Annotated in this window: 56 protein-coding genes and 3 tRNA genes (2 of these 59 only partly in view); 40 read left to right on the plus strand and 19 right to left on the minus strand. The window is 61.0% G+C overall.

What is annotated here, in order from left to right; all coding sequences use genetic code 11:
- Together M0654_RS13035 and M0654_RS13040 are read left to right on the plus strand one after the other, a co-directional pair.
- A protein-coding gene (locus tag M0654_RS13035; RefSeq protein WP_248683487.1) for a UDP-glucuronic acid decarboxylase family protein crosses the window boundary here: on the plus strand, positions 1-631 show its 3' portion. The gene continues 410 nt to the left of window position 1, outside the view; the window shows 631 of its 1,041 coding nt (coding positions 411-1,041); its start codon lies off the left edge, out of view; it ends in the stop codon at positions 629-631.
- A gap of 3 nt (positions 632-634) precedes the next feature.
- Positions 635-1,390 (plus strand): TIGR04290 family methyltransferase, encoded by a 756-nt coding sequence (locus M0654_RS13040; protein ID WP_248683488.1) that lies wholly within the window; start codon positions 635-637, stop codon positions 1,388-1,390.
- A 7-nt stretch (positions 1,391-1,397) separates the two neighbouring features.
- Here the strand turns inward: M0654_RS13040 and M0654_RS22780 are convergent, their stop codons facing one another.
- Positions 1,398-1,532, minus strand: a complete 135-nt coding sequence (locus M0654_RS22780; RefSeq protein WP_282571629.1) for a hypothetical protein — start codon at positions 1,530-1,532, stop codon at positions 1,398-1,400.
- 161 nt (positions 1,533-1,693) lie between these two features.
- Between M0654_RS22780 and M0654_RS13045 the strand changes: the two genes are divergently transcribed.
- Both M0654_RS13045 and M0654_RS13050 read left to right on the plus strand, forming a co-directional pair.
- A complete protein-coding gene (locus tag M0654_RS13045) occupies positions 1,694-2,494 on the plus strand; it encodes an SDR family NAD(P)-dependent oxidoreductase (protein ID WP_248683489.1) in 801 nt (266 codons plus the stop codon).
- 19 nt (positions 2,495-2,513) lie between these two features.
- Positions 2,514-3,107 (plus strand): cysteine hydrolase family protein, encoded by a 594-nt coding sequence (locus M0654_RS13050; protein ID WP_248683490.1) that lies wholly within the window; start codon positions 2,514-2,516, stop codon positions 3,105-3,107.
- A 78-nt stretch (positions 3,108-3,185) separates the two neighbouring features.
- On the opposite strand, the gene M0654_RS13055 is transcribed toward M0654_RS13050, so the two are convergent.
- From M0654_RS13055 to M0654_RS13070, 4 genes are all read right to left on the minus strand, one after another.
- A complete protein-coding gene (locus M0654_RS13055) occupies positions 3,186-3,347 on the minus strand; it encodes a hypothetical protein (RefSeq protein ID WP_248683491.1) in 162 nt (53 codons plus the stop codon).
- Positions 3,348-3,356: 9 nt separating this feature from the next.
- Positions 3,357-3,878 (minus strand): hypothetical protein, encoded by a 522-nt coding sequence (locus tag M0654_RS13060; RefSeq protein WP_248683492.1) that lies wholly within the window; start codon positions 3,876-3,878, stop codon positions 3,357-3,359.
- 14 nt (positions 3,879-3,892) lie between these two features.
- The gene (locus M0654_RS13065; protein WP_248683494.1) at positions 3,893-5,068 is read right to left on the minus strand and encodes a zinc-dependent alcohol dehydrogenase; all 1,176 of its coding nucleotides are present in this window, start codon (positions 5,066-5,068) and stop codon (positions 3,893-3,895) included.
- A gap of 210 nt (positions 5,069-5,278) precedes the next feature.
- Positions 5,279-5,353 (minus strand) — tRNA-Asn (locus tag M0654_RS13070).
- A 150-nt stretch (positions 5,354-5,503) separates the two neighbouring features.
- Between M0654_RS13070 and M0654_RS13075 the strand changes: the two genes are divergently transcribed.
- On the plus strand, positions 5,504-5,809 hold the full coding sequence (locus M0654_RS13075; RefSeq protein WP_390920228.1) for a hypothetical protein: 306 nt from the start codon (positions 5,504-5,506) through the stop codon (positions 5,807-5,809).
- 7 nt (positions 5,810-5,816) lie between these two features.
- Here the strand turns inward: M0654_RS13075 and M0654_RS13080 are convergent, their stop codons facing one another.
- Positions 5,817-6,458, minus strand: a complete 642-nt coding sequence (locus tag M0654_RS13080; RefSeq protein WP_248683495.1) for an exopolysaccharide biosynthesis protein — start codon at positions 6,456-6,458, stop codon at positions 5,817-5,819.
- Positions 6,459-6,845: 387 nt separating this feature from the next.
- Between M0654_RS13080 and M0654_RS13085 the strand changes: the two genes are divergently transcribed.
- Both M0654_RS13085 and M0654_RS13090 read left to right on the plus strand, forming a co-directional pair.
- Positions 6,846-7,118 carry a hypothetical protein gene (locus M0654_RS13085; RefSeq protein ID WP_118849527.1) on the plus strand — a complete coding sequence of 91 codons (273 nt, stop codon included), beginning with the start codon at positions 6,846-6,848 and terminating at the stop codon, positions 7,116-7,118.
- A gap of 186 nt (positions 7,119-7,304) precedes the next feature.
- Positions 7,305-7,378: transfer RNA gene (locus tag M0654_RS13090), tRNA-Cys, on the plus strand.
- A 38-nt stretch (positions 7,379-7,416) separates the two neighbouring features.
- Here M0654_RS13090 and M0654_RS13095 read toward each other — a convergent pair.
- On the minus strand, positions 7,417-8,472 hold the full coding sequence (locus tag M0654_RS13095) for a type I restriction endonuclease (protein ID WP_248683496.1): 1,056 nt from the start codon (positions 8,470-8,472) through the stop codon (positions 7,417-7,419).
- A gap of 324 nt (positions 8,473-8,796) precedes the next feature.
- Here M0654_RS13095 and M0654_RS13100 point away from each other — a divergent pair, with 324 nt between their 5' ends.
- The 6 genes from M0654_RS13100 to exoR all read left to right on the plus strand — a co-directional run bounded on the left by M0654_RS13100 (position 8,797) and on the right by exoR (position 16,819).
- A complete protein-coding gene (locus M0654_RS13100; protein ID WP_248683498.1) occupies positions 8,797-8,994 on the plus strand; it encodes a hypothetical protein in 198 nt (65 codons plus the stop codon).
- Between the two features lie 142 nt (positions 8,995-9,136).
- Positions 9,137-9,790, plus strand: a complete 654-nt coding sequence (locus M0654_RS13105) for a protein-L-isoaspartate O-methyltransferase family protein (protein ID WP_248683500.1) — start codon at positions 9,137-9,139, stop codon at positions 9,788-9,790.
- Positions 9,791-10,016: 226 nt separating this feature from the next.
- On the plus strand, positions 10,017-10,868 hold the full coding sequence (locus tag M0654_RS13110) for a DUF2497 domain-containing protein (protein ID WP_449289664.1): 852 nt from the start codon (positions 10,017-10,019) through the stop codon (positions 10,866-10,868).
- Positions 10,869-10,988: 120 nt separating this feature from the next.
- The gene (locus M0654_RS13115; protein ID WP_248683502.1) at positions 10,989-13,904 is read left to right on the plus strand and encodes a valine--tRNA ligase; all 2,916 of its coding nucleotides are present in this window, start codon (positions 10,989-10,991) and stop codon (positions 13,902-13,904) included.
- Between the two features lie 355 nt (positions 13,905-14,259).
- A complete protein-coding gene (locus M0654_RS13120) occupies positions 14,260-15,543 on the plus strand; it encodes an OmpP1/FadL family transporter (protein WP_248683503.1) in 1,284 nt (427 codons plus the stop codon).
- 481 nt (positions 15,544-16,024) lie between these two features.
- Positions 16,025-16,819 (plus strand): exopolysaccharide production regulator ExoR, encoded by a 795-nt coding sequence (gene exoR, locus M0654_RS13125; protein ID WP_248683504.1) that lies wholly within the window; start codon positions 16,025-16,027, stop codon positions 16,817-16,819.
- A gap of 28 nt (positions 16,820-16,847) precedes the next feature.
- Here exoR and xth read toward each other — a convergent pair whose 3' ends face one another.
- Positions 16,848-17,651, minus strand: a complete 804-nt coding sequence (xth, locus tag M0654_RS13130) for an exodeoxyribonuclease III (protein WP_248683505.1) — start codon at positions 17,649-17,651, stop codon at positions 16,848-16,850.
- 76 nt (positions 17,652-17,727) lie between these two features.
- The gene (erpA, locus tag M0654_RS13135; protein WP_248683507.1) at positions 17,728-18,057 is read right to left on the minus strand and encodes an iron-sulfur cluster insertion protein ErpA; all 330 of its coding nucleotides are present in this window, start codon (positions 18,055-18,057) and stop codon (positions 17,728-17,730) included.
- A 181-nt stretch (positions 18,058-18,238) separates the two neighbouring features.
- Here erpA and M0654_RS13140 point away from each other — a divergent pair, with 181 nt between their 5' ends.
- The 13 genes from M0654_RS13140 to M0654_RS13200 all read left to right on the plus strand — a co-directional run bounded on the left by M0654_RS13140 (position 18,239) and on the right by M0654_RS13200 (position 33,360).
- Positions 18,239-19,456: a deoxyguanosinetriphosphate triphosphohydrolase gene (locus M0654_RS13140; RefSeq protein WP_248683509.1), complete on the plus strand. Its 1,218-nt coding sequence runs from the start codon at positions 18,239-18,241 to the stop codon at positions 19,454-19,456.
- Positions 19,457-19,517: 61 nt separating this feature from the next.
- On the plus strand, positions 19,518-21,275 hold the full coding sequence (gene argS, locus M0654_RS13145; protein WP_248683510.1) for an arginine--tRNA ligase: 1,758 nt from the start codon (positions 19,518-19,520) through the stop codon (positions 21,273-21,275).
- 66 nt (positions 21,276-21,341) lie between these two features.
- The gene (locus tag M0654_RS22785) at positions 21,342-24,221 is read left to right on the plus strand and encodes an SPOR domain-containing protein (RefSeq protein ID WP_282571630.1); all 2,880 of its coding nucleotides are present in this window, start codon (positions 21,342-21,344) and stop codon (positions 24,219-24,221) included.
- A 76-nt stretch (positions 24,222-24,297) separates the two neighbouring features.
- Positions 24,298-25,314 (plus strand): beta-N-acetylhexosaminidase, encoded by a 1,017-nt coding sequence (nagZ, locus tag M0654_RS13155; RefSeq protein WP_248683511.1) that lies wholly within the window; start codon positions 24,298-24,300, stop codon positions 25,312-25,314.
- A 25-nt stretch (positions 25,315-25,339) separates the two neighbouring features.
- Positions 25,340-26,188 carry a segregation and condensation protein A gene (locus tag M0654_RS13160; RefSeq protein WP_248683512.1) on the plus strand — a complete coding sequence of 283 codons (849 nt, stop codon included), beginning with the start codon at positions 25,340-25,342 and terminating at the stop codon, positions 26,186-26,188.
- Between the two features lie 11 nt (positions 26,189-26,199).
- Entirely contained in the window at positions 26,200-26,895 is a 696-nt protein-coding gene (gene scpB / locus M0654_RS13165) for an SMC-Scp complex subunit ScpB (RefSeq protein ID WP_248683558.1), read from the plus strand.
- A 185-nt stretch (positions 26,896-27,080) separates the two neighbouring features.
- Positions 27,081-27,302 carry a twin-arginine translocase TatA/TatE family subunit gene (locus M0654_RS13170; protein ID WP_118849540.1) on the plus strand — a complete coding sequence of 74 codons (222 nt, stop codon included), beginning with the start codon at positions 27,081-27,083 and terminating at the stop codon, positions 27,300-27,302.
- A gap of 33 nt (positions 27,303-27,335) precedes the next feature.
- Positions 27,336-28,037: a Sec-independent protein translocase protein TatB gene (tatB, locus tag M0654_RS13175; protein WP_248683513.1), complete on the plus strand. Its 702-nt coding sequence runs from the start codon at positions 27,336-27,338 to the stop codon at positions 28,035-28,037.
- A complete protein-coding gene (gene tatC, locus M0654_RS13180) occupies positions 28,034-28,858 on the plus strand; it encodes a twin-arginine translocase subunit TatC (protein WP_118849542.1) in 825 nt (274 codons plus the stop codon). Before tatB ends, tatC begins: the two co-directional genes overlap by 4 nt.
- Before the next feature lie 51 nt (positions 28,859-28,909).
- Positions 28,910-30,193, plus strand: coding sequence for a serine--tRNA ligase (serS, locus tag M0654_RS13185; protein ID WP_248683514.1), 1,284 nt, complete (start codon positions 28,910-28,912; stop codon positions 30,191-30,193).
- Positions 30,193-30,963: a 5'/3'-nucleotidase SurE gene (surE, locus tag M0654_RS13190; RefSeq protein WP_118849544.1), complete on the plus strand. Its 771-nt coding sequence runs from the start codon at positions 30,193-30,195 to the stop codon at positions 30,961-30,963. Before serS ends, surE begins: the two co-directional genes overlap by 1 nt.
- Positions 30,960-31,613, plus strand: coding sequence for a protein-L-isoaspartate(D-aspartate) O-methyltransferase (locus M0654_RS13195; RefSeq protein ID WP_248683515.1), 654 nt, complete (start codon positions 30,960-30,962; stop codon positions 31,611-31,613). Before surE ends, M0654_RS13195 begins: the two co-directional genes overlap by 4 nt.
- A 148-nt stretch (positions 31,614-31,761) precedes the next feature.
- Positions 31,762-33,360, plus strand: a complete 1,599-nt coding sequence (locus M0654_RS13200) for a peptidoglycan DD-metalloendopeptidase family protein (protein ID WP_248683516.1) — start codon at positions 31,762-31,764, stop codon at positions 33,358-33,360.
- Positions 33,361-33,441: 81 nt separating this feature from the next.
- On the opposite strand, the gene M0654_RS13205 is transcribed toward M0654_RS13200, so the two are convergent.
- Positions 33,442-34,311 (minus strand): ATP-binding protein, encoded by an 870-nt coding sequence (locus M0654_RS13205; RefSeq protein ID WP_248683517.1) that lies wholly within the window; start codon positions 34,309-34,311, stop codon positions 33,442-33,444.
- 184 nt (positions 34,312-34,495) lie between these two features.
- Here M0654_RS13205 and yajC point away from each other — a divergent pair, with 184 nt between their 5' ends.
- From yajC to M0654_RS13225, 4 genes are all read left to right on the plus strand, one after another.
- Positions 34,496-34,849: a preprotein translocase subunit YajC gene (gene yajC / locus M0654_RS13210; RefSeq protein WP_118849548.1), complete on the plus strand. Its 354-nt coding sequence runs from the start codon at positions 34,496-34,498 to the stop codon at positions 34,847-34,849.
- A 66-nt stretch (positions 34,850-34,915) separates the two neighbouring features.
- The gene (locus M0654_RS13215; protein WP_248683519.1) at positions 34,916-35,302 is read left to right on the plus strand and encodes an Mth938-like domain-containing protein; all 387 of its coding nucleotides are present in this window, start codon (positions 34,916-34,918) and stop codon (positions 35,300-35,302) included.
- Positions 35,302-36,165: a phytoene/squalene synthase family protein gene (locus tag M0654_RS13220; protein WP_248683520.1), complete on the plus strand. Its 864-nt coding sequence runs from the start codon at positions 35,302-35,304 to the stop codon at positions 36,163-36,165. The genes M0654_RS13215 and M0654_RS13220 overlap by 1 nt, the downstream gene beginning before the upstream one ends.
- A gap of 71 nt (positions 36,166-36,236) precedes the next feature.
- A complete protein-coding gene (locus tag M0654_RS13225; RefSeq protein ID WP_313791082.1) occupies positions 36,237-36,722 on the plus strand; it encodes a hypothetical protein in 486 nt (161 codons plus the stop codon).
- Here M0654_RS13225 and trmFO read toward each other — a convergent pair.
- From trmFO to M0654_RS13240, 3 genes are all read right to left on the minus strand, one after another.
- On the minus strand, positions 36,700-38,109 hold the full coding sequence (gene trmFO, locus M0654_RS13230) for a methylenetetrahydrofolate--tRNA-(uracil(54)-C(5))-methyltransferase (FADH(2)-oxidizing) TrmFO (protein WP_248683521.1): 1,410 nt from the start codon (positions 38,107-38,109) through the stop codon (positions 36,700-36,702). The two genes, M0654_RS13225 and trmFO, sit on opposite strands and share 23 nt — an antisense overlap.
- 138 nt (positions 38,110-38,247) lie before the next feature.
- Positions 38,248-38,391, minus strand: a complete 144-nt coding sequence (locus M0654_RS22945) for a DUF1127 domain-containing protein (RefSeq protein ID WP_118849552.1) — start codon at positions 38,389-38,391, stop codon at positions 38,248-38,250.
- 252 nt (positions 38,392-38,643) lie between these two features.
- Positions 38,644-38,790 (minus strand): DUF1127 domain-containing protein, encoded by a 147-nt coding sequence (locus M0654_RS13240; RefSeq protein ID WP_118849553.1) that lies wholly within the window; start codon positions 38,788-38,790, stop codon positions 38,644-38,646.
- A 687-nt stretch (positions 38,791-39,477) separates the two neighbouring features.
- Between M0654_RS13240 and M0654_RS13245 the strand changes: the two genes are divergently transcribed.
- From M0654_RS13245 to M0654_RS13260, 4 genes are all read left to right on the plus strand, one after another.
- Positions 39,478-39,562, plus strand: a tRNA-Leu gene (locus tag M0654_RS13245).
- Between the two features lie 140 nt (positions 39,563-39,702).
- Positions 39,703-41,193 carry a trigger factor gene (gene tig, locus M0654_RS13250; protein ID WP_248683522.1) on the plus strand — a complete coding sequence of 497 codons (1,491 nt, stop codon included), beginning with the start codon at positions 39,703-39,705 and terminating at the stop codon, positions 41,191-41,193.
- An 83-nt stretch (positions 41,194-41,276) separates the two neighbouring features.
- On the plus strand, positions 41,277-42,899 hold the full coding sequence (locus M0654_RS13255; protein WP_248683524.1) for an ABC-F family ATP-binding cassette domain-containing protein: 1,623 nt from the start codon (positions 41,277-41,279) through the stop codon (positions 42,897-42,899).
- A gap of 197 nt (positions 42,900-43,096) precedes the next feature.
- Positions 43,097-43,954 (plus strand): cell wall hydrolase, encoded by an 858-nt coding sequence (locus M0654_RS13260; RefSeq protein WP_248683525.1) that lies wholly within the window; start codon positions 43,097-43,099, stop codon positions 43,952-43,954.
- A 4-nt stretch (positions 43,955-43,958) separates the two neighbouring features.
- Here the strand turns inward: M0654_RS13260 and M0654_RS13265 are convergent, their stop codons facing one another.
- The 3 genes from M0654_RS13265 to M0654_RS13275 form a co-directional block, all read right to left on the minus strand.
- Positions 43,959-44,588 (minus strand): glutathione S-transferase family protein, encoded by a 630-nt coding sequence (locus M0654_RS13265; protein ID WP_118849557.1) that lies wholly within the window; start codon positions 44,586-44,588, stop codon positions 43,959-43,961.
- 64 nt (positions 44,589-44,652) lie between these two features.
- Positions 44,653-45,096, minus strand: coding sequence for a GNAT family N-acetyltransferase (locus tag M0654_RS13270; protein ID WP_248683527.1), 444 nt, complete (start codon positions 45,094-45,096; stop codon positions 44,653-44,655).
- Positions 45,097-45,163: 67 nt separating this feature from the next.
- The gene (locus tag M0654_RS13275) at positions 45,164-46,378 is read right to left on the minus strand and encodes an NADP-dependent isocitrate dehydrogenase (protein WP_118849559.1); all 1,215 of its coding nucleotides are present in this window, start codon (positions 46,376-46,378) and stop codon (positions 45,164-45,166) included.
- Positions 46,379-46,604: 226 nt separating this feature from the next.
- Between M0654_RS13275 and M0654_RS13280 the strand changes: the two genes are divergently transcribed.
- From M0654_RS13280 to rpsD, 6 genes are all read left to right on the plus strand, one after another.
- Positions 46,605-47,135, plus strand: a complete 531-nt coding sequence (locus M0654_RS13280) for a hypothetical protein (protein ID WP_248683529.1) — start codon at positions 46,605-46,607, stop codon at positions 47,133-47,135.
- A gap of 135 nt (positions 47,136-47,270) precedes the next feature.
- Positions 47,271-48,110, plus strand: a complete 840-nt coding sequence (locus tag M0654_RS13285) for an RNA methyltransferase (protein WP_248683530.1) — start codon at positions 47,271-47,273, stop codon at positions 48,108-48,110.
- Entirely contained in the window at positions 48,094-48,891 is a 798-nt protein-coding gene (gene murI / locus M0654_RS13290) for a glutamate racemase (RefSeq protein WP_248683531.1), read from the plus strand. Before M0654_RS13285 ends, murI begins: the two co-directional genes overlap by 17 nt.
- 62 nt (positions 48,892-48,953) lie before the next feature.
- The gene (locus tag M0654_RS13295; RefSeq protein WP_248683533.1) at positions 48,954-49,586 is read left to right on the plus strand and encodes a LysE family translocator; all 633 of its coding nucleotides are present in this window, start codon (positions 48,954-48,956) and stop codon (positions 49,584-49,586) included.
- A 115-nt stretch (positions 49,587-49,701) separates the two neighbouring features.
- Positions 49,702-51,219: an ATP-binding protein gene (locus tag M0654_RS13300; RefSeq protein WP_248683535.1), complete on the plus strand. Its 1,518-nt coding sequence runs from the start codon at positions 49,702-49,704 to the stop codon at positions 51,217-51,219.
- 213 nt (positions 51,220-51,432) lie between these two features.
- On the plus strand, positions 51,433-52,050 hold the full coding sequence (rpsD, locus tag M0654_RS13305; RefSeq protein ID WP_118849563.1) for a 30S ribosomal protein S4: 618 nt from the start codon (positions 51,433-51,435) through the stop codon (positions 52,048-52,050).
- Positions 52,051-52,146: 96 nt separating this feature from the next.
- On the opposite strand, the gene sthA is transcribed toward rpsD, so the two are convergent.
- From sthA to map, 3 genes are all read right to left on the minus strand, one after another.
- Complete coding sequence (sthA, locus tag M0654_RS13310) at positions 52,147-53,643, minus strand: Si-specific NAD(P)(+) transhydrogenase (protein WP_248683536.1); 1,497 nt, start codon at positions 53,641-53,643, stop codon at positions 52,147-52,149.
- 169 nt (positions 53,644-53,812) lie between these two features.
- Positions 53,813-54,616, minus strand: a complete 804-nt coding sequence (radC, locus tag M0654_RS13315) for a RadC family protein (RefSeq protein WP_248683538.1) — start codon at positions 54,614-54,616, stop codon at positions 53,813-53,815.
- Between the two features lies 1 nt (position 54,617).
- On the minus strand, positions 54,618-55,179 hold the 3' portion of the coding sequence (gene map, locus M0654_RS13320) for a type I methionyl aminopeptidase (protein WP_248683540.1). The gene runs 278 nt beyond the window's last position; the window shows 562 of its 840 coding nt (coding positions 279-840); the start codon falls outside the window, past its right edge; it ends in the stop codon at positions 54,618-54,620.

The following is a 55,179-nucleotide window of genomic DNA, read 5'->3' on the forward strand; positions in this document are numbered from 1 at the left end:
GCAGCGAGAGGATTACCGCGGCAATGTGAGCTGCACCGGTCCGCGCGCCTGCTACGACGAAGGCAAGCGTGCAGCCGAAGCGCTCTGCTTCGACATGCTGCGCGCCGGGAAGGTCGATGCCCGGGTCGCCCGCATCTTCAACACCTACGGGCCGCGCATGCAGCCGAATGACGGCCGGATCATCTCGAACCTTCTCGTCCAGGCGATCTCCGGGACGCCGCTGACGATCTACGGCACGGGTGAACAGACCCGCTCCTTCTGCTTTGTCAGCGATCTCGTCGCCGGCCTGATGGCACTGATGAATGTCGATCCCAATCCGGAGGGGCCGGTCAATCTCGGAAACCCCGGCGAGTTCACCATCAACGAGCTTGCGGCTATGGTCGTGGAGATGGTGCCGAACGCATCCGAGATCGTCTATCGGCCGCTGCCGCAGGACGACCCGCAGCGCCGCCGACCGGACATTTCCAAGGCCAAGGAACTCCTGACCTGGGAGCCGAAGATTCCGCTGTCGGAAGGTCTTAAACTGACCGCCGACTGGTTCGTGACGACGCTCGGCAGAGAAGCCGAAAACAAGGCCATGCAGCCGGTGCGGCGCCACGTTCCGGTCGCCGAGATGCAGTTGGGAGCCTGAGTTATGGATGCCGGGAGAAAACACGACCTCGAAAGCCTGCGCAAGCAGATAACCGCGCTCGGACCATGGTTCCACAATCTGGAGATCAGGGGTATCCAGACGGCCCCTGACCATTTCTTGGGCGACTATCCGAGGTTCAAGTGGGAAGGCTTCCGGCATATCATCCCGGAGGACCTGGGGGGCAGGAGCGTTCTAGATGTCGGCTGCAATGCGGGGTTCTATTCGCTGGAGATGAAACGGCGGAATGCCGGCCGTGTGGTCGGCATCGATGCCGACCCGCATTACCTGAAGCAGGCTCGTTTTGCGGCGGCGGAGTCAGGTCTCGATGTCGAGTTCCGGCAGATGTCTGTCTACGATGTCGGCAAGCTCAACGAAAAGTTCGACCTCGTGATCTTCATGGGCGTGCTCTACCACCTGCGCCACCCGCTCCTGGCGCTCGACCTGCTTTACGAGCATGTCGTGAAGGACCAGATGCTCTTCCAGTGCCTGCAGCGCGGCGACGAGCGGATCCCGGATCTGCAGGAGAACTACGATTTTTCAGAATGGGCGATATTCGACCGACCGGATTATCCGAAACTGTTCTTCGTGGAAGAGCGGTATGCCTCGGACCCGACCAACTGGTTCATTCCGAACAAGCCGGCCATGGAAGCCATGCTGCGCAGTTCCGGCTTCACGATCGAGGCCAATCCGGAACGGGAGGTTTATCTCTGCCGTCGCGGGGAGCGGCATTATGCGGTCGAGCCGCCCCCGCATCTCTGAAGCCGTTCTAGTTCGACTGGTCGATGGCGTGCGGCGAAGGTTGTTCGCTCTCGCCACCACCGCGGCCCGGCAGGAGATACACAAGTCCTGCAACGACAATGATCGCAATCACGATGATCATGATGGTGCGGTTGTTTTTCATCAGAAATGCTCCTGCTACATGTCCCCGCGACAACCACCCGCGTCCCGAGAAGTTGCGTTCCACCCACACGGTTTCTCCGTCGGACAAAGGAAACAATCTCCCTCCGTAACTGTTAGCGCCCCGAAACGGTCGCGCTTTGGCGACTGCATCTGGAGGATCTGATGAGCACCAATCAACCGGAAAAAGGCCTTGCCGTTGTCACCGGCGCCTCGACGGGCATCGGCTACGAACTGGCCAAATGTGCCGCACAGGATGGATACGACCTGGTGATCGTGGCCGACGAGCCGCGCATCCAGGATGCGGCGGCGACGCTGAAGGAATTCGGCGTCAGCGTCGAAGCGATGCAGGGCGATCTTGCGACGCCGGAGGGCGTGCGGCGGTTTATTGCCGGCCTCGACGCACTCGGGCGTCCGGTGGACCTGTTGATGGCGAATGCCGGTCGCGGCTTGGGCGACGGCTTCCTTGACCAGAAGATCGCCGAAGCGCAGCGTGTCGTGGATACGAATATCAGCGGCACGATCGCACTCGTCCACAGCGTTGCAGGACGCATGCGCAGCCGCGGTAAGGGCCGTATCCTGTTCACGGGCTCGATCGCCGGTTTCATGCCGGGCGCTTTTCAGGCGGTCTATAACGGCACGAAGGCGTTCATCAACTCGTTCTCGTTTGCGCTGCGCGAGGAGTTGAAGGGGACGGGCGTTTCGGTCACTTGCCTGATGCCGGGACCGACCGACACGGAATTCTTTGAACGCGCCGACATGCTCGACACACCGGTTGGGCAGGGCAAGAAGGATGATCCGGCCTTTGTCGCCAAGACCGGTTATGAGGCGATGCTCGATGGCGAAGGTGACGTCGCCGCCGGCTGGAAGAACAAGGTCATGACGGCCGCAGCCAACGTGACGCCGGCCGAAACGCTCGCCAAGCAGCATCGCAAGATGGCAGAGCCAGACGACAGCCGAAACTGATGATCCTGAAGGTGGCTTGATGAAAGCAGATGCAAACTGGCGCCATCTCTGCGTCGACATGCAGCGGATGTTTGCCGAGGATACGCCCTGGAACGTGCCGTGGATGGAGCGGGTGTTGCCGCAGGTGGAAGAGGTGTCGAAGCGCCATGCAGCGCGCACCATCTTCACCCGCTTCGTACCGCCGATGCGTGCGGAGGACGCCACGGGCGCCTGGCAGGACTATTACCGCAAGTGGGACGTGATGACCCGCGAGCAGATGCCGCCGGACATGATCGACCTCGTCGCGCCGCTCAAGCGGCTCGTGCCGCCGGCGCGCGTGCTCGACAAGCCGGTCTATTCGCCCTGGCTCGATGCGCGGCTACTTTCCCAACTGCGGGAAGAGTCCGTCGATACGCTGGTGATCAGCGGCGGGGAAACCGACGTCTGCGTGCTCTCCACCGTGCTTGGCGCCATCGATCTCGGCTTCCGGCTGGTGGTGCTGGAGGATGCCGTCTGCAGCGGCGCCGATGACACCCATGACGCCGCGATCGACGTGCTTGCCCAGCGCTTCTCGGTGCAGCTTGAACTCCTGCCAACCGAGGAGTTTCTGCGCCAGGCGCCGGTACTGGTCTAGACCTCCCGGATCCAGACATCTCCATAAAAAAAGAAGCTGCCCTGTGAGGCAGCTTCTCTAGATTTATACTCGCTCAGACTAGGCCCCTGGCGCGGGAGCCGCCGGGTTCTTGGGCTGGCCTGTGGCCGGCGAGGGGTGATCGGCCGCCGCCCCCGGCTGGTCATTGTCCGGGATCGTCGCCATGATGCCCGCGGCGACAACGATGATGGCGGCCAGGATGATCAGGGCTCTTCTGCTCATACTGTCTCCTCAGATCTGCGACGCGCTATTGCTGGCCGGTGCCGCGGCACGCGGACGAGCAGGAAAACCGCTTCGATCACTGTAGTTGCGGCCGGGTGAGCGGCGGGCGTTGCGGCGCGACACGGCCTGCGTCGCGATGATGTCGAGCGCTGTCACGCCTAGCACAAGACCGAGCGCCAGGGCGGCATTGCCACGTTTCGGGTTGTCGGGACGGATGGCGGTGGCAAGGGTGGCGATATCCAGCGCATCACCTGCCACGCGGCTGACGAGGCCCGCCTGCTTTTCGGTGGAGAGCGTCATCACACCCGCACCGATCTCCCGCACGCCATAAGCGCGGATGAGGCCTTCGGCGCGCGGCATGCCGAGAGCATGGCTCATGCGGTTGGCGCCAAAAATCTCCATCAGTCCCAGCCCGATGCTGAACCAGCCAAGCGCCCGTGTCAGTTGATCGGCGGAGTCGCGCGAGCTTGGGCCCGAGGAGATGATCTTCGGGTTGCTCTTGGGCTGCACCATGTTTGCGATGTAGTTCATGATTTTCTCTCCGATCAGGGCGTCAGCACGACCTTGATGCAGTCGTCCTGCTTGTTCCGGAAGACCTTGTACATCTCAGGCCCATCCTCGAGTTTGGCGCGATGGGTGATGACAAAGGATGGGTCGATTTCGCCTTCCTCGATTCGGCGCAGCAGGTCGTCCGTCCAGCGGCGAACGTGGGTCTGGCCCATGCGGAAGGTAAGCCCCTTGTTCATGGCCGGGCCCATCGGGATCTTGTCAACGAGGCCGCTGTAGACGCCGGGGATCGAGATGATGCCGGCCGGACGGCAGACATAGATCATCTCGCGCAGCACATGCGGACGGTCGTTTTCCATCATCATCATCTGCTTGGCGCGGTCCATGACGGTGTCCGGCTGGCTGAACGACACGTGCGATTCGAGACCGACGGAATCGATGCACTTGTCGGGGCCCTTGCCGGATGTGAGGTCGTTCAGGCGCTCGACGACGCTCTCATCCTGGAAGTTGATGGTGATCGCGCCGGCCGCCTGCGCCATGGTAAGCCGTTCCGGGATGCGGTCGATCGCCACCACCTGCCTGGCGCCAAGCAGGATAGCGCTGCGGATCGCCATCTGGCCGACAGGGCCGCAGCCCCAGATGGCAACGGTATCGGTCGGCTCGATGTCGCACTGCGCGGCGGCCTGCCAGCCGGTCGGGAAGATGTCGCCGAGGAAAAGCACCTGCTCGTCGGTAAGGCTATCCGGCACCTTGATGTGGGTTGTATCCGCAAACGGCACGCGCATGTATTCCGCCTGGCCGCCCGGATACCCGCCGGTGAGATGCGTATAGCCGAAAAGGCCCGCTGTGGTATGGCCGAATGCCTTGTCGGCGATGTCCTTGTTGCGGTTGCTTCGTTCGCAGACGGAATAGTTTCCGCGCTTGCACTGGTCGCATTCGCCGCAGTTGATGGTGAAAGGCACGACGATGCGGTCGCCCTTCTTCAAGGCACCGTTGATTCCGGAGCCAGTCTCGACCACTTCGCCCATCATTTCATGGCCCATGATGTCGCCGGGCTTCATGGCGGGGATGTAGTTGTGGAAGAGGTGCAGGTCGGAGCCGCATATGGCGCAACTCGTCACCTTGATGATGGCGTCGCGCGGGTCCTCGATCTTGGGATCTTCAACCGTGTCGCAGCGGATGTCTTCCTTGCCGTGCCAGACCAGAGCTCTCATTTCATCTCCCTTCGCTCCCGCTCGGCCGTCTGATTTTGAAGGCCGAGGCGGACAAATTTTCAGGGAGGGAACAACGAGAAGCCGTTTAAGTTTCCACGGCGCGCGAAAATTCGAGCCTGTGAGGGACGCGGCGGAAGATAGATGAGAGGTGTCTGGAGTTCAGCGTCTATGACGCTTGAGGCGGAAAGAGCCAGTCTCTTGAAGAAGAAATGGCTCCCCGGGCCGGATTCGAACCGGCGACCTGTCGATTAACAGTCGAATGCTCTACCGCTGAGCTACCAGGGAACAACCGCTCGGTGGCGGCGTGTGCGGCGGGTAATACTGATGCTTTTCGGTTTTGCCAAGCGCTTTTTTTGAAAAAAATGCACTTGGTTGTTTTATCCACCGCTGGGCCCCATTTTTCGCCTGTTGAAACAGTCATGCAAAGGAGCCTCGGTGTCGGTGGTGCAGAAGGGTGAGAAGAAATTCGGCATTGATCCGCTGACGGGAAAGCTTCTGATCGGCCCCGTTCGGGTCCCGATGCCGCAGTCGCGGGCGGGACGCATCACCACAGGCGTGCTGCTGGTGTGCGGCGGCACGCTTGGCTTTCTTCCGATTCTCGGGTTCTGGATGGTGCCCTTGGGGCTGCTTGTGCTGTCGCACGATCTTCCCGCCGTCCGGCGCAAGCGCCGCCGCATCGCGCTCTGGTGGGCGAGGCGGCAGGCGAGAAAGAACGGCGCCGACCGATCGGCGCCGAAATAAGCTTTTCTCAGCCGAACAGCGACGCGATGCCCTGGCCGGCGCTGAAGGCGAAATAGGCAAGCACGCCGAAATACACGATGGTGATGACGTTGAAGAGGTAGCCGCCGAGCACCACGACGCCATCGCGCTGGATCATTCCGGTCGACAACAGCAGGATGGCGATTCCCGGAAGCGTGTTGGAAAAGGGGATGAGGCCGAGCGGAAACATCAGGAGCACGCCCGCAAGGGTGATCGCCAGCCCGTTGATGCGGTTGATGAGCCGTCCCGACGTCAGCCCCGTCAGGCGCGGCTTCAGGTAACGGTCGAGCCGTGACACGATGCTGACGCCCTTTTCGAGCGCCGGAACGAGTTTTGCCGATTCCAGTCGGCGGTCGAGGATCTGCCGCGGCAGCCAGGGCAGGCGGTTGGCCGTAATCGCAAGGCTGACGAGGATGATCGCCGCGCCGAAGACGGTGCTGACGCCGGGGATCGACACGGGGATCAGGAAGGGAAGGGAGGCGACGGCGCAAATCAGCAGGAGACCCTGCTCGCCCACCGCGTCCATCAATTGCCGCAGCGTAACCGACTGGCCCTGGATGCCGCCGATCAGGTTGCGCAATGTGCCGCTGAGCGAGGTTGAGGTATCCTGGAATTCAATGCTTGCGTCCAATGTCTTGCTCCATGCAGCCACGATTGCGCCCTGCATAGCAGCATTCGAATCCGACGCAAAGAAACGGGGCCGCGGAGGGCACGCCGCTCACACAAGCGCAAGGCCTGAAGCGCAGACTTACCTCGAGCTCGCCCAGTGATCATAGGCGCCGCAGGCGAGCACGATTGCCAGCACGCCGAGCACGATGGGATTGAGTGCAGTTACGAATGCGAAATATTCCATGACGGTCTCCTCCACCGCATGTCCGCCGCCCGAAAATCCTCCCCAAGAAGCTGTATCGGTATGTTAGCACATTCTACAGCATGCGCTACCCATTCTGGTCCGGAGGCTCCGAACCGGACGCGCCTCAAGACAAAGAATGGATCGGGACTGGCCGCGGGGGCGGATATGGGCTTCAGAGTAATCGAAGGCGGGCTTGGGAAACCTTACCCCGAAGAAGACTGCGCCACGCCGACGCAGCGGGACGTGGAACGCGAAGCCGAACGGCGGCTGAATGCGCTGGGTTACCCGAAATGGCGCAACCGCCGGGCGCTGACGAACATGCCCATCCCCCGCGAGATAGAGTATCCCGCCATGCAGATCCGGTACGTGGCAGAAGTGCTTTCGGGCCTCGTTGATATTCCGGCCGATTTCCGATCCGACATCTATTGGCCGGCCTGAATTGACCCGGCGCCTTGCCCGGGGGCTGAGGGCGTGGGGGCCGGCATGGACCAGTTTTTGCACGCACTGCGGGGCGTGTCCGACACGGCCCTGTGAAAAATGCACGATCTGCGGACAGGGCCTATTGCACCCACTCTCGATTCGTTCTAAACGCCCGTCACCACTCGCTGATTTCAGCATCCGGATGGCCTCGTGGCGGAGTGGTGACGCAGAGGACTGCAAATCCTTGCACCCGAGTTCGATTCTCGGCGAGGCCTCCATCTCTTCCAGACATAAACCCGCGTTGCTTAGCGTGCCGTCAGGCTTCTGCGTATTTCCTCGCTGTGGCCCGAAGCCTTTCACTGTAATCGTAGATTTTGTCTAGGCTTTCGACGATCAGTCGCTCTTCGACCTCGCCGTCGAACAAACCGATGTACTTGACCGATCGGTTGAACCACAATCGGGCGAGCGGCTTTCGGTTGTTGTTGTCAATCAAGATGCCACAGTAGGTCTTTTGATCTCGCATCGTCACGCGCGTGGCCTTGATCGTATCGCGAACGATCGCCTTGACGATCATGAACCCTTCTCGCTCCTCATCTGTGGTGACGATATCGGGCTCCTCGTCCACAGGGGTATCGATCTTCTCGATGACTTCTTCTGTGTCTGCGAGAGCATTTGAGAGGCGACTCTTGACCGTATCCATTATCACCTCCCGGAATGCCGACCTAACGATCCCGGTGAAGGTTTCCCGCACCTGTTGGGTCATTCTGCCTTCATAAACGCCTGAGGAGACCATCCTCACGAACTCATCGGAGGGATCTTCGATCAGTTTTGAGAGAACCTGCTTCACCCCCGACGTGTATTTCAGGCGTTCCGCAGTCGCCAGAATGGCGCCAACATCGAACGAAGCCTTTTCGAATTTCTTTAATTCGGAAACGATGCCTGCGTTGAAGTCCGCGACGTCAAATACAAAGAATGGCTTAGCGTCGAGCTTATTTGGAGCGTCAAGGTCAGTGTAGAAATTGAACGTGCGACCATTGGTTAAGATGGCGAATTTGGCGTTGGTGACGCTGAAATATCGGTAGAGTTGGTCCAGATGCTTTTTCTCGAGCGTAACAGAGATCGGCTTGCACTCGATCAGGATCCGGATCTCGTTATCGATTTTGATAGCATAATCGACTTTCTCACCCTTCTTCCCTACAGCATCCGCAGTGAACTCGGGCACAACTTCCGAAGGGTCAAAGACATCGTAGCCGAGCGCCCTGAGAAACGGCAGGACTACGGCAGTCTTCACTGCCTCCTCCGTCGCCATGGTGGATGAATGCGACTTCACGCGCTCCGCTATGGCGCGAAGACTTTCTTCGATTGTGCTCATGATTCCCCCACCCGTTATTGTAGTAAGGGTGGCTGAAGCTCGCGCGACCGTCAAGCGGCCGTTTGGCGGGGGACATGGGCTTTTATGTGCCCCGTTCACCCCGCTCCGGAACCGTTCACGCGACGGAAGATCCATGAGCTAATTGAGGCAGCGCTTCCCCCTTGCGGTCCATGATCGGCACCCGCGCCCCACATCTCAAACAACCATTTACCAGCTTCATCTTGTGTGCGGTGCAAGGTCGCCTCTTTTTAACAATTCGCGCCGTAGCCTCGGAACCGAAAGGCGTCCCGGGGACTTGAATGGGACGAACGGAGGAGGTGGAGAATGTTGTCCAGGTTTATCGGCACATGGCGTTTTTCCAACAACAACCTTGAAGACACCGGCACCTTTGCCGACGGTGTGTTTCCGCTGACGATCGCCGAACAGCACGCGGCCGAAAAGGAGCAGAGCCTGCGCTCTTCCTATGGCCGCGACTACAGCACGGCAGCCAAGCTGGAAACCGCACCTCCAGCCTATGCATAAGGCGGCACACGTCGCGTCTTTAGGCTACAAGAACCATTCCATTTCTTCTCGAGTGTCCGCCAGACCTTGAAAGCATCGGAAGCCGCGATTAAGACGGGCCAAAAGGACCGGCACATGGCCGGCTGATTTGGGACCGACCGAGATGATTGATTTCGAAGCCGCGCGCTTGAAGATGGTGGACACGCAGATCCGCACCACCGACGTCACGTCGCATTCTGTTCTGCGGGCATTCTATAACGTGCCGCGCGAGGCCTTCGTGCCTGAGAAGATGAAGTCCCTCGCTTATATCGATGGCGATATCGAAGTTTCCCCCGGTCGTTACATGATCAAGGCGTCGCCGCTGGCAAAGCTCCTGCAGCTTGCTGCCATCACAAAGGACGACGTGGTGCTCGAAGTGGGTGGCGCGACGGGCTACACGTCGGCACTTCTGTCCCGCCTGGCAGGTTCCGTCGTGTCGCTGGAAGAAGATGAAGCGCTCGTCGCCCAGAGCTCTGCCACGCTGTCTTCGCTCGGATACGACAACGTGGCCGTGGTCAACGGCCCGCTGGAGCAGGGTTATGCGGCGGAAGCGCCTTACGACCTGATCTTCCTCAACGGCGCCGTCGAACAGGTGCCGGCAGCACTTCTCGACCAGCTTCGTGATGGCGGTCGCCTCGTCGGTGTCATCGGTTACGGCAGCACCGGCCAGGCCAAGGTGTTGGTGCGCGAAAACGGCGTGATCTCGGAAGGCTCGGCTTTCAACAGCTCGGTCAAGCCGCTTCCAGGCTTCCGCATCGAACGCGAGTTTGTATTCTAAGCTTGAACGCTCTTGAATGACACAGGGGGCCGGAAACGGCCCCTTTGTTTTTGGCGGTTCACCACGCAGGCGGGTGTGACATCGAAGATTCACCTCGCCAACAAAACTGTGCATGCCTCCCGCGGCGGGGGCACTAGTGATTGTTTCGAACCCGCTCAAGATCTTAAAGTCACTGCGATTCGTCGCTTCTGCGGTTGGAGCCGAATCAAGTGCGGTAACAGCGGGGATTGAAATGGCTCAGCCAAATGTAGCGCGTGAACCTTCCATGGAAGAAATTTTGGCTTCCATTCGACGGATCATTGAAAGCAACGAGCCGACTGCGGACTCGCCCCAGCCGCACCTGATGCCGGTCGATTTCGAAGACGAGATCGAACAGGAAGAACAGGGTTTCACGCCGGATATCGTCGCCAACGACCGCGGCCTGCCGACGCGCGACGAGCCGATGGACTTTTCCTCGCACAACGCCCAGGCACCGGCGGGTGCAGAACGCTCGCTGTCGCTCGCCGATGTCGCAGCCCGTGTGCGTGCCGCCTCCGCCCGCCAGCAGGAGGCCAGCAGCGCGCGTGCAGCAGCAGCAGCTCCGGTCGCGGCTGCCCCCGTTGCGCAGCCTGAAGAGCCTGCAATCGCCCCGCGCATGCCAGAGTTCCGCATGCCCGAGCCTGCTCCCGCACCGCGCGCCGAACAGGTAAGTGCACCGGCCCAGCAATATCCGTCACGCGCCGAACAGGTTTCTGCCGCTCAAGCCCCCGCCGTCGAGCCGCGCCAGTCGATGCCACCGCGTCATGAGCCGGAACTGCGCCAGGAAGTGCGCCCTTCGCAGGATGCCGCACGCAGCCTGCCGGCCAAGATTGAAGAAACCGCAAGCCTCCTGTCGCAGGAAGCCGGCGCCCATGTGGCTCGCTCCTTCAGCGAACTGGCCGCGGTGTTCAACGGAATGGAGCGCCGTTCGCTTGAAGATATGGCGCAGGACATGCTGCGCCCGATGCTGCAGGAATGGCTCGATGACAACCTGCCGACGCTGGTCGAACGCCTCGTGCGCGAAGAGATCGAGCGCGTGGCCCGCGGTCCGCGCCGCTAGTTTACCGTCGGGTTCGGATAAAAGGCCGCTCCGGGAACGGGGCGGCTTTTTTATTGACTCCCGCGGCCCCACATCTTTAACACCGCTCCATCTCTGTTCAGACAAGAAACAGGCCAGAAAATGCTTGAGAAGACCTACGATTCCACCGCCGTTGAACCCAAAGTCGCTCAGGCCTGGGACGAGGCAGATGCGTTTCGCGCCGGCGCCAATGCAAAGCCGGGTGCGGAAACCTTCACGATCGTAATCCCGCCGCCGAACGTTACCGGCTCGCTGCACATGGGCCACGCGCTCAACAACACGCTGCAGGACATCATGGTCCGCTTCGAGCGCATGCGCGGCAAGGACGTGTTGTGGCAGCCGGGCATGGACCATGCCGGTATCGCGACGCAGATGGTGGTTGAGCGGCAGTTGATGGAACGTCAGCTTCCGGGCCGCCGCGAGATGGGCCGCGAGGCCTTCGTTGATCGTGTCTGGGAATGGAAGGCGGAATCCGGCGGGTTGATCTTCAACCAGCTGAAGCGGCTTGGCGCATCCTGTGACTGGTCGCGCGAACGCTTCACCATGGACGAGGGCCTGTCGAAGGCCGTTCTTGAAGTTTTTGTAACGCTTTACAAGGAAGGGCTCATCTACCGCGGCAAGCGGCTCGTCAACTGGGACCCGAAGTTCGAGACGGCGATCTCGGACCTGGAAGTCGAGTCCAAGGAAGTCGACGGCCATATGTGGCACTTCAAGTACCCGCTGGCCGGCGGCGAAACCTATACCTATGTCGAGAAGGATGCTGACGGAAACGTCGTCCTGCAGGAAGAGCGCAACTATATCTCGATCGCCACGACGCGTCCGGAAACCATGCTGGGTGACGGCGCCGTTGCCGTTCATCCTTCTGACGAGCGTTATGTGCCGATCGTCGGCAAGCTCTGCGAAATACCGGTTGGCCCGAAAGAACATCGCCGCCTGATTCCGATCATTGCCGACGAATATCCTGATCCGACCTTCGGCTCCGGCGCGGTCAAGATCACCGGCGCGCATGACTTCAACGACTACCAGGTTGCACGCCGCAACAAGATCCCGCTGTATCGCCTGATGGATACGACGGCTTCGATGCGCGATGACGGCGAGCCCTATGCCGTTTGCGCCGCCCGAGCGCTGGAGATCACCAGGTCCGGCGAACTGCCGAGCGAAGCCGAGGTCGACGACCTGAACCTCGTTCCGGACGAGTATCGCGGTCTCGACCGCATGGTAGCGCGCAAGAAGATCATCGAAGCCATCAATGCCGAAGGTCTTGCCGTGACCGTCAAGGACGCGGAAGGCAACGACATTCCTTACGTCGAGAACAAGAAGATCATGCAGCCGTTTGGCGACCGCTCCGGCGTCGTCATCGAACCGATGCTGACCGACCAGTGGTTTGTTGACGCCAAGACGCTGGCGGAACCGGCGATTGCTTCCGTTCGCGAGGGCCGCACCAACTTCGTCCCGAAGAATTGGGAAAAAACCTATTTCGAATGGATGGAGAACATCGAGCCGTGGTGCATTTCGCGCCAGCTCTGGTGGGGCCACCAGATTCCGGCCTGGTATGGTCCGGACGGCCAGTGCTTCGTCGAGAAGACGGAAGAAGAAGCGCTCGACGCCGCCGTCCAGCACTACCTGGCCCATGAGGGCCCATGGAAGGCCTGGGTCCAGGAGAAGCTTGAAAACTTCCAGCCGGGCGAGATCCTGACGCGTGACGAGGACGTGCTCGACACGTGGTTTTCCTCGGCGCTTTGGCCGTTCTCCACCCTTGGCTGGCCTGACAGGACGCCGGAACTGGCGCGCTATTACCCGACGAACGTCCTCGTCACCGGCTTCGACATCATCTTCTTCTGGGTTGCCCGCATGATGATGATGGGCCTGCACTTCATGAAGGATGAGGAAGGCAATCCGGTTGAGCCGTTCAGCACCGTGTATGTCCACGCGCTGGTTCGCGACAAGAATGGCCAGAAGATGTCGAAGTCGAAGGGCAACGTCATCGACCCACTCGACCTGATCGAGGAATATGGTGCTGACGCCTTGCGCTTCACGCTGGCGATCATGGCGGCACAGGGCAGGGACGTGAAGCTCGACCCAGCCCGCATCGCTGGCTATCGTAACTTCGGCACCAAGCTGTGGAACGCGACCCGCTTTGCGGAAATGAACGGCGTGTCGCGTAATCCTGCGTTCGTGCCGGAAAATGCCAAGCTCACCGTCAACCGCTGGATCCTGACGGAGCTGTCGAAGACCGTTGGCGACGTGACACAGGCGATCGAGACGCACCGCTTCAACGAGGCGGCCAACGCGCTTTATCGTTTCGTCTGGAACCAGGTCTGCGACTGGTACCTGGAACTCCTGAAGCCGATCTTCATGGGCGACGACGAAGAGGCCAAGGCCGAGGCGCAGGCCTGCATGGCTTATGTGCTTGAACAGACGTACAAGCTGCTGCATCCGTTCATGCCGTTCATGACGGAAGAGCTTTGGGCGCATACGGCGCAGCGCGATGGTTTGCTCTGCCACGCAGACTGGCCGCTGGCCAGCTTTGCTGACGATGCGGCGGCCGAAGAGATCAACTGGCTCGTCGACCTCGTTTCGGGTCTGCGCTCCGCGCGCGCCGAAATGAACGTTCCGCCGTCCGCCACGGCGCCGCTTGTTGTCGTTGGCGCCAATGAATTGACGCAAGGCCGCCTGAAGCAGCACGAGAGCGCGATTGGGCGCCTGGCTCGCGTTGCCAGCATTGAGCTTGCCGATGTTGCACCGAAGGGTGCGGCGCAGGTTGTCGTCGGTGAAGCAACAGCATGCCTCCCGCTCGGCACGCTGATTGATCTCGCTGCCGAAAAGGCACGTATCGAAAAGAACATCGGCAAGACGCAGGCGGAGATGGACCGCATCGGCAAGAAGCTCGCTAACGACAAGTTCGTGGCGAATGCTGATCCGGAAGTGGTTGCCGCCGAGCGTGAGCGCTTCGCGGAACTGGAAATCCAGATCGCCAACCTGAGGACTGCAATGCTTCGCGTTTCCGAAGCCGGCTGACCGCTTCGATTCGGTTGACCAATCACATTGCCGCGCCGGTAACCCGGTGCGGCATTTTTTTATGGGTCGTTGTAGGCTCCGGTTACGCGTTTTGCAGATGCGAAGATCCAGAAACTGCGTCTGTTGCTGAGTTGCCACACACCTTTTGAAGTAGGTGATATTTTTTCACATTTTAGCGAGTAGAGCTGATGTGGTAGCATTTTATTCCGCAACGACGGAAGCTACGCGTGACACTTGAATTCTTTACGTAAATTATGCGCCATGCTCCGGCGCCCGCACGCGCGTCGGTGAAAGTTGTTATTTGGAATCCAGCTCTTAGACTGCCTCCATCACCTTACCGGGAGTGGGAGCAATTATGGTAAGAAAGACTTTAGCAGGCGGATTTGTGGCGGCCGCTGGCCTCGTGGCGCTCCAATCACCTGCCTTTGCAGGGGGCCTCGAGAGGGGCGGCTACAACATCGACCTCCTGTTTGATCCGGGCAAAGTGGCCGCCGAAGCGGCGGCTACCTACGTCATGCCGCAGCGCAAGCTGAAGAACGTGCAGGACGTGGATACTACTTCGGGCGCTTTTCCATTCAACGGCACTGCAGCCGGCAATGGCGGCGGTAACTTGAATGGTTTGTCCACGTCGGCAGACGGCAGTGAAGGTTATTGGGTGCCGCGCATCGGCATCAAGGCCGGCATCGACAACGCGGACTGCATGTTCGATTACTCCGAACCGTGGGGCGCTCACAAGAAACCAGGTCGTGACTGGGCTGGCGCCAACGAAGACATCGAAACCAAGGTCGAGAGCCGCAACTACGCGCTGACCTGCTCGTACCGTTTTGATGCCGGTCCGGGACAGCTCCGCATCATTGGTGGTGGTTTCTATCAGGAAGTCTTCGGTTTCCAGGAACGCCTGGTTCAGGATTTCACCGGCGTTCCGCCGGCGTTTGGCGGCTTGCAAAGCGGCGTAGGCCGTCTTGACCTTGAAGGCGACGGTTGGGGCTGGCGTGCAGGTCTCGCCTACGAGATCCCGGAATACGCCTTCCGCGCCAGCCTTGTTTACAACAGCGAGGTCAAGCTGAACGACATTACCGGCACCTTGGACCTGTCGCAGGTCAACGGTACGGCGCCGTTCGATGTTTACGGCTCGCAGAGCATGCCGGATGTCGTGGAACTCAGGGTTCAGTCCGGTATCGCGCCTGATTGGCTGGCCTTCGGTTCGGTGAAGTGGACCGACTGGAGCCAGCTTCAGAAGGTACGCTTCTTCTGCAAAGATCCGGGAGCATTCGCTGGTTGTGCGTCGCCGGGTGGCGTGACCGCGCTGGACTTGGGCTACCGTGACGGCTGGACCATCAGCGGCGGCATCGGCCACAAATTCAATGAACAGTGGAGCGGTGCGGCCAGCATCACCTGGGACCGCGGTACCTCGCAGGGTTACGGTACCAATACCGATACTTGGACGCTCGGCCTTGGCGCTGCCTACACCCCGAATGAAAACGTCGAGTTCCGCCTCGCGGGCGTGATCGGCGTCCTGACCGGCGGCGAGTCCGGCCGGGTGACGCTCGGCGGCGAGGAATATGGCACGCGTGCCAACTACGACTTCGGTGACGATCTGGTGACGGCGATCTCGACCTCGGTCAAGGTTCGCTTCTGATCAACAAGACACACAAGAACGCCCGGCCTCGCGCCGGGCGTTCGCGTTTGTAGCGCATGCTCGTGAAGGCCTGCCTCTCCGTCTCGTGACGTTTTGGCAACACTTTTCCTGGACTATGGGAGCCGGGTCCGGAGCTGGGACTTTTGTCCATTTCCCGCCACAAACGGGGAGCAGCGATGAAAGGACAAAGAGCGCGAACTTGCGGGGGCGGGACGCGCAATTGGAGTAACATGGGCGGGTTTTCTACAATACGGCCAGTTTTTGCCGGGGCGATCGGAGCGGACGAATGTCTTCGCTCATCTGCCACGGAAGCGGCGGCAATAGGTCCTAGTATTGCCGGAAACGGCATCTACAGTTTTCTTTCAACATCACCGGCGCGGACCTTCCGTGTGGGAAGGATGAGGAAGCGTGTGGTGGCTTGCGGTGCTCGGGTTCCAGCTACCGATGGGGTGGCGCTGAAGCAGCGTGAAAGAAAATGACGATGGCGAAGTCTGGTATCGGATCCATGAGAGTATTGCTTCTTGGAGCGACGATTGCCTCGCTGGTTGCTGGGTCGGCCTCTGCGTTTGACATCCAATCCGGCGTCACGAAGGAATCAGGGCCGTTCGATCTCTTCAAGTTCGGCTTCAAGGCCTACAAGAACGGCCAGAAGGAAGATGCGATCGAGGCCTATCGTTATGCAGCGGAAAAGGGCCACACCGGCTCTCGCTGGGCGCTCGCTAACATGTACGCCTATGGCGACGGCGTCACGAAGGACGACTTCGAAGCCTTCAAGATCTACAATGAAATTGCAGCGCAAGGCATCGAGCCGGGCTCTGAAGACACCGGTTTCTTCATCAATGCGCTTCTGTCGCTTGCCGGTTATTACCGCCGCGGCATTCCCGGCACGCCGGTCAAGCCCGACCTGTCTCAGGCACGGCAGCTGTATTTCCAGGTCGCCTCGACATTCGGCGTCGCGGAAGCCCAGTTCCAGCTCGCGAAGATGATGCTGTCGGGCGAGGGCGGTGGCGCCAGCATCCAGCAGGCCAAGAAGTGGCTGAATCAGGCGCGGCGCAACGGCCATGCCGGCGCGATGGCAATCTTCGGCAACGTCCTGTTTCAGGAAGGCCAGATTGTTCGTGGGCTTGCCTTCATGACGGCGGCGCTTGATCGCTGTGCGGCGAAGGACTGTTCCTGGATGCAGCAGTTGCAGGAGCAGGCATTCTCTGTTGCCGGTGAAGAAGACCGTCGCGGTGCTGTTGCCCTGTCGCAGCAGTTTGCACAGGGCGCCGATTGAGGGTGCCGAAGCCTAGCCTGAGGTGAGGCTAGGCGAAGTCGAAGACGCCGATCACGGGCACGTGGTCGGAGGGTTTTTCCCAGGCACGGGTGTGCTTCTCGATCGATGTTGATGTTAGCCGATCCGCCGCCTCGGGTGAGAGCATCAGGTGGTCGATGCGGATCCCGTTGTTCTTCTGCCAGGCGCCAGCCTGGTAATCCCAGAATGAATAGAGTTTAGTCGCGTCGTTCGTGGCGCGAACGGCGTCGGTCAAGCCAAGATTTTCCAGGCGGCGGAAGGCAGCCCGCGTCTGCGGCAGGAAGAGCGCGTCCGTTGCCCAGACCGCCGGGTCAAAGCAGTCATGTGGTTCGGGAATCACGTTGTAGTCGCCGGCGAGGATCAGCGGTTCCTCGAGTTCAAGGCAAGCCTGCGCGTGTTTGCGCAGCCGCTCCATCCAGGCGAGCTTGTAAGGATATTTCACCGGATCATCAGCCGGGTTGCCGTTGGGCAGGTAGATCGAAGCGACTCGAATGGCGCCAGACGGCATCGAAAAAACGCCTTCAATGTACCGGGACTGCTCGTCGACAGGTCCATCCAAGCCATCGCCACCCGGCAGGCCCCGCATGACTTCATCCGGCTTCGTCTTGGAAAGCAGGGCCACACCGTTGAAGCCCTTCTGGCCATGCGTTTCCACATGGTAGCCGAGGGCCTCGATCTCCAGACGCGGAAAATTCTCGTCCACCGATTTGATTTCCTGCAGGCAGACGATGTCCGGCGAGGAATCGGTGAGCCACTGGCGCAAGCTGTCGATGCGCGCCTTGACGCCGTTGATATTCCAGGTGGCAATCTTCATCAGCCTCGTTCCTCTGGTCGGAGGTCTTCTCTTTTAGCCAAAGCGAAGCCGATGGGAAGGGGCAGATACGCCGATGCTAGATCGAGAAGCTGGTGCCACAGCCGCAGTTTGCTACCGCGTTCGGATTCTTGATCTGGAACGACTGGCCGAGCAGGTTGTCGACGAAGTCGATTTCGGAACCTGCCATGTAGACCAGCGACAGGCTGTCGATCAGCACCTTTGCGTCGCCATTCGCCACTACGACATCGTCATCCTGCTGAGCGTCAGCCAGGTCGAACTTGTAGGAAAAGCCGGAACAGCCGCCGCCCTCGACCGATACCCGAAGCGCCTGTTTTCCTGCTTCGGCTTGCACGATTTCGGAGATTCGCTTCGCGGCGGCATCCGAGAGCGTCACATTCGCATTCATTTTCGTCTCCTGCCGGGTTCAAGGCCCGGAGCTGACACCTACATCCTGAGCCAGCCTTGCGCGACTGGCTTTACATCAATTCACCGGCATTGTGCACGGCTGTACTATAGGTATGAAGAGGCAAGAGGCGCGTCAATGGTCCGATAGAGGCTTGGGCGAGGCCGAGAAGGCAGGTGAAGGCATGACAATCGATACCGGCACGCTTGGGTTCGGAAGCGGCGAGCGCGCGATCTATTCTTCAAACCCCTGGTCGTCGCGCGGACGGATGTATCCCGAGCCGGGCAGCCTGACGCGCTCGGAGTTCCAGCGTGACCGCGACCGCATCGTGCATACCACCGCCTTTCGCCGGCTGAAGCACAAGACACAGGTGTTCATCAGCCCGGATGGTGACCATTACCGCACGCGCCTGACGCACACGATCGAGGTCGCCCAGATCGCTCGCGCTCTCGCGCGTGCCCTGAAGGTGGACGAAGACCTCGCGGAGGGCGTGGCGCTGGTGCACGATTTCGGCCACACGCCTTTCGGCCACACGGGGGAAGATGCGCTGGACGAGATGCTGAAGCCCTACGGCGGCTTCGACCATAACGCCCAGTCGCTGCGGATCGTTACCAAGCTGGAACGCCGTTACGCCGAGTTCGACGGTCTCAATCTCACCTGGGAAAGCCTCGAGGGGCTGGTGAAGCACAACGGTCCGCTGATCAGCCCAACGGGCGAGGGGCTACGCGGGCCGGTGCCGCAGCCGATCCTGGACTACACGCAGTTGCACGATCTTGAGCTTGCGAGCTTTGCAAGCCTTGAGGCGCAACTGGCAGCGATCTCCGATGACATCGCCTACAATACCCATGACATCGACGACGGGCTCAGATCCGGCCTGCTGACCTTCGATATGCTCGAGGAGGTGCCGTTCCTCTCCGGCCTGATGGCGGAGGTGCGGGCAAAATATCCCAACCTGGAGCGGTCGCGCTTTGCCTACGAGGTCACTCGCCGGCAGATCACCCACATGGTGGAGGACGTCATTGCCGTCGCGCAGGCGAACCTCAAGACGCTGACGCCGCAAAGTGCTGCAGACATCCGCGCCGCGGACCATGTCGTGGCGACGTTCTCGGCGGAAATGGCCGAGACGGACCGGCAGATCAAGAAGCTGCTGTTCTCCCGCATCTACCGGCATCCGGAGATCATGCGGATCCGCGCTGGCGCAGCCAAGATCGTGTCCGACCTGTTCCAGGCCTACATGGACGATCCGACGCTGATGCACAGCCATTTTTGGGTGGAGCAGATTTCCGGCCTGAGCGAAGCCGCCCGCGCCCGCCACGTCGGTGACTATCTTGCCGGAATGACGGATACCTATGCCATCCGGGCGCATGGCGAGCTGTTTGACCAGACTCCCGATTTGCGCTAGGCACCCGAGCCAACGACAACCGCTTTCAAGGATCCGCGGCCTCGTGCTGCGGATGAGTGATATGAACCTCTTCGCCGACTTCGAGATCAGAATAAAGAATGCTCTGGAAACGATTGATATCGTCAAGGAAAAGCGAAGCGAAGTCGACTTCAACCGTGTCACGGTAGAGCCACCGCGCGACCAGAGCCATGGTGATGTGGCCACCAACGCTGCCATGGTTCTCGCCAAGCCGCTTGGTACCAACCCGCGCGCACTGGCCGATATCATCGCCACCACGATACGCAACGACCCGGATGTCAGCGACGTTTCGGTCGCCGGACCGGGGTTCATCAATATCCGTCTTTCGATCGGTTACTGGCAGAACCTGCTGGCGACGATGATCCGCGAAGGTGTGGATTATGGCCGCTCCACGCTCGGCCAGGGCCGCAAGGCAAACGTGGAATATGTTTCCGCCAATCCGACGGGGCCGATGCACGTCGGACACTGCCGTGGTGCCGTGGTGGGCGATGCGCTCGCCAACCTGCTGGCATTTGCGGGCTACCAGGTCGACAAGGAATATTACATCAACGACGCCGGCAGCCAGATCGACGTCCTCGCGCGCTCGGCCTTTCTTCGTTACCGGGAAGCACTGGGCGAAGTTGTCGGTGAGATCCCGGAGGGGCTTTACCCAGGCGATTACCTCGTTCCCGTCGGCCAGGACCTTGCAAAGGAATACGGGCAGCGCCTGCTGGCCATGCCGGAAGATGAATGGCTGCCGATCGTCAAGGACAAGGCCATCGAGATGATGATGGCCATGATCCGAGAGGATCTCGAGGCGCTTAACGTCAAGCACGATATCTTCTTCTCCGAGCGCACCCTGCATGCGAACGGCGCGCAGGGCATCCGGCAGGCAATCAACGACCTGACCTTCAAGGGGCATGTTTACCGCGGAACGCTGCCGCCGCCGAAGGGCCAGTTGCCGGAAGACTGGGAAGACCGGGAGCAGACGCTGTTCCGCTCGACCGAGGTGGGCGATGATATCGACCGTCCGCTGATCAAGTCGGACGGCAGCTACACCTATTTCGCGGCCGATGTGGCCTACTTCAAGGACAAGTACGACCGCGGCTACGACGAGATGATCTATGTGCTGGGTGCCGACCATGGCGGCTACGTGAAGCGCCTGGAAGCGCTGGCGCGTGCCGTATCCGGCGGGTCAGCGAAGCTCACCGTGCTCCTCTGCCAGCTCGTGAAGCTCTTCCGCAACGGCGAACCGGTGAAGATGTCGAAACGCTCCGGCAACTTCGTGACGCTGCGCGAAGTGGTGGATGAGGTCGGTCGCGATGCGGTCCGCTTCATGATGCTCTACAGGAAGAGCTCCGAGCCGCTCGACTTCGACTTCGCCAAGGTCACAGAGCAGTCGAAGGACAACCCGGTCTTCTACGTGCAATACGCCCATGCGCGCACTGCATCGGTCCTGCGGCAGGCCAAGGAAGCGTTTCCGGACCTCGATCTGGCGTCAATCGACCTTGCTGGCTCCACCGCGTTGATTACCGATCCTAACGAGATCCAGATCGTCGCAAAGCTCGCGGAATACCCCAGAATCGTTGAAGCTGCGGCCCTTGCGCAGGAGCCGCACCGGCTGGCATTCTACCTCTACGATCTCGCCAGTTCCTTCCACGCTCACTGGAATAAGGGTAAGGATCAGCCGGAATTACGCTTTGTTAACGATAGGAACCGACAATTGAGCATTGCCAGGCTTGGGCTGGTGCATGCCGTCGCTTGTGTTTTGAAGTCTGGACTTGCAATCACAGGTACTGCAGCACCGGAAGAAATGCGGTAGTTACTGCCCTCATTTCCCCACATTGCGCTGGCAGAGCCGTAGCAATGTAGGTGAGTGGACGGGGTAATGGCCGATAACAACCTTGCGCGTAGCCGGAATGATCTGCCGGACTTCTTCGCCGATGACGACCCGCTGGCGGAACTCGCCCGTATCGTAGGGTACGACGACCTGCCTGCGTTCGCGCGTCCTGCTGCGGCCTCGCCGGCACAGGGTCGGCGCGAGCCCGCGTTCAACCTGGAGGACGAACTGCTCCAGGAATTCGAACGCTACGATTCGCCTCACCTTGATCCGGCCAACGATATCTCGATCGATGACGTGCCGCGGCGGGTGATCGGCTCGGCGCCGGCGCTTGAGCCGGCGGTTGATTATGATGAACCCGCACCGATGCTTCGCCAGGCTCCGATTGAGCCTGTCTTCACCGAAGATCAGCCGACTCCGGAAGCTCCCGTGCAGGCGCAACTGGCGAGCCCCGCGCAGCAGAATGTCGAACCAGCCTTCGACCCGTCCTACCTCGAGGCAACCCAATCGACCGATTTCGTCATCGATGAGCTTGATCTTGCCGCAGAACTCGAAGCTGCGATCGGCGTAGAGCCGCTCGAAGCGTTCGAAGCCCCGGCTGTCGAGGAGCCGGTGCCGGCGCCAGTGGTGCCGAAGTCCAAGGCATATGAGCCTGGCTTCCGCATGCCGCTCGCCAACTTCAATATTGCGCGCTCGAATCCTGTGCCGCAGGCGCCGGTGGTGGAAGCCGCGCCCCAGCAGCCCGTTCACGTTGCTCCCGAAGTGGCTCCTGAGCCTGAGCTTCCTGCTGCGCAGGCTGCCGAGGCGACGTTTATTGAACCGGAAGCGCCGCAGCCTCTGCCGGTCGCTGAAGCGGTCGTTGATCAGCGTGAAGAGCCTGTCTTCGAGGCGGCGCCGACGTCCGCCCCGATTGAGTCGCCGGTTTTCAACTGGGATGAGTTTGCTCTTCGCGCTGACGATCTCGCCGTGACGCAGCCCGAACCGGTAGCGTCTCCTTCCGTCGAGCAACCTGAGGCGCCGCAGGTCGCGGAACTTTCGTTCGAGCCGGTTTCGATGGAGGCTGCTCTTGATATCGAGGATCCGTTCAAGGACGACGATTTCGAGATTTCGCTGAGTGATCTGGAACTGGATCTCGATCTGGCGGACTTGGCGGTTGAGGACGAGTTCACGCCCGCGCCTGTGGAAGTTGCAGCACCCGAGCCGAAGGTTCAGCCGGCGCCGGTATTCCATGCTGCGCCGCCAGTGCAACCCGTACCGCAGCCGCAACCTGTTCCGCAGGCGGCAGCCCCGGTTGCGCCGCAGCCGGTCATGGAGCCTGCAGTTGAAGAGATCGCGGAACTCCCATTCGATCCTGCCGAGATTGCAGAGACCGAGGAGCAGGTTGAGGCAATCGCCGAGCTCGACGTACCGGCCTTGCCGGTCGAAGAGCCGGAGCAGCCGCCGATCTACCGCCCGGACTACGATATCGACATTGATGCCGAACTGGCCTCCATGATGATGGAGCCGGAGAAGCCGGAGCCTACGCCTGTTGCAAAGCCGGAGCCGCTTCCGCAGCCGACGGTCTCGTTCGCGTCCTACGATCAGCCGGCAGCCGCAAAGTCGCAGCCGCCGCAGTATTCCGATCTCGACGATTTCGAGCGTGCCCTGGAAGAAGATTTCCGCCGCAGCCTGGCTGCGCCGCTGGCGCCGATCGATCCGAACGAAGCGGGCTCGGGTGGTACGGATTATCTTGCGACTTTCGAAAACGCCCGTCGCTCCGTTCGCAACTGGACCCTGCCGCTGGTGATCGCCGGCGTCGTCGTGGCCGGTGGCCTCGGTGCCTACGCCTGGATTGGCAGCAGCATGCCGGGCGCTTCGTCAAACGGCGAACCGATCATCATCGCTGCCGATACCGATCCTGTGAAGGTTGCGCCTGAAAATCCGGGCGGCAAGACGGTGCCCAACCAGGATAAGGCGGTTTACGACCGCGTGGCCGGCGTTGCCCCGCAGGAACCGCAGCAGCCGACGCTGATTTCCTCCAGCGAGGAGCCGGTTGATGTGGTTCAGCGGACCCTGATGCCAGATACGCTTCCTCTGGAAGGCGAAAACGACATCGAGCCGACGGAAATCGCCGGGGCCGATGATCTGCGCCTGCTTCCGGACCAGGAGCAGCAGGCGGCCCTGCCGGCTGAACAGCAGCCGGTCGCCGTCATGCCTCGTCGGGTGAAGACGATGATCGTGCGTCCGGACGGCAAACTGGTGGAGCAGGAAGTTCCAGCTCCGGTTACGGCAGCGCAGGACATGGCCAAGGTTCCCGCAGCCGGAACGCGGTCGGGTGAGCCGGCGACGCAGGTTGCCGCGGCACCGAATGCGCTCCCGCAGGCACCAGCCGCATCGGCGGACACCGCGGGTCTGGTTCCGGTCTCGGCACCCGTTTCCGGCAATCTGCCTGAAGCGGCACCTGCTGCACCGCAGGCCGATCTTGCTTCGGTGGAAGCTGCAGCCCAGGCGGCAGAACCAGCGGTCGAGGCTCCGGCCGAGCCGGCAGTCAACATCGTACGCGCTCCCATCCCGGCAACGCGTCCGGCCGAACAGCCGGTCAATGTTGTGGCAGCCGTGACGGAACAAGGCACGGTGCGTGCGCCGACGCAGGCACCGGCTGCATCGCAGGCGGCAGCACCGGCGCAGGTCGCGTCGCTTGGCGAGGGCGGTTACGTGATCCAGATTGCCTCGCTGCCGACGCAGGCCGATGCCCAGAAGTCCTACCAGAGCCTGTCGGCGAAGTTCGGCAACGTGATTGGCGGCCGTGGCGTCGACATCAGGGCGGCGGAGATTGCCGGCAAGGGTACCTTCTACCGCGTCCGCATCCCGGCCGGCAGCAAGGCAGAGGCCGTTGCCCTCTGCGAAAAATATCGCGCTGCCGGGGGCAACTGCCTCGTCGCACGCTGATCCAGTGCTGGAGAAAACGAAACGGGGTGCCCAGGCGCCCCGTTTTTTGTTGCCGCAGATGTTCTAGGATTTTCCCATGACCGAATCAAAAGCCATGATCCTTGGTGCGAGCGGCGCTGCTCTCACCGCTGGCGAAATCTCCCTTTACCGCGATGAACGCCCATGGGGCTTTATCCTCTTCGCGCGCAACTGCGTGGAGCCGCAGCAGATCCACGATCTTGTCGCGGCGATGCGCGATGCCGTCGGCCGGCCGAACGCGCCGGTTCTGATCGACCAGGAAGGCGGGCGCGTGCAGCGGATCCGCCCGCCGATGATCGAGCGGTACCCGTCTGCGGCTGTGCTGGGCGAACTCTTCAGGCAGGACCGGGAGCTAGGGCTGCGGGCAACATGGCTGATGTCGCGCCTGCACGCGTTCGACCTGATGAAGCTCGGAATCAACGTTGATTGCCTGCCGGTACTGGACGTGCCGGTGGAAGGCGCCAGCAACGTCATCGGTGATCGCGCCTACGCCTTTGACCCGGCCGTGGTTGCGGAAATGGGCAAGGCCGCAGCGGAAGGCCTGAAGGCTGGAGGCATGCTTCCGGTGATGAAGCACATGCCGGGCCATGGCCGCGGGATGGCCGACAGCCACCATGAGCTTCCCGTCGTTACCGCCTCACGCGCCGAGTTGGAAGCGCACGACTTCATCCCCTTCGTGGCAATGAAGAACGAGTTGATGGCGATGAGCGCCCATATCGTCTTCACCGCGATTGACGAGAATGAGCCAGCGACCATCTCGCGCAAGGTGATCGAGGAGATCATTCGCGGCCATATCGGCTTCGATGGACTGTTGATGTCGGACGACACCTCGATGAATGCACTGAAGGGCACGATCGGCGAGCGCGCCGCACGAATCATGGGGGGCGGCTGCGATATTGTCTTGCATTGCAACGGCGTGATGGAGGAAATGAAGGCGGTGGTGAAGGAGACGATCCCGCTGGCCGGCGACGCATTGCGACGCGCAAGAGCCGTGGAAGCTGCCTTCACCGAAGGTGACGGGGCCGACGAAGCAGCGATCCGGGCGGAGTTCCACGGCTTGCTGGGGACCGCTTGACGGACGTGTAACTGAAGGTTTGGGAATGGCCACGACGACATCGCAGGACGCCATCCCGATGGACAAGCTCTGGCAGGGAACCGCCGAGCGCGCGACCGGCGAGGCCGGTTTGGTGATCGATGTCGGCGGCTTCGAAGGGCCGCTCGATCTCCTGCTGCATCTTGCGCGAAACCAGAAGGTCGATCTCGCCCGCATCTCGGTCCTGGCGCTGGCCGAGCAATATCTGCAGTTCATCGAGAGCGCCCGGCGCGTGCGCATCGAACTGGCTGCCGACTATCTCGTCATGGCCGCGTGGCTGGCTTACCTGAAGTCAAAGCTGCTCATTCCGCAGCAGGCGAAGGGCGATGAAGGGCCAAGCGGCGAAGAATTGGCCGCAACGCTTGCCTTCCGCCTGAAGCGCCTCGAAGCGATGCGTGACGCGGCGACCAATCTCGTCAACCGCAACCGTCTTGGCCGCGATATCTTCGCGCGCGGCGCGCCGGAGCATATCCCGCATCGGGTGCAGTCGGCGTTTGAAGCCTCGCTTTACGACCTGCTGTCGGCTTATGCCAACCTGCGCCAGCGCGGTGCGGTGACCCAGGTAACGATCGAGCGCCGCAAGGTGTGGTCGCTCGTTGACGCCCGCGAACTGCTCACCCGCATGCTCGGCGAAATCGGCGATTGGACCACTCTGCAGCACTATCTGCTGCCATACCTGCCGGCGGAAGATCGCGTGACCGCAACCGCAAGCGCCTTTGCGGCAGCCTTGGAACTGGTGCGCGAGGGCAAGTTGGAGATCCGCCAGGACGGCGCCTTCCAGCCGATCTACCTGCGGAAGGGAGATCGGCCGAAGGTGGTCCAGGCGGCGCCAGCAGGTGAGGGAGGCGAGGCATGAGCGCTGAAGACATGGATATCGCTGCCGAGCCGGGTGAAGACGAAGCTTTCTCCTTCAGTGCCGAAGAAGCCGAACGTATCGCCGAAGCGCTGGTGTTCGCCTCCGCCGAGCCCGTGCCCGAATCATTCCTGGCTGAACGCTTGCCGCGTGGTGCGGATGTGCGCGCCATCATGGAGCGGCTGATGGCGGTCTACGCCAAGCGCGGTGTCAACCTCATCCGCACAGGCGACCGCTGGGCCTTCCGAACTGCCGCGGATCTTTCCTTCGTGATCCATCGGGATGACAACGAGGCGCGCAAGCTCTCGCGGGCGGCGCTGGAGGTGCTGGCCATCATTGCCTATCACCAGCCGGTGACGCGCGCGGAGATCGAGGATATCCGCGGCGTGCAGACATCACGTGGCACGCTCGATGTCTTGATGGAGGCGGGCTGGGTGCGCTTCCGCGGCCGGCGCCGCACGCCGGGCCGCCCGGTGACGCTCGGAACCACGCCGGAATTCCTGGATCACTTCGGGCTTGAGGAGTTGCGTGACCTGCCGGGTCTCGAAGAATTGAAGGGCGCGGGATTGCTGTCCGGTCGCATTCCGCCGGGCTTCGCCGTGCCTGCACCGATTGATTCCGACGAGATCTCCGAGGATGAAGATCCGATCACCCAGCTTGATCTTGAGGAACTTGGGTTGCTCGCGCCGCGCGGAGATCCCGAGGATTGAAGGCTTTCTCGCCCTCCAACTCGATATCGAAAAGCGTTTGCCAAGTAACATTTCCACACGTCGTGCTCTTGCTCCTTCGTCTTTCGACGAATAGCGGTGACAGTTAGGAAGTGGGACATTTTGGTGTTTGAAAAAGCTGGATAAACCGCTTACATCGATAAAACGGTTCTTAGGGAGTTGAGTTTATGGGTTCTTTCAGTGTGTGGCATTGGCTGATCGTTCTGGTCATCGTGCTCGTTCTTTTCGGACGTGGCAAGATTCCGGAACTGATGGGCGATTTTGCCAAGGGCATCAAGAGCTTCAAGAAGGGCATGTCTGACGACGACGCTCCGGAAGCCAACGGCTCGACCACTGCCAAGACGGTCGATCACAAGGCGGACGAGGTCAAGGAAACCAGCCGGTCGTAAGACTTGCGCTGCAGGTTCCGGGAGCCTTTCTGAATGCTTGATATCGGTTGGAGCGAACTGCTCGTCATCGCGATCATACTGATCGTGGTGGTGGGTCCGAAGGACTTGCCGCCTATGCTGCGGGCATTCGGCAAGATGACCGCGAACCTGCGCAAGATGGCGGGTGAATTTCGAACCCAGTTCGATGAGGCCTTGCGGGAGGCGGACCTTGACGAGGTGAAGTCGACGCTGACCGATGTCCAGAAGCTGAACCCGACTAACGCGCTGCGGGATGCCATCAATCCGCTGCGCCAGATGGGGCAGGAGATCAAATCCGACCTCCAGCGCGCGACTCAGCTACCGAGCCAGACCACGGCTGAACCGGCCAAGTCGGCAGATGCCATCGGGTCGGGTGAAACTGTTTCTGCTGCAACTGACGAGACCCCGGTTGTCGCCAGCGACACTCAATCCGCGGCAACGCAGACGTCGCCCGTTTCGGCGGCGCCTGTCGCAAGCGCTGCTCCTGCAGGAGTGGCAGGCGAGGCGGCGGCGAAGCCAGTTCGCAAGACTTCTGCACGGGCCAAACCGCAGGCCGATGCTGCCGATATTGCATCTGCGGACGCCAAGCCGGCGCGACGCCGGGTTGCCAAGCCGGCGGCAAAGCCGGCCGCGATCACCGGCGATGGTGAGCCCGTCAAGGCAGCCAGCCGCAAACGTACCGTGAAGAAGACCGACACGCCGAAGGATGACGCATGAGCGGTGATTATGAAGATAAGCCGCAGCCGCTTATGGAGCATCTCCTTGAGCTGCGTACCCGGCTGATCTGGTCGATCGGCGCCTTCTTCGTGGCGTTTGTCGTCTGCTTCTTCTTTGCAAAGCAGCTCTTCAACCTGCTCGTCGTGCCCTACAAATGGGCGGTCGTCTGGGCTGGCCTGGACGTCACGAAGTCGGAGCTGATCTACACCGCGCCGCAGGAATTCTTCTTCACGCAGGTGAAGGTCGCGATGTTCGGCGCGCTGGTGATCGCTTTCCCGGTGATCGCCTCGCAGCTCTACAAGTTCGTCGCTCCCGGCCTCTACAAGAATGAACGTGCGGCCTTCCTGCCGTTCCTGATTGCGTCGCCGATCCTGTTCCTGCTTGGTGGGGCGCTCGTCTACTTCTTCTTCACGCCAATGGTGATGTGGTTCTTCCTCGCCATGCAGCAGGCGCCGTCCGAAGGCGAAGTCGGCATCTCGCTCCTGCCGCGCGTGTCGGAATACCTGAGCCTCATCATGACGCTGGTCCTGTCCTTCGGGCTGGTTTTCCAGTTGCCGGTGGTCACGACGCTGCTTGCTCGCGTCGGGATTCTCAGCAGCGACTGGCTGAAGCAGAAGCGCAAGTTCGCGATCGTGATTGCCTTCGTGGTCGCCGCCGTGCTGACGCCGCCGGATCCGATGTCCCAGATCGGCCTTGCACTGCCGACCATCCTTCTCTACGAGATTTCCATCTACGCCGCACGACTCGTCGAGCGCAAACGTGCTGAAGATGCTCTCCAGGAGGAGCAAGCGTCGGATGTTGCGGAGACGGAGAAGGCTTAAATCTTCGTCGTTGAGGCGGGCATGCGGTAACTGGCTTAGAGGCAAGAACCGATGCTCGATATCAAGTGGATCCGTGAAAACGAAGGTGCTCTGGACGCCGCGCTCAAGAAGCGTGGTGCAGAGCCAATGGCAGCGAGCCTGATTGCATTGGACGACACGCGCCGCGCGGTCATCCAGAAGCTCCAGGACATGCAGTCGCGCCGCAATGCGGCCTCCAAGGAAATCGGCATCGCGCTCAGCCAGCGGAACTCGGAGCTTGCCGAGAAGCTGAAGGCGGAAGTTGCGACGATCAAGGAAACGATGCCTGCCGCAGAGCAGGAGGAGCGCGACGCCGTCGCAGCGCTCGAAGACGCGCTGTCCCGGATCCCGAACATCCCGTTCGATGATGTGCCGGTTGGCAAGGACGAGCACGACAACGTCGTGACCCGCGTCGTGGGCGAGAAGCCGACGTGGACCCATGCTGCCAAGGAACACTACGAGATCGGTGAAGCGCTCGGCTATATGGATTTCGAGCGGGCGACAAAGCTTTCCGGTTCGCGCTTCACGGTGCTGACCGGCCAGCTTGCCCGGTTGGAGCGGGCGCTTGGCCAGTTCATGATCGACATGCACACCACCGAGCACGGCTACACGGAAGTGTCGTCGCCGCTGATGGTGAAGGGCACGGCCATGTTCGGCACGGGCCAGCTTCCGAAGTTCGAGGAAGACCTCTTCAAGACCACGGACGGTCGTTACCTTATCCCGACCGCCGAAGTGACGCTCACCAACCTGGTGGCCGAAGACGTTCTGGAGCAGGAAAAGCTGCCGCTGCGTTTCACGGCGTTGACGCCGTCGTTCCGCTCCGAGGCAGGTTCGGCTGGCCGCGACACGCGCGGCATGCTGCGCCAGCACCAGTTCTGGAAATGCGAGCTCGTTTCGATCACCGACGCTGAATCCTCGGTTGCCGAGCATGAGCGCATGACGGAGTGCGCCGAGAACGTGTTGAAGCGCCTCGGCCTGCATTTTCGCACCATGACGCTTTGCACCGGCGACATGGGCTTTGGTGCCCGCAAGACCTACGACATCGAGGTCTGGCTGCCGGGGCAGGATACCTATCGCGAAATTTCGTCCTGCTCGGTCTGCGGTGACTTCCAGGGTCGTCGCATGAACGCGCGTTACCGCGTCAAGGACGACAAGAACCTGAAGTTCGTCCACACGCTGAATGGCTCGGGTCTCGCCGTCGGCCGCTGCCTCATCGCAGTCATGGAGAACTACCTCAACGAAGATGGTTCGATCACTGTCCCGGACGCTCTCCTGCCTTATATGGGTGGTCTCACGAAGATCGAACGGGCTGCTTAATGCGGATATTGCTGACCAATGATGACGGCATCCACGCCGAAGGGCTGGCGGTGCTCGAGCGAATCGCTCGAAAACTGTCGGACGATGTGTGGATCGTTGCACCGGAAACGGACCAGAGCGGGCTCGCCCACTCGCTGACCCTTTCGGAGCCGCTGCGGCTCCGAAAGGTCGGTGACAAGCATTTCGCGCTGCGCGGTACGCCGACGGATTGCGTCATCATGGGTGTCCGCGAAGTCCTGCCGGAAAAGCCGGATCTTGTGCTTTCGGGTGTGAACGACGGCGCTAACATGGCCGACGACGTGACCTATTCCGGCACGATCGCCGGGGCGATTGAAGGAACGCTGCAGGGTGTTCGCTCCATTGCGCTGAGCCAGGCGGTGCGTCGCGAGAACGGCCGTTTCGTGCCGTGGGACGTCGTGGAATCCTACGCGCCGAACCTGATCCGCAAGCTGCTGAATGTTGATCTGCCGGACGAGACCTTCCTCAACGTCAACTTCCCCAATTGCGAACCATCCGAGGTTCAGGGCGTCGAGGTCACGACGCAGGGCAAGCTGGACTTCGGCCTGACGATCGATGCGCGTGAAGACGGTCGCGGCAAGCCCTACTACTGGCTGCGCTTTGGCGAGCGGAACGGCCGCTTCCGGGCCGGTACGGACATCCAGACGCTGAAGGACAACAAGATCTCGGTAACACCGCTGAAGCTGGACCTGACCGATTATTCGGTTCAGGATCGCGTTGCCGAGGCACTGGGATTCGGAGCAGCCGATTGAAATCGGGCATGATCGAGAAAGAAGGCTTTGCAGCACTCGTGCTGCGTCTTCGCTCGGAAGGAATTTCGGATCTTGATTTGCTGACGGCCGTCGAACAGACGCCGCGCTCTGCCTTCGTGCCTGCGCCCTTTGCCGAAGACGCCTATACGAGCCGCACAATCCCGATCGATTGTGGTTCGTTCATGGAAGGTGCCGACCTGACCCTGCGGCTCCTGCATCGCCTGCAGGTCAAGCCGGGACAGCGGGTGTTGGAAATTGGCACGGGAAGCGGCTTTACCGCAGCAGTGATCGCGCGACTGGCAGAACGTGTGTTGACGATCGACCGCTACCGCACGCTGGCGACAGCGGCTCAGCAACGCATGGATGCATTAGGGCTTTCCAATGTGGTCGTACGCCAGGCCGACGGCAGCAACGGCATGCCGGGCGAGGGGACGTTCGACCGCATCTTCGTGACCGCCGCTTTCCCATCCATGCCGCGCTTTTATGCAGAGCAGCTCACGCATGGCGGCTCGATGGTGGCGCCGCTAATGATCAGCGACGATGCCTGCATGATGGTGCGGTTGACGAAGACAGGCAGCCGTTTCGAGCGGGAAGACCTTTTTCCGGTCCCCTACCTGCCGATCATGCCGAATGTGGCAGCCGCTCTTTGAGAGCTAACCATGGGCGGGCTCAGGCGCGCCTCATCATGGTTATCAATTTCCCAAAAAACTTTAGAGACATGTCGGGCTTTAACCCGGCAGTAAGACTAACGCGCTTTAATGACTCACACACGATGGTTGCGTATCTGTAGGTCGAGTCATGCGTCATATGAGTTCTCCGAAGTCCGGAAAGTCCCTTACCAAGGTCGCGGCTGCGATGCTTCTCGCCAGTGCGGCAACCGGCTGCAGCTCGGATGCGACGCGCTTCTCGGGCCTGTTTTCCAAAACCGATAACATAACGACGGCGTCGATCCCGCAGCGGCAGGGTGCTGGTGCTTATGGTCGGGCTCCGATGCCGAGCGCCGACATCGGCTCCAACCAGGCTTCATTGCCTGCTGTGCCAAGCTACGACTACGGTTCGCGCAACACTGCCACGTCTCAGGCCTATCCGGCCGCTTCGGGCGGTTATACCTCGCCAGCTCGCGTTGCTTCGGCGCCGGTCGCCGTTCAGCGCACCGAACTCGCGCCGCCGAACGCCGGCCGCGATCCGTCCACACGCCAGGAAGCGATGGCCCAGCCATTCCCGGCTCGCCAGGCTGCAAGCGCTCCTGCACCGACGGCATCGCCAACGTCGCGTGGTGACAACCTCACCACCGGCACGGTGAAGCCGCTCGGTTCGCCCCAGAGCGCTGCCAAGGCTCAGCCGATGTCCGGCTGGTCGACCGTCAACGCGCCACGCGTTACGCTGAAGGCCGGTGAGACGGTTTCCACCATGGCAAAGCGATATGGCGTGCCGGAGAAGGAAATCCTGAAGGCCAACGGCGGCAAGGTTTCGCCTGGCCAGTCGATCATAATCCCAACCTTCGGCACCGCACAGAACCCCGCTAAGAATGCTGCCGGCGATATCGATCTCGCCAACCGCGTTCCGGCACCGAGCCGCGAGCCGGAGCAGAAGGTTGCCGTTCTGCCGAGCCGCGACAAGACAGCCGGCGAAGGCGCAAAGATCACGCCGGCTTCGGGCGGCAAGTCGCTCGGTGGCACCTATACGGTCAAGCCAGGCGACTCGCTTGCCAAGATTGCCCGCGAAACCGGCACCTCGGTGGATCAGCTGAAGGCGGCGAACGGCCTGACCTCGGGTATTGTCCGTGTAGGCCAGAAGCTGAAGGTGGCAAACGGCGTGGCCGACCCGGTCACCACGGCATCGGTTCCGCAGCCGGCCGTTGAAAAGCCTGCCGCCGCAAAGCCTGCTGCTCCCGCAGCCGTGGCATCTGCACCAGCCGCTCAGGTGACGCCGGTTTCCGTCAAGTCGACGCCCGAAACTGCATCGGTCTCCGAGGTCGAGAAGAAGTCGGATGTTGCGTCCGTTGCGCCGCAGTCGACCGGCATCGGCAAGTATCGCTGGCCGGTCAACGGCGCCGTCATTGCAAGCTACGGCCAGAATGTCGAAGGCACCCGCAACGACGGCATCAACATCTCCGTTCCGGAAGGCACGCCGATCAAGGCTGCCGAGAACGGCGTCGTCATCTACGCCGGCAACGGCCTGAAGCAACTCGGCAATACCGTTCTTGTCCGTCACGACGACGGCAAGGTCACGGTTTACGGCCATGCGGGCAGCATCAACGTCACGCGCGGCCAGAAGGTCACCCGCGGCCAGACGCTCGCCTCCTCGGGCATGAGCGGTGACGCCAAGCGTCCGCAGGTGCATTTCGAAGTGCGCAAGGACGCGACCCCGGTCAACCCGATTACATACCTTGAATAATGTAGTGCGTTTCAAGGGGACGGCAGAAAGGTCTGGCAGCGATGCCGGACCTTTTTGCTTTTCAGAGGGACGTTGACGAGCTTACTTCTTCAGCGGCTTGCGCAGGCGCCCGGCGAGATCCTGGATATATTGCCAGGCGACGCGACCGGACCGGCCGCCGCGGGTCGTGGCCCATTCAAGCGCTTCAGCGTGCAGGGTTTCCTGGTCGAGCCCAAGGTCGAAGTGCTGGGCATAGCCCTCGATCATCGTCAGGTAATCTTCCTGGCTGCACTTGTGGAAGCCGAGCCACAGGCCGAACCGGTCCGAAAGCGAGACTTTTTCCTCGACTGCTTCCGACGGGTTGATGGCCGTCGACTGTTCATTCTCCATCATGTGCCGGGGCAGGAGGTGGCGCCGGTTTGACGTTGCGTAGAACAGCACGTTGTCCGGCCGGCCTTCGATACCGCCGTCGAGCGCGGCCTTGAGCGACTTGTAGGCGGTATCGTCGTGGTCGAAGGAAAGGTCGTCGCAGAACAGGATGACGCGCTGGTCCGAGGCCTTGAGCAGATCGAGAAGGGCAGGCAGCGTTGCGATATCCTCCCGATGAACTTCGACAAGCTTCAGCGGCACGTTGGTCGACGCGCGTACGTCCTCGTGCACAGCCTTGACCAGCGAGGACTTGCCCATGCCGCGCGCGCCCCAGAGAAGCACGTTGTTGGCCGGGAAGCCTTCTGCGAACCGCAGCGTGTTTTCGTGAAGGATGTCGCGCACGTGGTCGACACCGCGGATCAGGGACAGCGCCACGCGGTTGGGCCGAGGGACGGGCTGGAGGCGCTGGTTGTACGGCATCCAGACGAAGCAGTCGGCGGCACCCCAGTCGTTTACGGCTGGCGGCGGTCCGGCGAGCCGTTCCACGGCGTCAGCAAGCCTGCGGATCTCCTGGAGGATCAGCGTGTTCGTCTCGTCGCTCATGATGCTCTTCCCTTGTCCTGCTTACCCGATAGCGGATTTGGCTGCGGTAACATGGTCGTTTGTGCATCAAAAGCCGCGGAGCCGTGGATTTGGTACTGTTTGTGTTGCATTCCGGGCGGTCGGAATTATAGTCCGGCGGCTTGAAACGGGGGCTCGGCGTCTCCGGTAATCTTAGGAGTTCTCGATGTTCATTACCGAAGCATTTGCCCAGGCCCCGGGTGCAGCACCTTCTGCATTTGGCTCCGGCCTCGAAATGCTTTTCCTTTTCGCGCCGCTGATGGTGGTCTGGTATTTCTTCCTGATCCGGCCGCAGCGCGCCCAGCAGAAGAAGCGCGCTGAAACGCTTGCCAACATCCGTCGTGGCGACCAGGTTGTTCTGGGCGGCGGCATTACGGGCAAGGTTTCGAAGGTCGTGGATGACAACGAACTGGAAGTCGAAATCGCCGACGGCGTAAAGATCCGCGCCATGCGTGCCTATATCGCGGAAGTTCGGGTCAAGGGCGAGCCGGTCAAGGCCGACACTGCTGCCAAGGCCTGATACCGTCTGAAGCTACATGATCGAGCCGCAGCACCGCGGCTCGATTCTAAATCAAGGACTGCGCTGATGGCCAGAGGCATTGAAATGCGTGACGCCCATTTTCCCGGGCAGGCCCCCATCGATGCTTACGGCAATGGCGGCTTTCGGTTTGCCGACATGTCGCACCGCGGTTCGCTTCTGTGTCTCCCGTCCGGAATTCATGGCTGGGAGCTTCAGGAAGGCGAGGCGCTCACCGTCGAGGCGTTCGCCAAGGTGCTGGCGGAGGCAGACGGGATCGAAGTCCTGCTGGTCGGTACCGGCGAAAACATGCGGCCGATTCCCGCGGATCTGAAGGCGGCGCTCAAGGAGCGCGGCATCTCGTCCGACCCGATGAGCACCGGCGCGGCCGTGCGCACGTTCAATATCATGCTCGCCGAATCCCGCGCCGTTGCTGCTGCCCTGATCGCCGTCTGATGGCAAACACCACAAATTCTCCGGCACCGTCACAGGATATTTGCCTCTCGATGCTGCGGGAGATGGATCGTGACCGCTATCTCGCCTGCCTCCTGTCGCCTGCCGACAAGCGGCCGCACCTGGCGGCGCTCTATGCCTTCAACGCCGAGATCGCTCGCGTCCGTGACGTGGTGCGCGAACCGCTGCCGGGGGAAATCCGCCTTCAGTGGTGGCGCGACCTGCTGGAAGGCAATGCCCAGGGGGAAAGCACCGGCAACCCCGTTGCGGCAGGGCTGCTAACGGCGGTCGAGACATTCAACCTGCCGCGCCAGACGCTGGTCAACATGATCGAAGCTCGGATCATGGATCTTTACGATGATCCATTGCCGGACCGGAATTCGTTCGAAGGTTATTCCGGCGAGACGGCTTCGGCGCTGATCCAACTTGCAAGCCTGATCCTGTCTCCCGAAGACGCAGTCAAATCTGCGGAAGCAGCAGGCCATGCCGGGGTGGCGCAGGCAGTCGCTGGCGCACTGCTTCTGATGCCCATCCACCGAAGCCGTCACCAGGTTTACCTGCCGCTCGACATCCTGTCGGCGACCGGGCTCGACCGCGACAGCTTCCTGAAGGCCGACGATCGTGCAAGGGTTTCCGCTGCGGTTGAAGCTTTCGCCGGGCTTGGCCAGGAGCACCTGGTGAAAGCCCGCAAGGCCGCGCCTGTGCCGCCTTCAGTCTTCCCGGCCTACCTCCCGGTCTCACTGGTGGAATTGGTGCTGAAGCGCGCAAGTCGACTGGGTGCCGCTGTCTATGAACAGCCGCTGCAAGCACCACAATGGCGCCGGCAGCTTGTGCTTCTGAAGGCGTCCATCACCCGTCGCTTCTAAAGCGACGCCACATTCGCGCAAGGCTGGAGGCTTAAGACATCAATCGCGAACCTAGATTCGGGAGAAGCGGTTTGAGCCCCATCGTCGTCTGGTCGATCATCATCGTGCTTGTCATGGCGGTTGTGTACTACGTTCGCCGCCTTTCCTCCGGGCGTGATGAGGACGGCAGCCGCTACGATCCCGGCCTCGCGATCCTGGAATTTGGCCGTGCCTTTCCCAACGAAGCCATTCGCAGCCTGCATGTCACTGCCGATGGTGGCGCCATCTTCGTGCGCCTGCACGGCAACAAGGCCGGCTTCATGAAAAGCCACCGCAACCACTTCGCGTGCCACCTGATCCATCCGGGTCGCGTACGGGTTCAGCCGCTGACGTCGGCGAAGGGTTTTACCGTTGAGTTCCTCGACTCGCCGACACAGAGCGGCACCTACGTTTTCGATACGGAAAAGGAAGCAGCCGAAGTCTCGCTCTGGCTGCTCGACAATTACGTGGCGATCGCTGAACGCGACGAGGGAGAAGGCGCCCCAGCGGCAGGCCTCAGTTCCGACCCAGCCAGCTAGCGCAGTCCTTCAAGGCGCGCGCTGAGAGCAACTGCCGCTTCATGATCGTCTTGTCCTTGCCGCGGAAGCGCTTGACGCCTTCCGGCTTGACGATCGACCCGGGTTCGAGGTCCGGGAAAAGCCCAAAATTGACGTTCATCGGCTGGAAGGACCGCTTGCCCGGCTCATCGTCGGATACGAGGTGCCCGCCGGTGATGTGACCAAGGAGCGAGCCAAGCGCGGTGGTCGCCGGCGGCGCGGACAGAGCCTCGCCCTTGCGTTCCGCAGCCGCAAAGCGACCAGCCAACAGGCCGATCGCAGCACTTTCCACATAACCTTCGCAGCCTGTGATCTGACCGGCGAACCGAAGACCAGGGCGGCTCTTCAGGGTGAGTGTCTTGTCGAGCAGGATCGGCGAGTGGATGTAGGTGTTGCGATGCAGGCCGCCGAGACGCGCGAACTCCGCGTTCTGCAGGCCGGGGATCATCCGGAAGATCTCGGCCTGTGCGCCATACTTCAGCTTCGTCTGGAAGCCGACCATGTTGTAGAGCGTGCCGAGCGCGTTGTCCTGGCGCAGTTGCACGACGGCATATGGCTTGACGGTCGGGTTATGCGCATTCGTCAGGCCCATCGGCTTCATCGGACCGTGGCGCAGGGTTTCGCGTCCGCGCTCGGCCATGACTTCGATCGGCAGGCAGCCGTCGAAATAGGGGGTGCCTTCCCATTCCTTGAAGCCGACGGTGTCGCCTGCGATCAGCGCGTCGATGAAGGCATTGTACTGCTCTTCGTCGAGCGGACAGTTGATATAGTCCTTACCCGTGCCGCCGGGGCCAACCTTGTCATAGCGCGACTGGTACCAGCAGATGTCCATGTCGATGGAATCGCGGTGCACGATCGGCGCGATGGCGTCGAAGAAGGCGAGGTGATCCTCGCCTGTTTCAGCCTGGATGGCGGCCGCGAGCGACGGCGAGGTGAGGGGGCCGGTCGCGATGACGGCGAGGTCCCATTCGCGTGGTGGCAGGCCCTGCACTTCTTCACGAACAACCGTGATCAGCGGGTGGTTCTGGATCGCTGCGGTCACGGCATCGGAAAAACCGTCGCGATCGACCGCAAGTGCACCACCGGCAGGCACCTGGTTGCGGTCGGCCGACGCCATGATCAGCGAACCTGCTAGCCGCATCTCGGCATGGATCACGCCAACGGCATTGGCGGTTGCATCATCGGAGCGGAAGGAGTTGGAGCAGACGAGTTCTGCAAGCCCATCGGTCTTGTGCGCATCCGTGCCGCGCACGCCGCGCATTTCATGAAGAACGACCGGAACGCCGGCTGATGCGATCTGCCAGGCCGCTTCGGAACCGGCGAGTCCGCCGCCGATAACATGGATGGGGGAATAGGTATTGGTGCTCATGGGCGCGTCATTATCATGGCCGCCTTGCGACGCAAACGCCTAAGGCATGGGAACACGAGTTTCCCCGAATCAAAAAGGCACCGCGAGGGTGCCTTCGACATGCAGGTATTGCTGGCGCCGCAGGTACGCGGCAGCCGCTTAGCGATAGGAACGGGCAGCAATGCTACGGATGTCGTAGCGGGTCAGGCCGATGTCGTTGAGCGCCTGGTTGGACAGGTTGCCCAGTTCGTTCATCGTGCGGCGGTAGCTGATCCAGTTCTTTGCAATGCGGAGCGGGTTCATGGTCGTTTCCTCAAGATCTTTGTCCTGATGCTCTCATCGTCATCAGCGATGAGCTTGATATAGTGCGTCCATGATGGATATTGCAGTGCGAAAAATGTGCGACTGCTATGCATTTATGCAGGATGATGATGATAAAGAAGGCGGAGGCTGAAAAACGAGCATTCGTCGCGTGTCGGCTAACCCGGTCTGCAAAAACGAAAAGCGCCCCGAATGGAGCGCTTTTGGGGTAGTTCGGTAGGTGCCGGAAGTGGCTTAGAAGCCAACAGCCGAACGTGCAACGCGACGGATGTCAGCGCGGCCGATGCCGAGGTCCGAAAGCTCGCGGTCGCTCATGCGGCCGAGTTCGTTGATGGTTTCGCGGTACTTGCGCCAGTCGTTGATTTTCTTGGCAAAGTTCATGGTCTTGATCCTTCTCGAAGCCCTTGTTCAGCAGCGGTTGCGCCGAACTCGATTTGATGAGCGGGATATATGTTGCCGCGCGAAGAAGTAAAAGCGAGCATTCGGTATGCCACCTATGCGCGCCACGCATTGCGATGACATTGATGCGCGCAAACTGCGCAGGAATTAAGCGGGATGGTTCGGTGGGAGCAGAAACAACAACGCCCACCGGGGGAGGAGGTCCGGCGGGCGTCGTTATGTTGACCGACGATTTGGAAGAGGAGGCTCGTCGGTCTTGTCGACAGGCGCTGGGAGGAGGGTGCGCATGTCGAATTCGGTTGTGCAGTTATGGTGAGCTTCCCACCATGAACCGTCAGCGCCCCGCTTCGTTCCCGCCGAAACCTGCTGAATGTGCATTCGCCCAAACCGGCGGGAGGTTGCAACATCCTTGGGCAAGTCATGCAGCGAAGGGGAAGCTGCATATTGTTAGGTCAGGAGCATATACATTAGATTTTAATTGAATGTTAACGGCGCGCCGGACGCGCTGCGATCAGCAACGCGGCAAGATGCCGATTTTCTGTTCGGATCATCGCGAAAATCACTGGTCTTAAGAAAGCTTCATTTTCCCTTTGCGTGGGCCAAAACGGGTGTTATAGAGACGCGCGCTCCGGAAGGCCTCGTCGCGAGGATTTTCGACGCTGTCGGGGCGCGGGTATGGTGAAATTGGTAGACACGCCAGATTTAGGTTCTGGTGCCGCAAGGCGTGGGAGTTCAAGTCTCTCTACCCGCACCAGAACTGTCGAGCGCGGTCGGAGCCGCTTTCGGCTTAGACATGCGCTCCGCGAAGCCGCGGCTGGTCTCTTTGAAGTTCCGGCGTTGTGCTCTTGAAACACTGGCTGTCGAGCACCGCCGCCACGATATGAAGGTTTGAAAATGCAGGTTACCGAAACGCTCGCTGAAGGGCTGAAGCGCGAAATTAAGGTCGTTATCCCCAAGCAGGAGATGGAGCAGGAGCTCAACGTTCGCCTCGCCGACGCGAAGGATAAGGTCCGCATCAATGGTTTCCGTCCGGGCAAAGTTCCGGTTGCGCATCTGAAGAAGATGTACGGCAAGTCGATCATGGCTGACCTCGTCAACGAGATCGTTCGTGACCGTCCGGGCAAGATCCTGGCAGAGCGCGGCGAAAAGTCTGCGACGCAGCCGGCCATTTCGATGACCGAGGACGAGGCGGAAGCCGACAAGATCCTCAACGCACAGGCTGACTTCGAATTCACCCTGTCCTACGAAGTAATTCCGCCGATCGAGCTGCAGTCCACGGACGGTATCTCGGTTGTTCGCGAAGTCGTTGAAGTTTCCGACGAGGAAGTCAACGAGCAGATCGAAAAGATTGCCGAAAGCGCCCGCACCTTCGAAACGAAGGACGGCAAGGCTGAAAACGGCGACCGCGTCACCATGAACTACCTCGGCAAGGTTGACGGCGAAGCCTTTGATGGCGGCGCTGCTGAAGATGCCGAACTGGTGCTCGGCTCCGGCCGCTTTATCCCGGGCTTCGAAGACCAGCTGGTCGGCGTCAAGGCTGGCGACGAAAAGCAGATCACTGTCACGTTCCCCGCTGAATATCCGGCTGCGAACCTGGCCGGCAAGGAAGCCACCTTCGACATCACCGTCAAGGAAGTGGCTGCTCCGTCTGCTCTCGAAATCAACGATGAACTGGCTTCCAAGCTTGGTATCGAATCGGTTGATCGCCTGAAGGAAATCGTTCGCGGCCAGATCGAAAGCCAGTACGGCAACCTGACCCGCCAGAAGGTGAAGCGTCAGATCCTCGACCAGCTCGACGGCATGTACCAGTTCGAAACCCCGCAGAGCCTCGTCGACGCGGAATTCGAAAACATCTGGCGCCAGATCAACACCGATCTGCAGCAGTCGGGCAAGACCTTCGAAGACGAAGACACGACGGAAGAAGAAGCTCGTGCGGAATACCGCAAGCTGGCTGAGCGTCGCGTTCGTCTCGGCCTCGTTCTCTCCGAAATCGGCGAAAAGGCCGGCGTCGAAGTGACCGAAGAAGAAATGCAGCGCGCACTTTACGCACAGTTGCAGCAGTTCCCGGGCCAGCAGAAGGAAATTCTCGACTTCTTCCGCAACACGCCTGGCGCTTCCGCTTCGCTGCGCGCACCGATCTTCGAAGAGAAGGTTGTCGACAAGTTGCTTTCCGAGATCAAGGTCACCGACAAGACCGTGAGCAAGGAAGAGCTGATGGCTGACGACGAGGAAAGCACCGAAGCCGCCGCCGAAAAGCCTGCCAAGAAGAAGGCTGCGCCGAAGAAGGCCAAGGCCGAAGCTTCTGCAGAAGCTGCTGAAGGCGAAGAGGCCGCTCCGAAGAAGAAGGCAACCAAGAAGAAGGCTGCCGAAGAAAGCGCCGAATAAGCTTCACGCCCTATGAATAAGGAAGCCGGGTCGACAACGATCCGGCTTTTTTTGTTGTCCGTCCCATTTGTGAACCTGCCGCCATGATCCGCATCGAAAACATCAGCAAGTCGAACAGCCATCGCATCCTTTTCATCGAAGCGTCGGCGGCGCTGAACCGCGGCGAAAAGATAGGGCTGGTCGGCCCGAATGGTGCCGGCAAGACGACGCTGTTTCGGATGATCACCGGCCAGGACCTGCCGGACGAAGGCCAGGTTTCGGTCGATAAGGGCGTCACCATCGGATACTTCAACCAGGATGTCGGTGAGATGTCCGGTCGCAGCGCGGTGGCTGAGGTCATGGATGGCGCAGGCCCCGTCAGTGTCGTTGCAGCCGAACTGCGCGAGCTGGAAGCGGCCATGGTCGACCCCGACCGCATGGATGAGATGGACCAGATCATCGAGCGTTACGGCGAGGTGCAGGCGCGTTACGAGGAACTTGACGGCTACGGGCTTGAGGGCCGGGCGCGCGAGGTGTTGGACGGTCTGAGCTTCACGCAGGAAATGATGGATGGCGATGTCGGCAAGCTGTCCGGCGGCTGGAAAATGCGCGTGGCGCTTGCCCGTATTCTCCTGATGCGTCCGGACGTCATGCTGCTCGACGAACCGAGCAACCACCTGGATATCGAGAGCCTGATCTGGCTGGAGCAGTTCCTGCGCGGATATGACGGCGCGCTTCTGATGACCTCGCACGACCGCGAGTTCATGAACCGCATTGTCACCAAGATCATCGAGATCGATGCAGGCTCGCTCAATACCTATTCCGGCGACTACGGTTTTTACGAGCAGCAGCGCGCGCTGAATGAAAAGCAGCAGCAGGCACAATTCGAGCGCCAGCAGGCCATGCTGGCTAAAGAGATCAAGTTTATCGAGCGGTTCAAGGCGCGCGCTTCGCACGCTTCCCAGGTGCAGAGCCGGGTGAAGAAGCTCGACAAGATCGAGCGCGTCGAGCCGCCGAAGCGTCGCCAGACGGTTGCCTTTGAGTTCCAGCCGGCGCCACGCTCCGGCGAAGACGTGGTGAGCCTCAAGGGCGTTGCCAAGAAATACGGAAGCGGCACGATCTATGATGGTCTCGACTTCATGATCAAGCGCCGCGAGCGCTGGTGCATCATGGGCATCAATGGGGCGGGCAAATCGACACTGCTGAAGCTCGTCGCCGGCGCAACCGAGCCCGACGACGGGAGTGTTTCGATCGGCGCTAGCGTCAAGATGGGCTATTTTGCGCAGCACGCCATGGACCTGCTGGATGGCGACCTGACGGTCTTTGAATGGCTCGAGCAGGAGTTCCCGCGGGCCGGGCAGGGATCCTTGCGCGCGCTCGCCGGCTGCTTCGGCTTTTCAGGCGATGATATTGAGAAGAAGTGCCGCGTGCTTTCGGGTGGCGAGAAGGCCCGTCTCGTCATGGCGGCCATGCTGTTCGATCCGCCGAACCTTCTCGTGCTCGACGAGCCGACGAACCACCTCGACCTCGACACGAAGGAAATGCTGATCAAGGCGCTTTCCGATTACGAAGGCACGATGCTGTTCGTCAGCCACGACCGCCACTTCCTGGCAGAGCTTTCGAACCGCGTGCTCGAACTGACGCCGGACGGCATCCACCGCTACGACGGTGGTTATACCGAATATGTGGAGCGGACGGGTTACGAAGCACCCGGGCTGCAAGCCTGACGCAAGCCTCGACCACTAGCTCAGGCGCTGTTGCGGGTCGTTAACCTTTTGTTAACCGCGTGGGAGTAGCTAGGCACCTTGTGCCCAGCGGCGCGACCCGACGTTTTTTGATGACGTCGATTTGATCGGAATCGAATTTCACGTTATCGATACTGCGATCGGTTTGGTCACTAACTTCTACACGGGGGAGGGTAGCGATGGCGACCAAGGCGAAACATCTTCTGCGGCCGGCTCTTTGGCTCGCGGGAGCAGCGCTTCTTTCAGCCTGCACATCTGCGCAGACGACGTCTTCCATCTCCCCGAACGCGACGGTGAAGCAGACGCCGATTCCGAAGAAGAAGCAGGTTTACCACTACACCCCCGCCGACCGTGACTGCATGAAGCGCGCCATGTATTTCGAATCTGAGCGCTCCAGCCGCGATGGACTGTTGGCCGTTGGCACAGTCATCATGAACCGCCTGACGTCGGACGCCTATCCCTCCACCATCTGCGGCATTGTTGGCCAAGAAAAGCAGTTTGCACCGGGCGTGCTGACGCGCGAGGTGAAGGCGGCGGCGCATCCCGAGCTCGACGAAGCGGTGGACGCCATCATCCGCGGCGAGCGCAATCCGGATGTGAAAGACGCGATGTTCTTCCACACCGCAGGCCTCAAGTTCCCCTACCGCAACATGCACTACGTGACGGTGGCGGGCGGCAACGCCTTCTATGAGAAGCGCGGCAAGGATGGTGAGCTCCAGACACCGCCGCCGAAGCCGGCAGATGAGTATGTCCTCGCCCTGGTTCAGGAAGCAAAAGATCCGCTGGAATCGATTGGGCGCAAGGAGTTTGACGTTGCTTCCATCCCCGTCAGCGAATCGGTGCTGACGGCGGAGGTGCCTGTGCCGGTTCAGAAGCCGGCGTCGACGATTACGCTCTACACGGAAGCGGCGCCGGCGAAGGCTGATCCGACGGCACAACTGATCCTGGCGAACGCCAAGGCGGGTGACTGGGAGCCGCGCTTCGACACCAGCACCGGAGCGAAACGCCCGGCTGCCGGCATCAAGCAGACGCCCTGATCAATCAGGCCTGATTTTCGAGTTCGGCCGCAGCAGCATTGTCCAACTCGTTGGCGCGGATATAAGCGTCGCGCAGCGCCAGCCGGCCGAAATACTGCTCGAAGGCCGGTCGCTTCTCGATCGTGCCGAACTGAAGCCCGTAACCGATCTGTGAGCCGACATAGACATCAGCAGCGCTGAACGTGTCGCCGGCGATATAGGAGTTGGTGCGCACCGCGGCTTCCAGCGTGTCCATGACATCCGAAAACGTGCCGTAGCCCACCATGCGCTCACGCTCCTTGGGCACCTCGAACCCGAGCACGCGGTTGCTAACGGCAGCCTCCAGCGGACCCGCGGCATAGAACATCCAGCGATAGTAGTTGCCGCGGTGTGCGGGCGGAGGGGCGAGCCCCTTGCGTGGGAAGGCATCGGCCAGATAGGCGCAGATGGCGGCACTTTCCGTCACGGTCGTCTTGCCATGGACGATCGCCGGAACCTTGCCCATCGGGTTGACCTGTCGATAGGCCTCGCCCTTCATGCTGGTGCCGAACTGCAGGATTTCGACGCGGTATGGCACGCCGATCTCTTCCAGCATCCATCGGGCGATGCGACCGCGGGACAATGGGTTGGTGTAGAGAATCAGTTCATCGGACATCTGAAAACTCCCGTGCTGGCAGCAAGCCTTTGATGGCTGGATAATATGTGGTCTGGATCTGCGTCTAAAGAGGCTTGCGGTACTGAATGAAACCGGAGCGGTCAGCGACGCGATCGTAAAGGCTCCGCGCTGTCGCGTTGCTCTCGTGCGTCAACCAATAGAGGGGACCGGCATTGTTCTGGCGTGCAAGGTCGGCGGCCGCGTCGATCAGCGCTTCGCCGGTGCCCTTGCCGCGCTGGCTTTCGTCAACGAAGAGGTCCTGCAGGTAACACGTAACGTCCGGCAGCCACGTGGAGCGGTGAAAGACGAGGTGGACGAGCCCGTCCATCGCGTCGTTCTCGAACGCCACGTGCCCGTGCATCGGCTCGGCGGGGTCTAGCAACCGCCGCCAGGTGATGTCGTATTGTTCTGTCGGGAGCGTGGTTTCGTAGAACTGGAGATATTTCCTCCAGAGGTTCTCCCACTCCGCACGATCGGATGCGGCAAGCGGACGGATCGAAATAGCCATGCAACCTCCCAAAGAAAAACGGCGGAGATTTCTCCCCGCCGTTCCATTCTAAGCAGATTCGGTTGCCTTAGGCAGCCATTGCGGCCTTCAGGTTTTCGTCGATCTTGTCGAGGAAGGCCGTCGTGGAGAGCCACGGCTGATCCGGACCGATGAGGAGCGCAAGGTCCTTGGTCATGTAGCCGGATTCGACGGTGTCGACGCAAACCTTTTCGAGCGTCGAGGCGAAGCGGGCAAGCTCGGCGTTGTCGTCGAGCTTTGCGCGGTGTGCGAGGCCGCGCGTCCAGGCGAAGATCGACGCGATCGAGTTCGTCGAGGTTTCCTGGCCCTTCTGGTGCTGGCGGTAGTGACGCGTAACCGTGCCGTGAGCTGCCTCGGCTTCAACCGTCTTGCCGTCCGGGGTCAGCAGAACCGAGGTCATCAGGCCGAGCGAGCCGAAGCCCTGCGCAACGGTGTCGGACTGAACGTCGCCATCGTAGTTCTTGCAGGCCCAGACGTAGCCGCCGGACCACTTCAGGGCGGCTGCAACCATGTCGTCGATCAAGCGGTGCTCGTAGGTGATGCCGGCTTCATCGAACTTCGCCTTGAATTCGGTCTGGTAGACTTCTTCGAAGATGTCCTTGAAGCGGCCGTCATAGGCCTTGAGGATGGTGTTCTTGGTCGACAGGTAGACCGGCCACTTGCGCATCAGGCCATACATCATCGAGGCGCGGGCGAATTCGCGGATCGAGTCGTCCAGGTTGTACATCGCCATGGTGACGCCAGCGCCCGGAGCGTTGAAGACGTCCTTTTCGATGACGGTGCCGTCTTCACCAACGAACTTGATGGTGAGCTTGCCCTTGCCCGGGAACTTGAAGTCGGTGGCGCGGTACTGGTCACCAAAGGCGTGACGGCCGACAACGATCGGCTGCGTCCAGCCCGGGACGAGGCGCGGAACGTTCTTGCAGATGATCGGCTCGCGGAAGATCACGCCGCCGAGGATGTTGCGGATCGTGCCGTTCGGGCTCTTCCACATTTCCTTCAGGCCGAATTCCTTCACGCGGGCTTCGTCCGGCGTGATGGTTGCGCACTTGATGCCAACGCCGTGCTTCTTGATCGCATGGGCGGCGTCGATGGTGACCTGGTCGTTGGTCGCATCGCGGTTCTCGACAGACAGGTCGTAATATTCAATGTCCAGATCGAGGTAGGGAAGGATCAGCTTGTCCTTGATGAGCTGCCAGATGATGCGGGTCATCTCATCGCCGTCGAGGTCGACGACGGGATTGGCTACCTTGATCTTTTGCATTGGTTTCCTCTTACAGTCTGTCGCGGGACCGTTGATCCCGTCGTGGTGGACATGGTGCGTGCGCTATAGCATCGCGGGCACGGAACGCAAAGGCATTCGCGGCCCAAAAATCCTGCCGCGGCGCGGGTTATTTCCACCTTCTGCCCGCGCCTGACGATTGCCCTTGCCAAACCACAAACCGGGGCTAATGTCCGCGCAATCGCTCTCGAACCACCGGATCTCGATCATGCGGATTTTGCCGCTCGCCCTCGCGCTTTCTCTTGTCTCGACCATGTTGCTGGCCGCCGACGCCACCGATCCGGTCAAGGAGGTGATGAAGGTCACCGAAGACAACTGGAATTCCAACGAAAGCGACTGGAAGTTCATCTTCGACAAGGAGCCGCTGGCGCGCCTTTTCAGCAAGCGCTTCCAGGCCGCCTATGCGGAGGCATCCAAGCATCCGGCCTATGACACGGAGAACAACGAGCCGGGTGATCCTTTCGGCTATGATGTCATCACCAGTTCGCAGGATGGCTGCCCATTGAAGGACATTGCGATAAACCCAGCGCCAGCCGCCAATGGCATGACGGACGTGACGGTGACCTTCAAGATGTGGACGTGCATCGATGAGGCGGAAGTAAAGGACAGCACCAGCGAGGTTCATTTCGACGTTATCGAGGAAGATGGCCGGCCGGTGATTGATGACATTCACCGGGTTGTCGAAAACGAGCGCGATTCCGTCATCGAGGAAATGGAGTCCATCGCCAAGGGCGAATGACCCTCTCTACCGCTTGCGCAGCGTAGGCGGCAGATGGGCTGGCGGCCTGCGATGCCGCTTGTCTCGTCTGCCAAGGGTTGTGCGCTGCCGGGGCTGGGGCTATTGCGGTCGCACAATTTGCAGAAGTGGACGATCATGTCAGGCACCAACAGCGAGCGCGAACTTATTGCCGAAGGCCCGGCCATCATTCTGGTCGAACCCCAGCTTGGCGAGAATATCGGCATGGTGGCGCGCGCCATGGCCAATTTTGGCCTCGCGGAACTGCGGCTCGTGAACCCGCGTGATGGCTGGCCAAGCGAAAAGGCGCGGTCGGCGGCCTCCAAGGCTGACCACGTCATCGACGGCACCAAGGTTTACGAGACGCTCGAAGAGGCAATCAAGGACCTCAATTTCGTGTATGCGACGACGGCCCGTGAACGCTACGGCTTCAAGCCGGTCCGATCGCCGGTGACGGCGGCCGAGACGCTGCGGCAGAAATTCCGCGCGGGTGAAAAGACAGGCATCCTCTTTGGCCGCGAGCGCTGGGGCCTGACGAATGAAGAAGTTGCGCTGGCCGACGAGATCGTAACGTTTCCGGTCAATCCGGCCTTCGCCTCGCTCAATATCGCCCAAGCCGTGCTCCTCATGTCCTATGAGTGGATGAAGTCCGGCCTTGAAGATCTTGCCGAAACAGCCTTTCTCCCAATCGAGCAGCGGCCTTCGACGAAGGAGCAGGTGCTTGGCCTGTTCGAGCATCTGGAAGAGGCGCTGGACGCCCGCAACTACTTCCACCCGCCGTCAAAGAAACCGCGCATGGTCGACAACCTGCGCGCCGTCATCTCAAGGCGTGGCTTTACCGAGCAGGAAATCAGCGTCTTTCGCGGTGTGATCAATTCGCTGGATCGTTTCCCGCGTCGCTGGCCGAAGCAGGAAAAGCCGGGGGACCAGGAGCCGAGCGCGGCAGAAACGAGCAAGGCAGATGACGCCGAAGCCTGAGCTGAAACCCGTCCTGATGTTCGACTCCGGCATCGGGGGGCTGACGGTTCTGCGCGAAGCGCGCGTGCTGATGCCTGAGCGGGGCTTCATCTATGTCGCCGATGATGCGGGGTTTCCTTATGGCGGCTGGGAGGAGCCGGCGCTGCGCAGCCGCATCCTGACGCTGTTTGAAAAGCTGCTTGCCGAGTACGATCCGGAAGTCTGCGTCATCGCCTGCAACACGGCGTTTACGCTGGCAGGCGCGGATCTGCGGGAAGCCTTTCCCACCATGACCTTTGTCGGCACAGTGCCGGCAATCAAGCCCGCGGCTGAACGCAGCCGCTCCGGCCTCGTTTCGGTGCTGGCAACCCCTGGCACCGTGAAGCGCGCCTATACCCGAGACCTCATCCAGTCCTTTGCGAGCCAGTGCCATGTGCGCCTGGTCGGCTCCGAAAACCTCGCCCGCATGTCGGAAGCTTATATCCGGGGCGAGACGGTGTCGGATGAGGCGGTCATGGCGGAGATTTCGCCCTGCTTCATTGAGAACGACGGCCGTAAGACCGACATCGTCGTGCTCGCCTGCACCCACTATCCCTTCATGGCGAATGTCTTTCGTCGGCTGGCGCCTTGGCCCGTGGATTGGATCGACCCGGCGGAAGCGATCGCGCGACAGGCACGACGCAAGGTGCCGGCGGTCGAGGGGGCTGAGCACCCGGATAACTATGACTTTGCCGTCTTCACCTCGGGCCAGCCGGATTTCTCAACGCGCCGCCTGATGCAGGGATTTGGCCTGCGCACATAATCTGATCTTGGTACGCCGTCGCGAGACTGGCTTGATGATGAAGACTCGCTGGAGAGAATTCGATGTCACTTGAACATTGGCTCGCTTTTGTCGCGGCGTCCGCGGTGCTGCTCGCTATTCCGGGCCCGACGATCCTGCTCGTCATCTCCTATGCCCTGACCCACGGCCGCAGGGTCGCTTCGGCAACCGTTGCCGGTACGGCGCTTGGCGATTTCACCGCCATGACGGCGTCCATGTTGGGGCTCGGGGCGTTGCTGGCGACATCGGCGATGCTCTTCACCATCCTGAAGTGGCTTGGGGCCGCATACCTCATCTATCTCGGCATCAAGCTTTGGCGCGCGCCGGTCTCCGAGCAGAACACAGAAGCCGTGGAAACCGCCGAGGCAAGGCCGTTCCGCATCTTCCTCCATGCCTATGCCGTGACTGCCTTGAACCCGAAAAGCATCGTCTTCTTCGTGGCCTTCCTTCCGCAGTTCCTCAACCTCACGAAACCGCTCTTCATGCAGATGTTGATCTTCGAGGCGACCTTCCTGACGCTCGCGACGCTGAACGCCACCTTGTACGGTCTGCTGGCCGCCATGGCGCGCAATCACATCCGTAAGCCGAAGGTGCAGCGCATCGTCAACCGCACCGGCGGATCGCTGATGATCGGGGCGGGGCTTCTGTCGGTCGGCTTCAAGCGCGCCACAGCCTGACACGAAAGACTGTGCATTTTCGGGATCAGGCAGCGAAACGAATCCATTTCTCTGTTATGAAGCCGCTCCCGCGGTGACTTGGTCACCGCCCATGGACAAGACGCGAGGACATTCATTGCAAGTCGGCATCGATATGGGAATTGTGTCCGGCGGAGACCCGGCCAAGCTCGATATCGAAGAGCTTCTGGCGACCCGTCTGTTGGTGCAGGGCAATTCCGGATCCGGTAAATCCCACCTGCTGCGGCGTCTGCTGGAGCAGTCGGCGCCGTGGGTGCAGCAGGTGGTGATCGATCCCGAAGGGGATTTCGTCACGCTCGCCGACAAGTTCGGACATGTCGTGGTCGATGGCGAGCGCACCGAGGCAGAGCTCGCAGGGATCGCTAACCGCATTCGTCAGCACCGGGTGTCCTGCGTATTGACGCTGGAAGGTCTTGATCTCGAGGAACAGATGCGCGCTGCCGGCGCCTTCCTCAACGGTCTCTTCGATGCCGATCGTGACTTCTGGTATCCGGTGCTTGTCGTGGTGGATGAGGCGCAGATGTTTGCGCCCTCCGTTGGCGGCGATGTCTCGGAAGATGCCCGCAAGATGTCGCTCGGCGCGATGACCAACCTCATGTGCCGTGGACGCAAGCGCGGGCTGGCGGGTGTCATCGCCACGCAGCGCCTGGCGAAGCTTGCCAAGAATGTCGCGGCAGAGGCGTCAAACTTCCTGATGGGCCGTACCTTCCTTGATATCGACATGGCGCGTGCTGCGGATCTTCTCGGCATGGATCGGCGCCAGGCGGAAATGTTCCGTGACCTGAAGCGAGGCAACTTCGTAGCCCTCGGTCCAGCATTGTCGCGGCGCCCGTTGCCCATCGTGATTGGCCCGGTAGAGACGTCCGCGCGCTCATCGAGCCCCAAGCTCATGCCGCTGCCCGACGCACCGCAGGACGTCGAAGATTTGATCTTTACGCCAGATCCGGAAGAATTCACGCGGCCGGTGATGGTGCGTCGGCATGCGCCGGCGCCGCGCCCGACAACGGATATTCTTGCTGAACTGACGCGGTCGGCGCCGGCGGCAACGCCAGCACCGCAGGAACCGCGCGTCGCGCAACCGGAACTAACGGCCGAGGAGCGTGAGGAGCGGCTTAGCGCTGTCCTCTCCGAAATCCTCGATGACCCTCAATCGGGTTACCGGACAGACTCGGTGCTCTACCAGGATTTCCTGGTTCGGGCGCGCATGCGTCGCTTGCCGGGGCCTCCGCTCTCACTGTCCGAGTTTCGCCGGCGGGCGGCAGTCGCACGCTCAGGCGTCGATCCGGAAACCGCGGCAGGGGAGGCATGGGCGACCGCCTTGTCACTCTCCGCCAACGTCTCCGACGACCTGCAGGGCGTGTTCCTGATGATGGCGAAGGCCGCGATCTGCGGCGAGGTCTGCCCGTCCGATGCGAAGATTGCACGTGCTTACGGCACCCATTCGGCCCGCCGGGCCCGCCGGTTGCTCGGCTACTTCGAAGAGCAGGGGCTGATCGTCGTCCACACCGATTTTGCCGGCAAGCGCATCGTTGCGTTTCCCGACCTGCAGGCCGAAACGGCGCCTGGCAGTGCGGACGCGCCAGACGATGGTGAGCAGCGCGTTGCGGCCGAATGAGAGCCGCTGTTGACAATTGCCGGACATCGGCCTAAAGACCCGCCCAACGCCGGGTGGAAACGCCCGGTGTTTTATTTGACATGTCCCGTGGTCTTCTCCGATCGCTTTCGTGAGAGGCCTGTCAGAGTTCTTCTTGAAGATCTCAGAGGAGGGCGTGTTTCCTCCATCCAGCCTGTGTGAACATGCTGGTCTAACTGTTGAGAAGGAAATGCGATGAGCAAGCGCGAATCGTCCAAGTACAAAATTGATCGCCGCATGGGCGAAAACATCTGGGGCCGTCCGAAGTCCCCGGTAAACCGTCGCGAATACGGCCCGGGCCAGCACGGCCAGCGCCGCAAGGGCAAGCTTTCGGACTTCGGCGTGCAGTTGCGCGCCAAGCAGAAGCTGAAGGGCTACTACGGCGACGTTCGTGAAAAGCAGTTCCGTGCGATCTACGACGAAGCCAACCGCCGCAAGGGCGACACGTCGGAGAACCTGATCGGCCTGCTCGAATCCCGCCTGGACGCCATCGTCTATCGCGCAAAGTTCGTTCCGACCGTTTGGGCTGCTCGTCAGTTCGTCAACCACGGTCACGTCACCGTCAACGGCGTCAAGGTCAACATCGGTTCCTACCGCTGCAAGCCGGGCGACGTTATCGAAGTTCGCCAGAAGTCGAAGCAGCTCGTTTCGGTTCTCGAAGCTGTTCAGCTCGCTGAGCGCGACGTTCCGGACTACATCGATGCCGACCACAACAAGATGACGGCAACCTACGTTCGCGTTCCGAGCCTTTCGGACGTTCCGTATGCAGTCGTCATGGAACCGCATCTCGTCGTCGAATTCTATTCGCGCTGATATCGATCCTTCTGGATCTCAAAAAAAGAAGCCGCCTTTTCAGGCGGCTTTTTTATTGCATATCGGTCAGGGCTGACCTGTTCGGCTGGAGCCGCCTCACTTGGAGGCGGCAAGTTTTGCCTTCGCCGGTGCCGGTTTGTCGGGCAGGGGTGTTGCCGTCGAATCGGTGGACTGTGCCGTCGCGACCGGCGCTTCCTTCGGGCCGACGCCCATGCGGTTCCACGCATCAAGGCCGGCGATCTTGTAGGCTTCGGCAAGCGTTGGGTAGTTGAAGGTATTTTCGACGAAATACTCAACCGTGCCTTTGAGGTTCAGCACCGCCTGGCCGATATGGACGAGCTCGGTCGCGCCTTCACCGACGATATGGACGCCGAGAAGGCGGCGGGTCTTCAGCGAAAAGATCAGCTTCAGCATGCCGGTGTCGAGGCCCATAATATGGCCGCGCGACGTTTCGCGGAACCTCGCGATCCCGCACTCATACGGGATGCCACGCTCCTTCATTTCTTCTTCGGTGAGGCCGCAGGTGGAGATCTCCGGGACGGCGTAGATGCCGTAGGGGAAATATTTCTGCGGCTCCATGGCGATCTCGCCCACGGCGACGCGCGCGGCGATGCGGCCTTGCTCCATGGAGGTGGAGGCAAGGCTCGGGAAGCCGACGACGTCGCCTGCGGCGAAGATGCCCTTCACCGAGGTCTCGAACGTTTCCGGGTTCACCTTCAGGCGTCCGCGGCTGTCTGCTTCCAGTCCCGCGGCTGGCAGGTTGAGCGACTCGGTGGCACCCATGCGGCCGGCGGCAAACAGCACCATGTCGGTAACGATGGTGCGGCCGGAATCGACCTTCACGGAAACCTTGCCATCGGGTAGGCGCTCCACCTTCTCCGCTCGCTGCCCGAGAAGCAGCTTCATGTTCCGGTCGCGCAGTTGGTAGGTGAAGTCTTCGATGATTTCCTTGTCGATGAAGTCGAGCATCGTCGTCTTCGGATCGATGACCGTGACGGCGGTATCGAGCGCCGAGAAGATCGTCGCATATTCGATGCCGATGACGCCCGCGCCGATGACGACCATGGAACGCGGCAACTCTTCGATATCCAGCAACTCGTCGCTGTCGATCACCGACTTGCCATCGAATGGAATGTAGTCCGGGCGGAACGGCTTGGTGCCGACGGCGAGCAGGATCGAAGTGCCGGCGACGTGCATCGTCTCCCCATCGTCCTTCAAAATCTCCAGCGTATCCGGTGTGACGAAGCTCGCGGTGCCGCGGATGTGCTGTACACGATTGCGGGCGAACTGGTGTTCGAGCACCTCGACCTCGTGGTCCAGCGTGATCAGCAGCCGGCGGCGCAGGTCATCGGCGCTGATCTCCTGCTTGACGCGGTAGGCGCGACCGTAAAACCCGCGTTCGCGCCAGCCGGTGAGGTTCAAGGCGGTCTCGCGAAGGGTCTTGGACGGGATCGTTCCGGTGTGGACCGAAACACCGCCGACCCGTTTTCCCTGTTCGATCACCACAACCTTTTTGCCAAGTTTTGCGGCCTGAATGGCTGCGCGCCGGCCAGCGGGGCCGCTGCCGACGACGATGAGGTCGTAATGGTTCATGAAAATGCTCCGCTCACTTCTCGCTGCCAGCGAGGTTGTCGGTTCTTGTCTAGCAATCTTTCCTAAAGGTTTGATTGCCGACGATGCACTGCAATAACAAAGACGTAGACACAGTGTTTCAAGTCTGGGCGATACACGGCCGAGGGTGGCGCCTTATCTATGCGCGCAACTAGAAAAGCCGCAGGCCCTTGAGGCTGACGTGGCCGTCCTTGCCGATAATGATATGATCGTGGACGGTGATGCCAAGCGGTTTTGCCGTGTCGGCGATGGTTTTCGTCATGTCGATATCAGCGCGAGACGGGGTCGGGTCGCCACTTGGATGATTGTGCACTAGAATGATTGCGGTGGCCGAAAGTTCGAGCGCGCGCCTCACCACCTCGCGGGGGTAGACTGGCGTGTGGTCCACCGTACCCTGTCCCTGCACCTCGTCGGCAATCAGAACATTGCGTTTGTCGAGAAACAGGATGCGGAACTGCTCGCGCGTCTCGTAGGCCATGACAGCCTGGCAGTAGTCGATGACCGACGACCAGGAACTGAGGACCTGCTTGTTGCGGACGCCGCTTTTCAGCATCCGCTGCGCCACCGTGGCGACCAGTTTCAGGTCGACGGCAACACCTTCGCCAACGCCCTTCACCTCCTGCAGGAGGGAGATCGGTGCTCCAAACACGCCTGCGAGAGTGCCGAAACGTTCGAGCAGGGCTTTCGCCAAGGGCTTAGTGTCCCGCTGCGGGATCGAGCGGAAAAGATAAAGCTCGAGGATCTCGTAGTCGGCAAGCGCCGCGTCACCATGCTCGCGATACTTGGCGCGCACGCGGTCGCGATGGCCGTGATAGTGAACGGCTGCGTCGGGCTTGACGGCAGCAGGCGCTTTCTTGCTGCCCTTCGGCTTGATCACCTGCTCGGCGAAAAAGCCTCGCTCATCCTCCAGCAGGGAGGTTTGTACGTCCGGCGGCGGGGCTGGACGTTTCGCCATGTCAGCTCGTCAGCGGCGGCAGGCCCGGCCGGTCCAGACCGGCAGGCGACAAGGTGAAGATTTCGCAGCCGGTCGCCGTCACGCCAATCGCGTGCTCGTATTGCGCCGAAAGCGAGCGGTCGCGTGTAACGGCTGTCCAGCCGTCAGAAAGCACCTTCACATGCGGCTTGCCGAGATTGATCATCGGCTCGATCGTGAAGATCATGCCTTCCTTGATTTCCGGACCTTCATCGGCGCGCCCATAGTGCAGGATGTTCGGCGAATCGTGGAACAGCCGTCCAACGCCATGGCCGCAGAAATCGCGCACCACCGAGCAGCGTTCGCCTTCGGCATAAGTCTGGATCGCCTGGCCGATCGCGCCGATGCGGGCGCCGGGCTTTACCTCGGCGATGCCGCGCATCAGACACTCATAGGTAACTTCCAGCAGCCGTTCGGCGGCGCGCTTGATCTGTCCGACGGGATACATCCGGCTCGAGTCGCCATGCCAGCCGTCGAGGATATACGTCACATCGATGTTGACGATGTCGCCTTCGCGCAGCGGCTTGTCTTCCGGCATGCCGTGG

It is taken from the genome of Neorhizobium turbinariae, assembly GCF_023223505.1.
In the GTDB taxonomy this organism is placed as follows: Bacteria; Pseudomonadota; Alphaproteobacteria; order Rhizobiales; family Rhizobiaceae; genus Neorhizobium; species Neorhizobium turbinariae.

Excerpts from the sequence above, each read along its gene's own strand:
- nagZ (WP_248683511.1), top strand. The coding sequence starts at position 24,298 with ATGACCGAATCAAAAGCCATGATCCTTGGTGCGAGCGGCGCTGCTCTC.
- yajC (WP_118849548.1), top strand. The coding sequence starts at position 34,496 with ATGTTCATTACCGAAGCATTTGCCCAGGCCCCGGGTGCAGCACCTTCT.
- M0654_RS13260 (WP_248683525.1), top strand. The coding sequence starts at position 43,097 with ATGGCGACCAAGGCGAAACATCTTCTGCGGCCGGCTCTTTGGCTCGCG.
- serS (WP_248683514.1), top strand. The coding sequence starts at position 28,910 with ATGCTCGATATCAAGTGGATCCGTGAAAACGAAGGTGCTCTGGACGCC.
- M0654_RS13040 (WP_248683488.1), top strand. The coding sequence starts at position 635 with ATGGATGCCGGGAGAAAACACGACCTCGAAAGCCTGCGCAAGCAGATA.
- M0654_RS13045 (WP_248683489.1), top strand. The coding sequence starts at position 1,694 with ATGAGCACCAATCAACCGGAAAAAGGCCTTGCCGTTGTCACCGGCGCC.
- M0654_RS13140 (WP_248683509.1), top strand. The coding sequence starts at position 18,239 with ATGACAATCGATACCGGCACGCTTGGGTTCGGAAGCGGCGAGCGCGCG.
- xth (WP_248683505.1), bottom strand. The coding sequence starts at position 17,651 with ATGAAGATTGCCACCTGGAATATCAACGGCGTCAAGGCGCGCATCGAC.
- sthA (WP_248683536.1), bottom strand. The coding sequence starts at position 53,643 with ATGAACCATTACGACCTCATCGTCGTCGGCAGCGGCCCCGCTGGCCGG.
- M0654_RS13115 (WP_248683502.1), top strand. The coding sequence starts at position 10,989 with ATGCTTGAGAAGACCTACGATTCCACCGCCGTTGAACCCAAAGTCGCT.
- M0654_RS13060 (WP_248683492.1), bottom strand. The coding sequence starts at position 3,878 with ATGAACTACATCGCAAACATGGTGCAGCCCAAGAGCAACCCGAAGATC.
- M0654_RS13055 (WP_248683491.1), bottom strand. The coding sequence starts at position 3,347 with ATGAGCAGAAGAGCCCTGATCATCCTGGCCGCCATCATCGTTGTCGCC.
- M0654_RS13295 (WP_248683533.1), top strand. The coding sequence starts at position 48,954 with ATGTCACTTGAACATTGGCTCGCTTTTGTCGCGGCGTCCGCGGTGCTG.
- exoR (WP_248683504.1), top strand. The coding sequence starts at position 16,025 with ATGGCGAAGTCTGGTATCGGATCCATGAGAGTATTGCTTCTTGGAGCG.
- M0654_RS13105 (WP_248683500.1), top strand. The coding sequence starts at position 9,137 with ATGATTGATTTCGAAGCCGCGCGCTTGAAGATGGTGGACACGCAGATC.
- M0654_RS13100 (WP_248683498.1), top strand. The coding sequence starts at position 8,797 with ATGTTGTCCAGGTTTATCGGCACATGGCGTTTTTCCAACAACAACCTT.
- M0654_RS22785 (WP_282571630.1), top strand. The coding sequence starts at position 21,342 with ATGGCCGATAACAACCTTGCGCGTAGCCGGAATGATCTGCCGGACTTC.
- radC (WP_248683538.1), bottom strand. The coding sequence starts at position 54,616 with ATGGCGAAACGTCCAGCCCCGCCGCCGGACGTACAAACCTCCCTGCTG.
- M0654_RS13215 (WP_248683519.1), top strand. The coding sequence starts at position 34,916 with ATGGCCAGAGGCATTGAAATGCGTGACGCCCATTTTCCCGGGCAGGCC.
- M0654_RS13160 (WP_248683512.1), top strand. The coding sequence starts at position 25,340 with ATGGCCACGACGACATCGCAGGACGCCATCCCGATGGACAAGCTCTGG.
- M0654_RS13120 (WP_248683503.1), top strand. The coding sequence starts at position 14,260 with ATGGTAAGAAAGACTTTAGCAGGCGGATTTGTGGCGGCCGCTGGCCTC.
- M0654_RS13170 (WP_118849540.1), top strand. The coding sequence starts at position 27,081 with ATGGGTTCTTTCAGTGTGTGGCATTGGCTGATCGTTCTGGTCATCGTG.
- M0654_RS22780 (WP_282571629.1), bottom strand. The coding sequence starts at position 1,532 with ATGAAAAACAACCGCACCATCATGATCATCGTGATTGCGATCATTGTC.
- M0654_RS13200 (WP_248683516.1), top strand. The coding sequence starts at position 31,762 with ATGCGTCATATGAGTTCTCCGAAGTCCGGAAAGTCCCTTACCAAGGTC.
- argS (WP_248683510.1), top strand. The coding sequence starts at position 19,518 with ATGAACCTCTTCGCCGACTTCGAGATCAGAATAAAGAATGCTCTGGAA.
- murI (WP_248683531.1), top strand. The coding sequence starts at position 48,094 with ATGACGCCGAAGCCTGAGCTGAAACCCGTCCTGATGTTCGACTCCGGC.
- M0654_RS13220 (WP_248683520.1), top strand. The coding sequence starts at position 35,302 with ATGGCAAACACCACAAATTCTCCGGCACCGTCACAGGATATTTGCCTC.
- M0654_RS22945 (WP_118849552.1), bottom strand. The coding sequence starts at position 38,391 with ATGAACCCGCTCCGCATTGCAAAGAACTGGATCAGCTACCGCCGCACG.
- scpB (WP_248683558.1), top strand. The coding sequence starts at position 26,200 with ATGGATATCGCTGCCGAGCCGGGTGAAGACGAAGCTTTCTCCTTCAGT.
- M0654_RS13085 (WP_118849527.1), top strand. The coding sequence starts at position 6,846 with ATGGGCTTCAGAGTAATCGAAGGCGGGCTTGGGAAACCTTACCCCGAA.
- M0654_RS13240 (WP_118849553.1), bottom strand. The coding sequence starts at position 38,790 with ATGAACTTTGCCAAGAAAATCAACGACTGGCGCAAGTACCGCGAAACC.
- surE (WP_118849544.1), top strand. The coding sequence starts at position 30,193 with ATGCGGATATTGCTGACCAATGATGACGGCATCCACGCCGAAGGGCTG.
- rpsD (WP_118849563.1), top strand. The coding sequence starts at position 51,433 with ATGAGCAAGCGCGAATCGTCCAAGTACAAAATTGATCGCCGCATGGGC.
- M0654_RS13275 (WP_118849559.1), bottom strand. The coding sequence starts at position 46,378 with ATGCAAAAGATCAAGGTAGCCAATCCCGTCGTCGACCTCGACGGCGAT.
- M0654_RS13205 (WP_248683517.1), bottom strand. The coding sequence starts at position 34,311 with ATGAGCGACGAGACGAACACGCTGATCCTCCAGGAGATCCGCAGGCTT.
- M0654_RS13285 (WP_248683530.1), top strand. The coding sequence starts at position 47,271 with ATGTCAGGCACCAACAGCGAGCGCGAACTTATTGCCGAAGGCCCGGCC.
- M0654_RS13065 (WP_248683494.1), bottom strand. The coding sequence starts at position 5,068 with ATGAGAGCTCTGGTCTGGCACGGCAAGGAAGACATCCGCTGCGACACG.
- M0654_RS13265 (WP_118849557.1), bottom strand. The coding sequence starts at position 44,588 with ATGTCCGATGAACTGATTCTCTACACCAACCCATTGTCCCGCGGTCGC.
- M0654_RS13050 (WP_248683490.1), top strand. The coding sequence starts at position 2,514 with ATGAAAGCAGATGCAAACTGGCGCCATCTCTGCGTCGACATGCAGCGG.
- M0654_RS13270 (WP_248683527.1), bottom strand. The coding sequence starts at position 45,096 with ATGGCTATTTCGATCCGTCCGCTTGCCGCATCCGATCGTGCGGAGTGG.
- erpA (WP_248683507.1), bottom strand. The coding sequence starts at position 18,057 with ATGAATGCGAATGTGACGCTCTCGGATGCCGCCGCGAAGCGAATCTCC.
- trmFO (WP_248683521.1), bottom strand. The coding sequence starts at position 38,109 with ATGAGCACCAATACCTATTCCCCCATCCATGTTATCGGCGGCGGACTC.
- M0654_RS13255 (WP_248683524.1), top strand. The coding sequence starts at position 41,277 with ATGATCCGCATCGAAAACATCAGCAAGTCGAACAGCCATCGCATCCTT.
- tig (WP_248683522.1), top strand. The coding sequence starts at position 39,703 with ATGCAGGTTACCGAAACGCTCGCTGAAGGGCTGAAGCGCGAAATTAAG.
- M0654_RS13280 (WP_248683529.1), top strand. The coding sequence starts at position 46,605 with ATGCGGATTTTGCCGCTCGCCCTCGCGCTTTCTCTTGTCTCGACCATG.
- tatB (WP_248683513.1), top strand. The coding sequence starts at position 27,336 with ATGCTTGATATCGGTTGGAGCGAACTGCTCGTCATCGCGATCATACTG.
- tatC (WP_118849542.1), top strand. The coding sequence starts at position 28,034 with ATGAGCGGTGATTATGAAGATAAGCCGCAGCCGCTTATGGAGCATCTC.
- M0654_RS13095 (WP_248683496.1), bottom strand. The coding sequence starts at position 8,472 with ATGAGCACAATCGAAGAAAGTCTTCGCGCCATAGCGGAGCGCGTGAAG.